Source organism: Bradyrhizobium canariense, from assembly GCF_900105125.1.
GTDB lineage: Bacteria > Pseudomonadota > Alphaproteobacteria > Rhizobiales > Xanthobacteraceae > Bradyrhizobium > Bradyrhizobium canariense_A.
Genome location: NZ_LT629750.1, coordinates 1522555 through 1578845, shown reverse-complemented (window position 1 = coordinate 1578845; position 56291 = coordinate 1522555). Strand labels below are relative to the sequence as shown.

Annotated in this window: 55 protein-coding genes (1 of these 55 running past the window's edge); 31 read left to right on the top strand and 24 right to left on the bottom strand. The window is 61.9% G+C overall.

The window, feature by feature from the left end; genetic code table 11:
• Window positions 1–1415: the end of a DUF3971 domain-containing protein gene (locus BLV09_RS07775; protein ID WP_146686860.1), read on the top strand. 2314 nt of this gene lie to the left of the window's left edge; the window shows 1415 of its 3729 coding nt (coding positions 2315–3729); its start codon lies off the left edge, out of view; the stop codon is at window positions 1413–1415.
• 224 nt (window positions 1416–1639) lie between these two features.
• Here BLV09_RS07775 and BLV09_RS07770 read toward each other — a convergent pair whose 3' ends face one another.
• The 3 genes from BLV09_RS07770 to tyrS form a co-directional block, all read right to left on the bottom strand.
• Complete coding sequence (locus BLV09_RS07770) at window positions 1640–3334, bottom strand: methyl-accepting chemotaxis protein (RefSeq protein ID WP_100386850.1); 1695 nt, start codon at window positions 3332–3334, stop codon at window positions 1640–1642.
• 177 nt (window positions 3335–3511) lie between these two features.
• Window positions 3512–4759, bottom strand: coding sequence for an MFS transporter (locus BLV09_RS07765; RefSeq protein WP_146691016.1), 1248 nt, complete (start codon window positions 4757–4759; stop codon window positions 3512–3514).
• Between the two features lie 55 nt (window positions 4760–4814).
• Complete coding sequence (gene tyrS / locus BLV09_RS07760; protein WP_146686859.1) at window positions 4815–6068, bottom strand: tyrosine--tRNA ligase; 1254 nt, start codon at window positions 6066–6068, stop codon at window positions 4815–4817.
• A gap of 161 nt (window positions 6069–6229) precedes the next feature.
• On the opposite strand from tyrS, the gene BLV09_RS07755 reads away from it, so the two are divergent.
• Window positions 6230–7333, top strand: coding sequence for an anhydro-N-acetylmuramic acid kinase (locus BLV09_RS07755; RefSeq protein WP_100381602.1), 1104 nt, complete (start codon window positions 6230–6232; stop codon window positions 7331–7333).
• 35 nt (window positions 7334–7368) lie between these two features.
• Here the strand turns inward: BLV09_RS07755 and BLV09_RS07750 are convergent, their stop codons facing one another.
• The gene (locus BLV09_RS07750) at window positions 7369–8016 is read right to left on the bottom strand and encodes an alpha/beta hydrolase (protein ID WP_100381603.1); all 648 of its coding nucleotides are present in this window, start codon (window positions 8014–8016) and stop codon (window positions 7369–7371) included.
• A 313-nt stretch (window positions 8017–8329) separates the two neighbouring features.
• On the opposite strand from BLV09_RS07750, the gene BLV09_RS07745 reads away from it, so the two are divergent.
• Window positions 8330–9472 carry a cysteine desulfurase family protein gene (locus BLV09_RS07745; RefSeq protein WP_146686858.1) on the top strand — a complete coding sequence of 381 codons (1143 nt, stop codon included), beginning with the start codon at window positions 8330–8332 and terminating at the stop codon, window positions 9470–9472.
• 106 nt (window positions 9473–9578) lie between these two features.
• Complete coding sequence (sufB, locus tag BLV09_RS07740) at window positions 9579–11057, top strand: Fe-S cluster assembly protein SufB (protein ID WP_146686857.1); 1479 nt, start codon at window positions 9579–9581, stop codon at window positions 11055–11057.
• 11 nt (window positions 11058–11068) lie between these two features.
• Here the strand turns inward: sufB and BLV09_RS37095 are convergent, their stop codons facing one another.
• Complete coding sequence (locus BLV09_RS37095; protein WP_167558650.1) at window positions 11069–11251, bottom strand: hypothetical protein; 183 nt, start codon at window positions 11249–11251, stop codon at window positions 11069–11071.
• A gap of 79 nt (window positions 11252–11330) precedes the next feature.
• Here BLV09_RS37095 and sufC point away from each other — a divergent pair, with 79 nt between their 5' ends.
• The 6 genes from sufC (at window position 11331) to BLV09_RS07705 (ending at window position 16119) form a co-directional block, all read left to right on the top strand.
• Window positions 11331–12086 (top strand): Fe-S cluster assembly ATPase SufC, encoded by a 756-nt coding sequence (gene sufC, locus BLV09_RS07730; protein WP_146686855.1) that lies wholly within the window; start codon window positions 11331–11333, stop codon window positions 12084–12086.
• Window positions 12087–12104: 18 nt separating this feature from the next.
• The gene (gene sufD, locus BLV09_RS07725) at window positions 12105–13421 is read left to right on the top strand and encodes a Fe-S cluster assembly protein SufD (protein WP_146686854.1); all 1317 of its coding nucleotides are present in this window, start codon (window positions 12105–12107) and stop codon (window positions 13419–13421) included.
• A complete protein-coding gene (locus tag BLV09_RS07720) occupies window positions 13418–14665 on the top strand; it encodes a cysteine desulfurase (protein ID WP_174556589.1) in 1248 nt (415 codons plus the stop codon). Before sufD ends, BLV09_RS07720 begins: the two co-directional genes overlap by 4 nt.
• Window positions 14662–15033, top strand: a complete 372-nt coding sequence (locus tag BLV09_RS07715; RefSeq protein ID WP_146686853.1) for an SUF system Fe-S cluster assembly protein — start codon at window positions 14662–14664, stop codon at window positions 15031–15033. The genes BLV09_RS07720 and BLV09_RS07715 overlap by 4 nt, the downstream gene beginning before the upstream one ends.
• Window positions 15034–15099: 66 nt before the next feature.
• Window positions 15100–15504 (top strand): HesB/IscA family protein, encoded by a 405-nt coding sequence (locus tag BLV09_RS07710; RefSeq protein ID WP_146686852.1) that lies wholly within the window; start codon window positions 15100–15102, stop codon window positions 15502–15504.
• Window positions 15505–15651: 147 nt separating this feature from the next.
• Window positions 15652–16119 carry a TfoX/Sxy family protein gene (locus tag BLV09_RS07705; RefSeq protein WP_146686851.1) on the top strand — a complete coding sequence of 156 codons (468 nt, stop codon included), beginning with the start codon at window positions 15652–15654 and terminating at the stop codon, window positions 16117–16119.
• A gap of 16 nt (window positions 16120–16135) precedes the next feature.
• Here BLV09_RS07705 and BLV09_RS07700 read toward each other — a convergent pair whose 3' ends face one another.
• Both BLV09_RS07700 and BLV09_RS07695 read right to left on the bottom strand, forming a co-directional pair.
• Window positions 16136–17194 carry a GGDEF domain-containing protein gene (locus tag BLV09_RS07700; protein WP_146686850.1) on the bottom strand — a complete coding sequence of 353 codons (1059 nt, stop codon included), beginning with the start codon at window positions 17192–17194 and terminating at the stop codon, window positions 16136–16138.
• A gap of 209 nt (window positions 17195–17403) precedes the next feature.
• The gene (locus tag BLV09_RS07695) at window positions 17404–18828 is read right to left on the bottom strand and encodes a DEAD/DEAH box helicase (protein WP_146686849.1); all 1425 of its coding nucleotides are present in this window, start codon (window positions 18826–18828) and stop codon (window positions 17404–17406) included.
• A gap of 319 nt (window positions 18829–19147) precedes the next feature.
• Between BLV09_RS07695 and BLV09_RS37945 the strand changes: the two genes are divergently transcribed.
• The 4 genes from BLV09_RS37945 (at window position 19148) to BLV09_RS07680 (ending at window position 22460) form a co-directional block, all read left to right on the top strand.
• The gene (locus BLV09_RS37945; RefSeq protein WP_244548994.1) at window positions 19148–19303 is read left to right on the top strand and encodes a TMEM175 family protein; all 156 of its coding nucleotides are present in this window, start codon (window positions 19148–19150) and stop codon (window positions 19301–19303) included.
• Window positions 19300–19524: a hypothetical protein gene (locus BLV09_RS37940; RefSeq protein WP_244548993.1), complete on the top strand. Its 225-nt coding sequence runs from the start codon at window positions 19300–19302 to the stop codon at window positions 19522–19524. Before BLV09_RS37945 ends, BLV09_RS37940 begins: the two co-directional genes overlap by 4 nt.
• Before the next feature lie 78 nt (window positions 19525–19602).
• Window positions 19603–21117 carry a caspase family protein gene (locus BLV09_RS07685; protein ID WP_167558649.1) on the top strand — a complete coding sequence of 505 codons (1515 nt, stop codon included), beginning with the start codon at window positions 19603–19605 and terminating at the stop codon, window positions 21115–21117.
• 86 nt (window positions 21118–21203) lie between these two features.
• Window positions 21204–22460, top strand: coding sequence for an FAD-dependent oxidoreductase (locus tag BLV09_RS07680; protein ID WP_146686847.1), 1257 nt, complete (start codon window positions 21204–21206; stop codon window positions 22458–22460).
• Between the two features lie 108 nt (window positions 22461–22568).
• Here BLV09_RS07680 and BLV09_RS07675 read toward each other — a convergent pair whose 3' ends face one another.
• The 5 genes from BLV09_RS07675 to BLV09_RS07655 form a co-directional block, all read right to left on the bottom strand.
• Window positions 22569–23339, bottom strand: a complete 771-nt coding sequence (locus tag BLV09_RS07675; protein WP_146686846.1) for an SDR family NAD(P)-dependent oxidoreductase — start codon at window positions 23337–23339, stop codon at window positions 22569–22571.
• A gap of 50 nt (window positions 23340–23389) precedes the next feature.
• On the bottom strand, window positions 23390–23575 hold the full coding sequence (locus tag BLV09_RS07670) for a hypothetical protein (protein WP_146686845.1): 186 nt from the start codon (window positions 23573–23575) through the stop codon (window positions 23390–23392).
• 182 nt (window positions 23576–23757) lie between these two features.
• Entirely contained in the window at window positions 23758–24552 is a 795-nt protein-coding gene (locus BLV09_RS07665; RefSeq protein WP_100381619.1) for an outer membrane protein, read from the bottom strand.
• A gap of 222 nt (window positions 24553–24774) precedes the next feature.
• On the bottom strand, window positions 24775–26832 hold the full coding sequence (gene parE, locus BLV09_RS07660; RefSeq protein WP_146686844.1) for a DNA topoisomerase IV subunit B: 2058 nt from the start codon (window positions 26830–26832) through the stop codon (window positions 24775–24777).
• A 241-nt stretch (window positions 26833–27073) separates the two neighbouring features.
• Entirely contained in the window at window positions 27074–27460 is a 387-nt protein-coding gene (locus BLV09_RS07655) for a hypothetical protein (RefSeq protein WP_100381621.1), read from the bottom strand.
• Window positions 27461–27631: 171 nt separating this feature from the next.
• Between BLV09_RS07655 and BLV09_RS07650 the strand changes: the two genes are divergently transcribed.
• Both BLV09_RS07650 and BLV09_RS07645 read left to right on the top strand, forming a co-directional pair.
• On the top strand, window positions 27632–28162 hold the full coding sequence (locus BLV09_RS07650; RefSeq protein WP_100381622.1) for a DedA family protein: 531 nt from the start codon (window positions 27632–27634) through the stop codon (window positions 28160–28162).
• Between the two features lie 163 nt (window positions 28163–28325).
• Window positions 28326–29315, top strand: coding sequence for an MBL fold metallo-hydrolase (locus BLV09_RS07645; protein ID WP_146686843.1), 990 nt, complete (start codon window positions 28326–28328; stop codon window positions 29313–29315).
• Window positions 29316–29372: 57 nt separating this feature from the next.
• Here BLV09_RS07645 and BLV09_RS07640 read toward each other — a convergent pair whose 3' ends face one another.
• Both BLV09_RS07640 and BLV09_RS07635 read right to left on the bottom strand, forming a co-directional pair.
• Window positions 29373–30830, bottom strand: a complete 1458-nt coding sequence (locus tag BLV09_RS07640) for an MFS transporter (protein WP_197685028.1) — start codon at window positions 30828–30830, stop codon at window positions 29373–29375.
• 148 nt (window positions 30831–30978) lie between these two features.
• On the bottom strand, window positions 30979–31458 hold the full coding sequence (locus tag BLV09_RS07635; protein ID WP_146686842.1) for a MarR family winged helix-turn-helix transcriptional regulator: 480 nt from the start codon (window positions 31456–31458) through the stop codon (window positions 30979–30981).
• A gap of 357 nt (window positions 31459–31815) precedes the next feature.
• On the opposite strand from BLV09_RS07635, the gene BLV09_RS07630 reads away from it, so the two are divergent.
• The 3 genes from BLV09_RS07630 to BLV09_RS07620 are packed head-to-tail and all read left to right on the top strand — an operon-like array spanning window position 31816 to window position 34077.
• Window positions 31816–32502 carry an FMN-binding negative transcriptional regulator gene (locus BLV09_RS07630; RefSeq protein ID WP_146686841.1) on the top strand — a complete coding sequence of 229 codons (687 nt, stop codon included), beginning with the start codon at window positions 31816–31818 and terminating at the stop codon, window positions 32500–32502.
• The gene (gene argC / locus BLV09_RS07625; RefSeq protein WP_146686840.1) at window positions 32499–33479 is read left to right on the top strand and encodes an N-acetyl-gamma-glutamyl-phosphate reductase; all 981 of its coding nucleotides are present in this window, start codon (window positions 32499–32501) and stop codon (window positions 33477–33479) included. Before BLV09_RS07630 ends, argC begins: the two co-directional genes overlap by 4 nt.
• A gap of 4 nt (window positions 33480–33483) precedes the next feature.
• Window positions 33484–34077, top strand: coding sequence for a class I SAM-dependent methyltransferase (locus tag BLV09_RS07620; RefSeq protein WP_146686839.1), 594 nt, complete (start codon window positions 33484–33486; stop codon window positions 34075–34077).
• Window positions 34078–34130: 53 nt separating this feature from the next.
• On the opposite strand, the gene BLV09_RS07615 is transcribed toward BLV09_RS07620, so the two are convergent.
• Window positions 34131–34529: an MAPEG family protein gene (locus tag BLV09_RS07615; protein ID WP_100381630.1), complete on the bottom strand. Its 399-nt coding sequence runs from the start codon at window positions 34527–34529 to the stop codon at window positions 34131–34133.
• A 75-nt stretch (window positions 34530–34604) separates the two neighbouring features.
• Window positions 34605–36410, bottom strand: a complete 1806-nt coding sequence (locus BLV09_RS07610) for a PHA/PHB synthase family protein (RefSeq protein WP_146686838.1) — start codon at window positions 36408–36410, stop codon at window positions 34605–34607.
• A gap of 277 nt (window positions 36411–36687) precedes the next feature.
• On the opposite strand from BLV09_RS07610, the gene BLV09_RS07605 reads away from it, so the two are divergent.
• From BLV09_RS07605 to BLV09_RS07585, 5 genes are all read left to right on the top strand, one after another.
• Window positions 36688–37002 (top strand): hypothetical protein, encoded by a 315-nt coding sequence (locus tag BLV09_RS07605; RefSeq protein ID WP_146686837.1) that lies wholly within the window; start codon window positions 36688–36690, stop codon window positions 37000–37002.
• 199 nt (window positions 37003–37201) lie between these two features.
• Window positions 37202–38422 (top strand): LL-diaminopimelate aminotransferase, encoded by a 1221-nt coding sequence (locus BLV09_RS07600; RefSeq protein WP_100381633.1) that lies wholly within the window; start codon window positions 37202–37204, stop codon window positions 38420–38422.
• 60 nt (window positions 38423–38482) lie between these two features.
• Window positions 38483–39802 carry a homoserine dehydrogenase gene (locus BLV09_RS07595; RefSeq protein ID WP_146686836.1) on the top strand — a complete coding sequence of 440 codons (1320 nt, stop codon included), beginning with the start codon at window positions 38483–38485 and terminating at the stop codon, window positions 39800–39802.
• 80 nt (window positions 39803–39882) lie between these two features.
• Complete coding sequence (gene glpX, locus BLV09_RS07590) at window positions 39883–40881, top strand: class II fructose-bisphosphatase (RefSeq protein WP_146686835.1); 999 nt, start codon at window positions 39883–39885, stop codon at window positions 40879–40881.
• A 123-nt stretch (window positions 40882–41004) separates the two neighbouring features.
• Complete coding sequence (locus tag BLV09_RS07585; protein ID WP_146686834.1) at window positions 41005–41724, top strand: haloacid dehalogenase type II; 720 nt, start codon at window positions 41005–41007, stop codon at window positions 41722–41724.
• On the opposite strand, the gene BLV09_RS07580 is transcribed toward BLV09_RS07585, so the two are convergent.
• Window positions 41721–42845 (bottom strand): methyl-accepting chemotaxis protein, encoded by a 1125-nt coding sequence (locus BLV09_RS07580; RefSeq protein WP_146686833.1) that lies wholly within the window; start codon window positions 42843–42845, stop codon window positions 41721–41723. The two genes, BLV09_RS07585 and BLV09_RS07580, sit on opposite strands and share 4 nt — an antisense overlap.
• A gap of 353 nt (window positions 42846–43198) precedes the next feature.
• Between BLV09_RS07580 and recJ the strand changes: the two genes are divergently transcribed.
• Window positions 43199–45040, top strand: a complete 1842-nt coding sequence (gene recJ, locus BLV09_RS07575; RefSeq protein ID WP_146686832.1) for a single-stranded-DNA-specific exonuclease RecJ — start codon at window positions 43199–43201, stop codon at window positions 45038–45040.
• 29 nt (window positions 45041–45069) lie between these two features.
• Entirely contained in the window at window positions 45070–45882 is an 813-nt protein-coding gene (locus BLV09_RS07570; protein ID WP_146686831.1) for an SDR family NAD(P)-dependent oxidoreductase, read from the top strand.
• 191 nt (window positions 45883–46073) lie between these two features.
• On the opposite strand, the gene BLV09_RS07565 is transcribed toward BLV09_RS07570, so the two are convergent.
• Window positions 46074–47309 carry a lytic murein transglycosylase gene (locus BLV09_RS07565; RefSeq protein WP_146686830.1) on the bottom strand — a complete coding sequence of 412 codons (1236 nt, stop codon included), beginning with the start codon at window positions 47307–47309 and terminating at the stop codon, window positions 46074–46076.
• Window positions 47310–47362: 53 nt separating this feature from the next.
• Window positions 47363–47845, bottom strand: coding sequence for a MarR family winged helix-turn-helix transcriptional regulator (locus tag BLV09_RS07560; RefSeq protein ID WP_146686829.1), 483 nt, complete (start codon window positions 47843–47845; stop codon window positions 47363–47365).
• A 156-nt stretch (window positions 47846–48001) separates the two neighbouring features.
• On the opposite strand from BLV09_RS07560, the gene BLV09_RS07555 reads away from it, so the two are divergent.
• Window positions 48002–48508: a carboxymuconolactone decarboxylase family protein gene (locus tag BLV09_RS07555; protein ID WP_146686828.1), complete on the top strand. Its 507-nt coding sequence runs from the start codon at window positions 48002–48004 to the stop codon at window positions 48506–48508.
• A gap of 57 nt (window positions 48509–48565) precedes the next feature.
• Here the strand turns inward: BLV09_RS07555 and BLV09_RS07550 are convergent, their stop codons facing one another.
• Both BLV09_RS07550 and efp read right to left on the bottom strand, forming a co-directional pair.
• Entirely contained in the window at window positions 48566–50197 is a 1632-nt protein-coding gene (locus BLV09_RS07550) for a M23 family metallopeptidase (RefSeq protein ID WP_146686827.1), read from the bottom strand.
• Between the two features lie 12 nt (window positions 50198–50209).
• On the bottom strand, window positions 50210–50776 hold the full coding sequence (gene efp, locus BLV09_RS07545) for an elongation factor P (RefSeq protein WP_100381644.1): 567 nt from the start codon (window positions 50774–50776) through the stop codon (window positions 50210–50212).
• 126 nt (window positions 50777–50902) lie between these two features.
• On the opposite strand from efp, the gene epmA reads away from it, so the two are divergent.
• From epmA to BLV09_RS07530, 3 genes are all read left to right on the top strand, one after another.
• Window positions 50903–51955 (top strand): EF-P lysine aminoacylase EpmA, encoded by a 1053-nt coding sequence (gene epmA, locus BLV09_RS07540; RefSeq protein WP_146686826.1) that lies wholly within the window; start codon window positions 50903–50905, stop codon window positions 51953–51955.
• 5 nt (window positions 51956–51960) lie between these two features.
• A complete protein-coding gene (locus BLV09_RS07535; protein WP_433994411.1) occupies window positions 51961–53067 on the top strand; it encodes a lysine-2,3-aminomutase-like protein in 1107 nt (368 codons plus the stop codon).
• 70 nt (window positions 53068–53137) lie between these two features.
• Window positions 53138–53389: a hypothetical protein gene (locus tag BLV09_RS07530; RefSeq protein WP_100381647.1), complete on the top strand. Its 252-nt coding sequence runs from the start codon at window positions 53138–53140 to the stop codon at window positions 53387–53389.
• 30 nt (window positions 53390–53419) lie between these two features.
• Here the strand turns inward: BLV09_RS07530 and BLV09_RS07525 are convergent, their stop codons facing one another.
• From BLV09_RS07525 to BLV09_RS37090, 3 genes are all read right to left on the bottom strand, one after another.
• Window positions 53420–53992 carry an HdeD family acid-resistance protein gene (locus BLV09_RS07525; protein ID WP_100381648.1) on the bottom strand — a complete coding sequence of 191 codons (573 nt, stop codon included), beginning with the start codon at window positions 53990–53992 and terminating at the stop codon, window positions 53420–53422.
• A gap of 153 nt (window positions 53993–54145) precedes the next feature.
• Entirely contained in the window at window positions 54146–55180 is a 1035-nt protein-coding gene (locus tag BLV09_RS07520; RefSeq protein ID WP_146686824.1) for a PrsW family glutamic-type intramembrane protease, read from the bottom strand.
• A 92-nt stretch (window positions 55181–55272) separates the two neighbouring features.
• On the bottom strand, window positions 55273–55881 hold the full coding sequence (locus BLV09_RS37090; protein ID WP_167558552.1) for a hypothetical protein: 609 nt from the start codon (window positions 55879–55881) through the stop codon (window positions 55273–55275).
• Here BLV09_RS37090 and BLV09_RS07515 point away from each other — a divergent pair.
• A complete protein-coding gene (locus tag BLV09_RS07515) occupies window positions 55778–55996 on the top strand; it encodes a DUF2061 domain-containing protein (RefSeq protein WP_100381650.1) in 219 nt (72 codons plus the stop codon). The genes BLV09_RS37090 and BLV09_RS07515 overlap by 104 nt on opposite strands.
• Window positions 55997–56291: the final 295 nt, after the last annotated feature.

Genomic DNA, 56291 nt, shown 5'->3' with positions numbered 1-56291 from the left:
AGGCCAACACATTGAAGGTGGTAGCCAACAATCAGGGCTATCAGGTCAAGGGCGACGTCAAGATCAATGGGCAACCGGCTTCGCTCGATTATCGCAAGCCGAGCGAGGGCGATGCCGATATCAAGTTGCAGGCGACGCTCGATGACGCGAGCCGCGCGCGCCTCGGTTTCGATCTCGGCCCCGCCGTGAGCGGGGCGATTCCGGTCAAGGTGTCGGGGAAGATCGGGGGGCCGGACCATGACAGCCGTGTCGGCATCGACGCCGATCTGACCGCGCTGAAACTCGACAATATCCTGCCGGGCTGGGTCAAGCTGCCGGGCAAGTCGACTCATGCCGTTTTCAACGTGGTGCCAAAGCCGCAATCGACCCGCCTCGAGGACATCGTCATCGACGGCGGCGGCGTGTCGATCAAGGGATCGCTCGAGGTCGACCAGAATGGCGACCTGATGAACGCCAACTTCCCGACCTATGCTCCGTCCGATGGCGACAAGGCATCGCTGAAAGCCGACCGCGGTTCCGATGGCGTTTTAAAGGTGACCATGCGCGGCGATGTGTTCGATGGCCGCGGCTTTCTCAAGTCCGCGATATCGGGCAAGGAGACAGACGCCAAAGCCAAAACCAAGAACATCGATTTTGACGTAGACCTGAAGCTCGGCGCGGTCATGGGCTATGATGGCGAGGCGCTGCGCAGTGTTGACGCCAAGCTATCCCGGCGCAGTGGCACGATCAGAAGCTTTGCGCTGACCGGCAAGCTCGGACGCGATACCCCGCTGACGGGCGATCTGCGCGGGCGCACGCAGGGGCAGGCGCACGACATGATTTATCTCGAGACCAGTGACGCCGGCGCGCTGTTCCGCTTCACCGACACCTACGCCAAGATGATCGGCGGCCAGCTTTCAATGGCGATGGACCCTCCAACCGTCGAACCCGGCGCCAGGGAAGGACGAGTACTGGTTCGCGATTTTTCCATCAAAGGCGAAGCCGCGCTTGATCGTGTCGCCGCTGGCGGCCCCGCCGGAGTCCAGAACGGCATTTCCTTCTCGGGATTGCGCGCGGAGTTTACCCGGCAAAACGGACAGTTCACGGTCCGGGAAGGCGTCCTGAAAGGGCCGATGATCGGTGGAACCATCGAAGGCAGCATCGATTCCGGAAACCAGGTGCGCATGAGCGGCACCTTCGTTCCGATGTACGGGCTGAACAACATGTTCGGCCAGATTCCGGTGCTCGGTATTTTTCTGGGCGGTGGCAGCAATGAGGGGCTGATCGGGGTCACCTACGAGGTCGTCGGCACACTCGGCCAGCCGGTGCTGCGCGTTAATCCGATTTCGGCAATGGCCCCGGGCGTGCTCAGAAAGATATTTGAGTTCAATACCGGTAAGCCAAACAATCCGGTCGAATTCCCCACCAACAACTGATCGTCCGGCGGCGCGACACGGAGTTCGGTGCAACTGCTGTTGCGCGCGATGCCGGATGATCGGCCGCGAGTTATCGGGGCATTGCCGGGATCATGATCCGATTGGATCGGATCACGATTTCATCTTGTTTGAGCTTGATCTCAGCGCCAGCACGGAAGCGTTTGTGGCGAGGCAAACCGGTTCGCAAGGTCGCGCTAACGCGACCTGCGAATCCGGATCCGACACTAGGCCGCGCGCACGCCAGCCAGGAAGGTGTTGACCTCGCCGGACAGCTGTTCGGCTTGCTTGGAGAGATCGGAGGCCGCGGTGAGAACCAGGCCGGCGGCGCCGCCGGTCTCATTGGCCGCTGCGCTGACGCCACCAATGTTTGTCGTTACGTCCTGGGTCGCCTGCGCCGTCTGCGTGACGTTGCGCGCGATCTCTGCCGTCGCCGCGCCTTGTTCCTCGATCGCAGAGCCGATCGTGGTTGCGATCGTGCTGACTTCCTCGATCGTGGCGGTGATACCCTGGATGGCCTCGACGGCCTCCTTGGTTGCGCTCTGAATCTGGGTAATGCGGGTGCCGATCTCCTTGGTAGCTTCGGCGGTCTGGCTGGCGAGACTCTTGACCTCGGCAGCCACCACGGCGAAGCCCCGGCCGGCTTCGCCGGCGCGCGCCGCTTCGATGGTCGCGTTGAGCGCCAGCAGGTTGGTCTGCCCCGCGATGTTGGAAATCAGTTCCGCGACGTGTTCGATCTGTTTGGCGCCATCGGCCAGCGCCCGCACGGTGGTGTCGGTGCGCCGCGCGGTTTCGACAGCGCGGCTGGTGATCGCTGCGGATTGCGCGACCTGACGGCTGATCTCGGTGATCGACGAGGACAATTCCTCGGCTGCCGCGGCAACCGTCTGGACGCGGGTGCTGGCTTCCGTCGCCGCCGAACTTACAACCGTCGCACGTTGATTGGTGCGATCTGCCGTGCCGGTCATGGATTGTGCGGTCTTTTCCAGTTCCGTCGATCCGGACGCCATCAGACCGACCAGTTGGCCGACCGAAGCGTCGAACCGGTCGGCGAGCGCAATAAGAGCCTGCCGCTTCTCGTTCTCGGCCCGCTGCTTCGCCGCGACTTGCTCCGCTTCAAGGCTGCGCGCCGTCATCGCCGTCTGTCGCAAGACTTCCAGCGTTTCCGCCATGCGGCCGATTTCATCGCCGCGTCCGGTTTCTTCGACCGGCTGGTCAAGCGATCCTTCGGCGATGCGCTGCATGCGGTTCTTCTGGCGCTCCAGCGCTCCCAGCACGTCCCGGGCGATCAGCCACGACAAAAATCCCATCAGCACCATGAGGCCGCCGCCGATCGCGCCCAGCCGCCACAGCAGCGCGTTCACGTCGGCATCGACATCATCGATATAGAGTCCGTAGCTCATCACCAGGTTCCATGGCGCAAAGCTGCGGGCATAGACCATTTTGCGAACGGGAACGGTCTGGCCGGGACGAGGGTAGAGATAGGAGGCAGTGGCTCCCTCGGCACTCTGGTGCGCGGCGGCGATCTGCGCATCGGCGATCACGACACCATTGGAGTCCTTGGCGCCGGTGATTTTACCCTCGAGCTGAGCGTTAGCACCGTTCAGCACCAGCGAGGTGTCCGCATTGTAAACGACTGGATAGCCTTGTCCCTGGTTGAAGGTCATGCGCCGGCCACGCTGCCGAAACTGCTCCTTGGCCTCGGCGAGGGTCATTTTTCCCGCCGCAACCTCGTCCTGCAGCGTCTGCGCCATGCCGACCAGCAGGTCGACGGCCGTACGCATCTGCGTGACCCGGTCCGCCAGCATGCGGCTTTCGCTCAGCGAAGCCGACAGTACGATGATGGCGAACACGGTGAGGGCCGCCAGGGCAACCATGCTTGCGAGTTTGGTGCGGATTTTGAGTCGGCTAAGCAGGTTCATTTCGACCTCTGGGGCATAAGTGTAGCCACAGCCGATATCAGGAACCTGCTTACCAATCGTGAACATAGATCGGCCGCCGCTCGCGATCGAGCGATTCCCGTAAAACCACGGGAATTGATATCGTCCGCCGGGATGAATCGCATCCCATGCCGCGGCATCTTAGTTGATCTTGCGAGCCTAGCGCCGCAGCGCAGGCACGACCAGGAACGGAATCATTCCCAGCAGCACGCTGACCAGCGCAAACGCAATCAGCGGATTATAGCTGTGGCTCCAGTCGTGGATCAGGCCTCCGCTCCAGGAGCCGAACGCTGATCCCAGGCCGCTGCCGATGGTAATGGTGCCGTAGATGGTTCCGAGCCGTTCGCCGCGGAAGATCTTCATGGCGGTGGCCGCGAGCAGCGGACCGCGCGAGCCGATCATGCTGCCGAAACACACGACGAAGCCCGTCAGCATCCAGATGTTCGGATACCATTGCAGCAGCCAGAGCAAGACAATGCCGACGATCGAGATGGCATAGCTGAGCAACACCGATGGCCTTCGGCCGATGATGCCGTCGAGCCAGCTGACGCCGAGCATGCCGAACAGCAGCACGACGCCGCTGAAGCCCCAGGCGGTCGCCGCCTGCAACGGTGGAAATCCGGCATCGATCAGATAGGCAACCACTTGCGGCGCGATGGCGTACATCCCGATCGCGGTGAAGAAGAAAGTTGCAAACAGCGCCCAGAATGCGTGATGCCGCAGCGCGCTCAGCAAGGTCCAGCCTTGGTCGACAAAATTGGCGTCGCTCTTCTTGACGATGTGCGGTGAACCGCTGGAGAACAGGCGCCAGGGCAGCAGCAGCAGCGGCACGAGCAGGACAAGCGCGGCGCTGCCGAAGATCTGGTAGGCGCCGCGCCAGCCGAAATGATCGATCAGGACTTGCGACGCCGGCAACAGGATCAACACGCCGGCGCCGGTCGCGGAATACACAACCGCCATTGCGGTCGACAATCGCGGGCCGAACCAGCGGCCAAGCAGGATTGAATTCGGAACGTTGCCGATAAAGGCGATGCCGACACCGACGCACAGGCCAAGGCTGAACTGGAACTGCCAGAGATATTTTGAGTAAGCTGCAATCAGAAACGCGCCGCCAAGCAGCAACAATCCCAGCGCATAAACCGAGCGCGGTCCCGATCGATCGAACAGCCGGCCGATCAAGGGCGATGCCAATCCGCCCGCGAGCGCGGAGAGGGAATAGACCGATACAACATCGGCGCGGTCCCAGCCGAAACTCTCCGAGATCGGCTTCAGAAAAACCGTGAAACTCTCGCCGAGGCCGCGGCCGACCACTGACAACGCAAAACACAGCGCGAGCACGTTGAGCGCGACGCGCGCCGGTTTCAGCGGGGTCGTTGCGGCGGCCTCCCTCGGCGCATTCTGATCCATGAGCACCAAGGAGCGCGTTTCCGCGGGCAGGAGCAGGGGTCTAAAGCGAATGCGCCTATGCAGGCTTGAGCAGGACGTGGCGCTTTCTGCCAAGCGAGAGCTTGATCACGCCTTCCGGTGTCAAGTCAGTGAGTTTGAGCATCATCTTCTCGTCGCTGACCGGGACATCGTTGACCCGCAGACCGCCGCCCTTGATCTGGCGCCGCGCCTCGCCATTGGATCCGACCAGGCCAGCCTTGACGAACAGCGCCAGCACGCCGGCGCCGGCTTCGAGCTCTCCGTGCGGAATCTCCACCGTGGGCAGGCTTTCGGCGATCGTGCCCTGTTCGAAGGTTTGACGCGCGGTTTCGGATGCGGCATTGGCGGCGTCACGGCCGTGGAGCAGGGCGGTGGCTTCCGTCGCCAGCACTTTCTTGGCTTCGTTGATTTCAGAGCCCTGCAACGCCTCAAGCTTTCCGATCTCGCTCATCGGCAGGATCGTGAACAGCTTGAGAAATTTGACGACATCGTCGTCTTCGACGTTGCGCCAATATTGCCAGAAATCGTAGGGGCTGCATTCGTCCGCGTTGAGCCAGATCGCGCCCTGGGCGGTCTTGCCCATCTTCGCGCCCGAGGCTGTCGTGAGCAGCGGTGTCGTCAGCGCGAACAATTGCGGCGTTCCCATGCGGCGGCCAAGATCGACGCCATTGATGATGTTGCCCCACTGGTCCGATCCGCCCATCTGCAGCCGGCAGTCGACGCGCCGCGACAGTTCGACAAAGTCGTAAGCTTGGCAGACCATGTAGTTGAATTCGATAAAACTCATCTCCTGCTCGCGCTCGAGACGGAGCTTGACCGAGTCCATCGTCAACATGCGGTTGACCGAGAAATGCCGGCCTATGTCGCGCAGCATCTCGATCCAGTTGAGCTTGGTCAGCCATTCGGCGTTGTCCAGCATGACCGCGTCGTTCGGGCCGGAGCCATATCGCAGCACCTTGGCAAACACGCCGCGGATACTGGCCTTGTTGGCCTCGATCTCCGCAACGCTGCGCAGGGCGCGCGATTCGTCCTTGCCGGAGGGGTCGCCGACCATGGTGGTGCCGCCGCCCATCAGCGTGATCGGCTTGTTGCCGCTCTGCTGCAGCCAGTACAGCATCATCATCGTCAGGTAGTTGCCGATATGCAGCGACGGCGCCGTGCAGTCATACCCGACATAGGCCGTTGCCTGACCTTTCGCGGCGAGCGCGTCGAGGCCTTCGAAATCGGAACATTGGTGGACGAAGCCGCGTTCCTGTAAAATATTCAGGAAATCAGATTTAAAAGCAGTCATTTGTCGGCAACTCTGATCATTCTTATTTCACTTTATTTGCACGGAATTGCGGAACCATAGCGGAAAGGCTCCCGCTGCCCGGCATGCTGTGGCATTATAAGATGTGCTGGTTTGACACAAGCTGGACGTCATGGGCAGGGCGTCGCGAAGGCACTTTAGCGATGATGATGACGGCAATCGGTCTGATGAGCGGCACCTCGCTCGACGGGGTCGATGTTGCGTTGATCGAAACCGACGGCAAACGGGTCAAGGCCTTTGGCCCCTCGGGGTACCGGCCCTACACCGACAAGGAACGCGGGCTGCTGCTCCAGGCCCTGACTGAGGCGGTCGATTTGCCGCAGCGCGATGCTCGGCCCGGAATCCTGCGCGAAGCGGAGCGTGCGGTGACCATTGCGCATGCGGAAGCCGTGGCGACGTTCACCGCCCAGAACCGGATCACCAGCGAGGACATCGATATCGTCGGCTTCCATGGCCAGACGGTGCTGCACCGGCCCGAGCGGGGACTAACCGTCCAGATTGGCGATGCGGCCGCGCTGGCCAAGGCCATCCATATCCCGGTCATGCATGATTTTCGCGCGGCCGACGTCGCCGCTGGCGGGCAGGGTGCACCCTTTGTACCGGTCTATCACCGCGCGCTGGCGCAATCGCTGGAGCGGGAGGGGCCGATCGTTGTGGTTAATATCGGCGGCGTTTCCAACATCACCTACATTGACGGTTCCGAGATCCTGATCGCCTGCGATACCGGCCCCGGCAACGCGCTGCTCGATGATTACATGTTCCGTGTCATGAAGCAGCGGTTCGATTGCGAGGGGCGCCTGGCCGCGCAAGGCACGGCGGACCAGGGCTGGATCGGCTGCGCGCTGAAACTTCCGTTCTTTGCGCTGCCGCCGCCCAAATCGCTCGATCGCAATGATTTTGCTTCGCTGAAGCTGGGCCAGATGTCTCCCGCCGATGGGGCCGCGACGCTGACGGCGTTCACGGTTGCGGCCATCGCCGGGATCGTCCCGTTATTGCCGAAGGTCCCGAAGAGCTGGGTCGTGGCCGGTGGCGGCGCCCGCAACCTCACCATGCTGAGGATGCTGCGTGAGCGCCTGGCGCCGGCGACGGTTGAGGCCGCCGACACGCTGGGCTGGTCGGCGGACGCGATCGAGGCGCAGGCTTTCGGCTTCCTCGCGGCACGGGGCCTGAAGGGCCTGCCGCTCAGTTATCCCGCAACCACCGGCGTACCGATGCCGATGACGGGCGGCGTGATCGCCCGGCCGTAATCGGCGGCCGAGCCTGACGCTTGCCGTTGCGGAGTTCAGCGGACGTTCGCGAGCCGCATGTCGAGATAGGCCGTCACCGTCTCCATCAACGGCTGCAGCTTGCCGTCGAAGAAATGGTTCGCACCCGGGATGACCTGCTGATCGATCACGATACCCTTTTGGGTTTTCAGTTTCTCGACCAGCGTGTTGACGTCCTTGGGCGGCACCACGGCATCTTTTTCGCCGTGCACGATCAGGCCCGATGACGGGCAGGGCGCCAGGAACGAGAAGTCGTAGAGATTGGCCGGCGGCGCAATCGAGATGAAGCCTTCGACTTCCGGCCGGCGCATCAGCAATTGCATGCCGATCCAGGCGCCGAACGAGAAACCTGCGACCCAGCAGGCACGCGCCTCCGGATTGATGGTCTGCGCCCAGTCCAACGCGGAGGCGGCATCCGACAATTCGCCGGTGCCGTGATCGAACGATCCCTGGCTGCGGCCGACGCCGCGGAAATTGAAGCGCAGCACGGAAAAGCCGCGATGGGCGAACGCGTAATAGCACTGGTAGATGATCTGATGATTCATCGTGCCGTGAAACTGCGGATGCGGATGCAGGATCATCGCAATCGGCGCGTTCTTCTGCTTGGCCGGATGATAACGGCCTTCGAGACGGCCTGCGGGGCCGGTGAAAATGACTTCAGGCATAGGTGATCCCTAGGGTAATCATCGACTTTTGCTGGCTCCATCTGACGATCAGACGAACCTCGCAGAGAAGCGGTGATCAGGCGTCGTTTGGCGATGCGCGAACGGCGCGGGGTGAACTTGTGGCCGCGTTCTAACATAGAGCGAGGGGCAAAAAGCAAGCTTCTTGAGCATCCGATAGCATCTTCAAGGCGTTGGCAATTCGATTGCAAGAAGCGCTTTGATCGCCAATTGATGGAGTGCTGGCTGAAGGCGACTGAAGGCCACCGGGCCGCTCCGAGCTGAAACCGCTCCGACCAAGGTAATATAATACTAGATGACCGATCGTATCTATCTCGACTGGAATGCGACCACCCCGCTTCGTCGTGAGGCCAGGGAAGCGATGGCTGTGGCATGGGATCTCTGTGGTAATCCCTCCTCGGTTCATGCCGAGGGTCGTCAGGCGCGGCGGCTGATCGAGGAGGCAAGGACGTCGATTGCGGGCGCGATTGGCGCGACGTCTCGAAACGTCATCTTCACCTCAGGTGGTACCGAGGCGAACGCGCTGGTGCTCAAGCCGGGGCTTCGCAGAAGCCAGGGGGCTCCGGTCGAAAGGCTGGTGGTCTCAGCGATCGAGCATGCCTCGGTTCTTGCCGGCGGGCAGTTTCCGGCAGTAGCGATCAGCGCCGTTGGCGTAACCCGCTCCGGCGTGCTGGATCTGGATCAGTTGCGCATGGCGCTGGAAGGCAGGCCGCCCGCGCTGGTGTCGGTCATGCTCGCCAACAACGAAACCGGCGCGCTGCAGCCGGTCGCCGAGGTGGCGGAGATTGTCCATGTCGCGGGCGGGTTGCTGCATGTCGACGCGATCCAGGCATTTGGAAAAGTCCCGGTCAATATCGGCGCTGTAAATGCCGATCTGGTGACGCTGTCGGCGCACAAAATCGGTGGTCCCAAGGGGGTCGGAGCCGTCATTCTCGCCGAGGGGCTGCTGGGTTTTGAACCGCTGTTACGCGGCGGCGGTCAGGAACTGGGACGCCGGGCGGGTACGGAGAACGTCGCGGGTATCGCGGGCTTTGGTGCGGCGACGGAGGCTGCCATGGCCGCTCTGAACGATGACCCGGTTCGCCTCGAGGGCCTGCGCAACCGTCTCGAGAGAGGGTTGCGGCAAGCTCCTGACATCATTGTCTTTTCCAGCGAAGCGCGCCGGTTGCCCAATACCACTCTGTTCACGGCTCCTGGCCTGAAGGCGGAGACGGCGGTGATCGGATTCGACCTCGCCGGTATCGCGGTATCCTCCGGCTCCGCCTGCTCGTCCGGAAAGGTTCAGCCTTCGCATGTGCTGGAAGCCATGGGATTCGGCCCGGATCTTGCTCAAGGAGCCGTGCGGCTCAGTCTGGGCTGGTCCACGTCGGAGGAGGACATCAATCGCTGTCTGGAGGCTTGGCGAAAGCTCGCCGATACCCTACTTAGAGGGGGATGAAACACGGCTTGAACGGTTCTAAGCAGGTGATTTCGTCGGAAAAACATCGTAATAAAGTTTCGGAACTGATCCACCGCGGTCCTTGAAACCGCGAGCGGAGGATAGAATGCCGGCAGTACAAGAGACGGTCGATCGCGTCAGGCGAATCGACGTCGATCAGTATCGATATGGATTTGAGACGCTGATCGAATCCGACAAGGCTCCCAAGGGGCTGTCGGAAGACACGGTCCGGTTCATTTCCGCGAAAAAGAACGAGCCGGCGTGGATGCTGGAGTGGCGGCTGGAAGCCTATCGGCGCTGGCTGACCATGACCGAGCCGAAATGGGCTCGCGTCAACTATCCCAAGATCGATTACCAGGATCTCTATTATTACTCCGCCCCGAAGAAGAAGGAGTTGGCTTCGCTTGACGAGGTCGATCCGGAAATCCTGAAGACCTACGAGAAGCTCGGCATTCCCCTGCGCGAAGTCGAGATCCTTGAAGGCGTGGTTCGTCCGGAAGGCGAACGGAAGATCGCGGTAGACGCGGTGTTCGATTCCGTCTCGGTCGCGACCACGTTCCAGAAGGAGCTCAAGCAGGCCGGCGTGATCTTCATGCCGATCTCGGAAGCCATCCGCGAACATCCCGAGCTGGTGAAGAAGTATCTCGGCACGGTCGTTCCGACCTCGGATAATTATTTCGCGACCCTGAACTCGGCGGTGTTTTCCGACGGCTCGTTCGTTTACGTGCCGCCGGGCGTGCGCTGTCCGATGGAGTTGTCGACCTATTTCCGCATCAACGAACGCAACACCGGACAATTCGAGCGCACCCTGATCATCGCCGACAAGGGGGCCTATGTCAGCTATCTCGAAGGCTGCACCGCACCGCAGCGCGATGAGAATCAGTTGCACGCCGCCGTGGTCGAACTGGTCACGCTTGACGACGCCGAGATCAAATATTCGACGGTACAGAACTGGTACCCCGGCAATTCCGAAGGCAAGGGCGGCATCTACAATTTCGTCACCAAGCGCGGCGATTGCCGCGGCAACAATTCGAAGATCTCCTGGACTCAGGTCGAAACCGGCTCTGCGATTACCTGGAAGTATCCGAGCTGCATCCTGCGCGGCGACAACTCTCGTGGCGAATTTTACTCGATCGCGATTTCGAACGGCTACCAGCAGGTCGATTCCGGCACCAAGATGATTCATCTCGGCAGGAACACGACCAGCCGGATCATCTCCAAGGGCATCGCTGCCGGGCGTTCGCAGAACACCTATCGCGGCCTCGTCACCGCGCACCGGAAGGCCACCGGCGCGCGCAACTTCACCGCCTGCGACTCGCTTCTGATCGGCGACCAGTGCGGCGCGCACACCGTGCCATATGTCGAGGCGAAGAATTCTTCGGCGCTGTTCGAGCACGAGGCGACCACGTCGAAGATTTCCGAGGACGTGCTGTTTTATTGCGTGCAGCGCGGCCTGTCGCAGGAAGAGGCCGTCGGCCTCGTGGTCAACGGGTTTGTGAAGGACGTGCTGCAGCAACTGCCGATGGAATTCGCGGTCGAAGCGCAGAAGCTGATCTCGATCTCGCTGGAAGGTTCGGTCGGATAATTCGTCATGAATCAATTCTGGTTCATGCCAAAACTGAAGGGATACGGCGCAACACCGACCACCTGGGAAGGACACACGCTCGTTGCCGTGTTTGCTTCGGTGGTTTTTGTCTGCGTTTTGGTGATGATACGGCGGGAGAAAACCTCATCGATCTTTCCGCCGCCGATGATCGTCGTAGCCGTCTCGACAATCATCTTTCTGGTCGTCTGTGCGTGGAAAACTGACGGCGCGTGGGGCTGAAAAAGCCTGTTGCTGAGGTTATTGGAAAAACGAATGACTGCATTGCTCCAAGTCAAAGATCTGCAAGTCCGTGTCGAGGAACGTGAGATTCTCCACGGGCTTTCGCTCACCGTGAACAAGGGTGAGGTGCACGCCATCATGGGGCCGAACGGCTCCGGCAAATCGACGCTCTCCCACGTCATCGCCGGCAAGCCGGGCTATGAAGTCACGTCAGGCGAGATCCTGTTCAAGGGCGAAGATTTGCTCGCAATGTCGCCCGACGAGCGCGCCGCCAAGGGCGTATTCCTCGCGTTCCAGTATCCGGTGGAAATCCCCGGCGTCGCCACCATGACGTTCCTGCGCACCGCGCTGAACGCCCAGCGCAAGGCGCGCGGCGAGAGCGAATATTCAACGCCGGACTTTCTGAAAAAAGTCCGTGAGGTCGCGGCGTCGCTGAACATTCCACAGGACATGCTGCGCCGCGGCGTCAATGTCGGCTTCTCCGGTGGCGAGAAGAAGCGCAACGAGATTCTGCAGATGGCGCTGTTCGCACCAAGCCTCTGCATCCTCGATGAAATGGATTCCGGCCTCGACATCGACGCGCTGCGGGTCGCCGCCGACGGCGTCAATGCACTGCGTTCGCCTGAGCGGGCGATGGTGGTGATCACGCACTATCAGCGGCTGCTGAATTACATCATCCCCGACGTCGTGCATGTGATGTCCAAGGGACGCGTCGTCAAAAGCGGCGGCAAGGAACTGGCGCTGGAGCTCGAGGCTTCCGGCTACGCCCAGTTCGAAGATGCGGCCTGACGCACAAACGGATCTGTGATGAACCTTGTACTGGCAAAAACCGAAACCGGACGCGCGCTGAGCGATATCTTCGCTGTGGCGCGGGATCGGCTGCCCGGCGCGGGCCTGATTGCCGACGCGCGTCAACAGGCGTTCGAGGCGTATGAGCGTGCGGGCCTGCCGCACCGGCGCATCGAGGAGTGGAAATACACCGATCTGCGCGGGCTGATGCGCGAGGTGCTGCCGCTGGCGGCAGCACCTGATGCGGCGGCGCTCAAGCGCGCCGATGCTGCACTCAAGCTGCACGCCATCGAGGGGGTGCGCCGGCTGGTGCTGGTGGACGGCGTGTTCGTACCCAACCTGTCCGATGCCAGCAAACTGGAAACCGGGCTTTCGATTCGCACGTTGCGTGAAAAGCTCGAAGCCGACGATACCTCGGAATTGTTCGAATGCGACGGCTCCGATGCAATGGCCGCGCTGAACCGCGCGATGATGACCGATGGCCTCGTGATCGAGGTCGCCGACGGTGTCGCGCTGGCGACTCCTCTGCACATCATTCACATCGCCAGCGCCGCGCAGCCGGCGGCGACATTCACGCGCTCATTGCTGAAAATCGGCAAGAACGCCAGCGCGACCCTGGTCGAAAGCTATATCGCTGCCGAGGGCGCGAAATCCTACCAGGTCCATGACTCGCTGGTGCTTGCCATCGGCGACGGCACGCGGCTGGACCATGTGCGTCTGGTCGAGGACGGCCGTGAGGCCTTCAACATTTCCTCCGCTGTCGTGACCCTGGGCGCTCACGCGCATTTCAACACCTTCGGCATGACCACCGGCTCGAGCGTCAGCCGCTATCAGGCGACGATCGTCTGCGCCGGCGAGGGCTCCCGCGTCGAAACCAACGGCGTCAATCTGCTTAACGGCCGCCAGCATGCCGACACCACGCTGTTTCTGGATCATGCGGTGCCGAACTGCGCCAGCCGTGAGATCTTCCGGGCTGTCGTCGACGACCGCGGACATTCGGTGTTTCAGGGCCGCATCGTGGTTCGGCCCAAGGCGCAAAAAACCGACGCCAAGATGATGACGCGGGCGCTGCTGTTGTCCGACGACGCCGAAGCCGACAACAAGCCGGAACTGGAAATTTTCGCCGACGACGTGACCTGCGGCCATGGCGCCACCACCGGCGCGCTCGACGAAAGCCTGTTGTTCTATCTGCGGGCGCGCGGCCTTTCGGAGAAGGAAGCGCAGGCGCTTTTGATCCAGGCCTTCGTCGGCGAGGCGATTGAACAGATCACCAATGATGACCTGCGGGAGCTTGCGATCGCGGCCGCCCTGCGATGGCTGGAGGCACGGAGCTGACTATGCATCCGGCGGTATTGAACGGCTCATATGATGTTGCGCGCGTCAGGGAGGATTTCCCCGCGCTGGCGCTGAAGATCTATGGCAAGCAGCTGGTCTATCTCGACAACGCGGCTTCGGCGCAAAAGCCCATCGCGGTGCTCGACCGCATGACGGAGGCCTATAAAAGCGAATACGCCAACGTCCATCGCGGATTGCACTACCTCGCCAATGCAGCGACCGAAGCCTATGAGGGCGGCCGCGCCAAGGTCGCGACGTTTCTCAACGCACGGCGCAACGAGGAAATCATCTTCACCCGCAACGCCACCGAGGCGATCAACCTGGTGGCTTCCTCCTGGGGCGAGCCGAACATCGGGCAGGGCGATGAGATCGTGCTCTCGATCATGGAGCACCACTCCAATATCGTACCCTGGCATTTCCTTCGGGAGCGCCACGGCGCCGTCATCAAATGGGCCCCGGTGGACGACGAGGGCAATTTCCTGATCGACGAGTTCGAGAAGCTGCTGACGCCGCGCACCAAGCTTGTGGCGATCACGCAGATGTCGAATGCGCTCGGCACCATCGTGCCGGTGAAGGACGTGGTGAAGCTTGCGCATGCGCGCGGCATCCCGGTGCTGGTCGACGGCAGCCAGGCCGCCGTCCATCTAGCGATCGACGTGCAGGATATCGATTGCGATTTCTACGTCTTCACCGGACACAAATTATACGGTCCGACCGGCATCGGCGCGCTCTATGCCAAGCACGAGCATCTGGTGGCGATGCGTCCCTACAATGGCGGCGGCGAGATGATCCGCGAGGTCGCCAAGGATTGGGTCACATATGGCGATCCGCCGCACAAATTCGAGGCCGGAACGCCCGCGATTGTGGAAGCGATCGGCCTGGGTGCGGCGATCGATTACGTTAATTCGATCGGCAAGGAGCGGATCGCGGCCCATGAACACGACCTTCTGACCTATGCCCAGGAACGGCTGCGCGAGATCAATTCGCTGCGTCTGATCGGTACCGCACGTGGCAAGGGCCCGGTGATTTCGTTCGAAATGAAAGGCGCCCATCCGCACGATGTCGCGACCGTCATCGATCGGCAGGGGATCGCGGTGCGCGCCGGCACGCATTGCGTGATGCCGCTTTTAGAGCGGTTCAATGTCACGGCGACGTGCCGTGCCTCGTTCGGGATGTATAATACCCGCGAAGAAGTCGACCATCTGGCACAGGCGCTCATCAAGGCACGGGAATTGTTTTCATGACCGACACAGCCGAAGCCAAAACCAGCAATATGGAAACCCATTCGGCGCTGCCGCCGGAGGAGACCGAGCGGCTCAGCGGCGAAATCGTGGCTGCGCTCAAGACGGTGTTCGATCCGGAAATTCCGGCCGATATCTATGAGCTCGGCCTGATCTACAAGGTCGATCTGAAGGACGATCGCGGCGTCGACGTCGTCATGACACTGACCACGCCGAATTGTCCGGCGGCGGGAGAATTGCCGACGATGGTGGAAAACGCGGTCGCCAGCGTTCCCGGCGTCGGCGTCGTCAACGTCAATCTGGTTTGGGATCCGGCCTGGTCGCCGGACCGGATGAGCGACGAGGCGCGCCTCGTCCTCAATATGTGGTGAGGCGTTAGAGAGCTTAACGGGTTTCAGGGAAATGGCCGATATTGATTGGCTGCCAGGAATGACCAAATGACTGACATGACACCTGCATCATCCACATCCGCCTCGAAACCCAAGCCGCGGCCCCGCCCGCAGGTCATGAAGCTGACCGAAGCGGCTGCGCAGCGGGTCCAGGAACTGACCAGGCGCGCCGACTCCGAGATCGTCGGCTTGCGCGTCGGCATCAAGAATGGCGGCTGCGCCGGGCAATCCTACACCGTCGAATATGCCCACGAAGTCCGACCGACCGACGAGGTCGTCGAGGACAAGGGCGTGAAGATCCTGGTCGATCCCAAAGCGGTATTGTTCCTGCTCGGCACTGAGATGGACTACAAGGCCGACAAGATGTCGGCGCAGTTCATTTTCAACAATCCCAACCAGGTCGGCGCCTGCGGCTGCGGCGAATCGGTGCAACTGACGGCCGCCAAGATCTAACCGCGCCGTCGTCCCGGTGAACGCCTGGATCCATCATCACCGGCGGTTGATTTTACACGACCTCGTCGACCATAGTGTCCTAACGAAATGACACGGCGTATGGATCGCGGCTTTCGCCGGGACGACGGATAGGGACGTGAGCGGCGCATGGACCGCGATTTCCTGATCGACCTGTTTGCCGACTTCGGCCCGGTGACGATCCGCCCGATGTTCTCGGGTTTCGGCATTTCGGTTGACGGTACCAACTTCGCCATGGCGCTGCGCGCGGGTCTGTATTTCCGCGCTGACGACCAAACCATTGCGCAATTCGAGGCGGAAGGTTCAAAACCGTTTCAATATCAAACCAGGGCCAAGACCGTGACGGTCGGCTCCTACTGGCAATTGCCGGCGCGGCTTTTTGACGATCCGGAGGAATTGACGGATTGGGCAAGGGCGGCGCTGGCGGCGGCGCAGCGCGCAGCCCTGCGCAAGCGTCCGAAAGTGCGCAAGGCGGGCAAAGCCGCAACCAAAAAGGCTGCTGCTACAGGGCCTGCCGCCAAAAAGAAAAAGAGCGCGAAGGACGGTCTAAAAAAGAAGGACGGTCTAAAAAAGAAGATTTGGAAGAAAAGAAGTTAGCGCGTCCTGATTGCGTTCACGCAACCTGATTTCGCGCGTCGGCAACATATTCCGGATCGACTTCGCAGATGACGCGGTTGCGGCCGTTGCGCTTGGCGGCGTAGAGGCAGGCATCCGCGCGTTCGATCAGCGAATCGGTGTCGTCGCCGGGCTTGAGTATGGAAACGCCGACCGAGATGGTGACGCGACCGAGGATTTCTCCGGTCGATTTTTTCTTCAACTCTTTCGCCATGATGGCTCGGCGGATGTGATCGGCAACGGTCAGCGCCTGGCGCAGCGCGGTATTGGGCAGCACGACCGCGAATTCCTCGCCGCCGTAGCGCGCGGTGATGTCCTGGCCTTTGATGGTCTGTTTAAGCGACATGCCGACCAGGCGCAGAACCTGATCCCCGGTCAAGTGACCGTAGGAGTCGTTGAACGATTTGAAGTGATCGATGTCGAACATCAGCAGCGAAAGCGGCTCGCCGGTCGCGAGCGCATTCTCGACGGCGCGCTCGATCGAGCGATCGAAATATTTGCGATTGCCGAGGCCGGTGAGGGGGTCGGTCAGGCTCTCCGCCCTGATGGCATCGAGGCTTTGCTGCAGATTGCTGATCTCTGTTTTCGAGAGCTGTAGCCGGTCTTCCAGCGCCTTGTTGGTCTCGCGCATTTCGCGGGTGGACCGCAGCAGCAATTCGATGATCGGCTTGAGCTGGTCGCGGTTCTTGGCGGAAGAAAGTTTTTCAGTCGCGCCCGACAGGCTTTCCTCGTAGCTGGCCGATACTGCAAGGGCGTCAGTGATGAGGGTCATCACGTCGTCGATTTCCCCGATCACGCGCGCGCCGACCTTGTCGATGCGGTCGGTGGTCTTGATCTGGGAAAGATAGGTTTCGTAGATCTGCTCGAGATCGGCCTCGGTCAGTTTGCCGTTGCGGGTCAGCGTCTCGTTGATGATCTTGTTGAGGGGCGAATTGTACCCGGTCGCGTAGACGTACCAGATCTCATAATTGCGGGGGATGGCGGTCTGGCGAAGCGATTTGATCTGGCCGAGCGCGACTTCCGCGAAGGCCAGCGTGCGTTCGTGTTCGTCGAGCACGTTCTTGTCCCCAAATAGCGGGCGTCCTGCCCGTCGTCGCCAAACGCAATATCTAGAAATATTGCGGTTAAGCTAACGGATGAGAGTGAACGGCGGGTAAACGGGTTCCATTCTGGTACTTGATGCGCCGGTGGCCACCAGCTTCGCGTGGAGATGCGTCAAACCAAGGAACGAGGGCCCGGTTCTGCTCAATCAGAACCGGACGGGTTCTAGACGCGGGCGCGAACAGGCCGGAGCAGGAATGCTGGAAGATGCGAGTGATCGGCAGGCTCCGATGCCGCATCGCGCGGGACGGACGGCGCCTCGGCACGGCCGATCGAAGGCGGACGCGGGGCGGCAGCCTGTGGCTGGGGCGCGGCGGGACTTCGGCCGCCGCCGTTGGAGCGTCGCGGTTCTCGCTCACGGCGGGGTTTTCGGCCGCCGCGCGAACCCTCGCGCGCATGTGCGTCACGTGGCTTTTCATTGCCGTTACTGGGCGCCGCAGTCGGGTCATCCACCGGCTGGGCCTCGACACCGCTGTCGGTACGAGGAATGGTTTGTCCGATCAGCTTTTCGATCGCGACCACCGATTTCTGGTCGAGCGGGGTGACGATGGAAATCGCCGTGCCGGCGCGGCCGGCGCGGCCGGTGCGGCCAATGCGGTGGACGTAGTCGTCGGCGTGATGCGGGACGTCGAAATTGAAGACGTGGCTCACTGCGGGAATATCGAGGCCACGGGCCGCGACGTCGGACGCAACCAGTAGCGGAATCTCACCCTTGCGGAATTGATCGAGGGCCGCGGTGCGTGCCGACTGATCCATGTCGCCGTGCAGGGCGCCGACGCTGAAGCCGTGCTTCTGCAGCGACTTGTACAACAGCGCCACTTCGCGTTTGCGGTTGCAGAAGATGATGGCGTTCTGGAGGTCCTTGGCGTCGCGAAGCAGGCGGCGCAGTATTTCGCGTTTCTCGTGCGGCTCGCGGCCAACCGCGACCTGAAACTGGGACACGCCGACGGCCGTGGTGGCGGGCCTGGAAACTTCGACCTTCTCGGGATTGTGCAGGAAAGCTTCAGTGATACGGCGGATTTCGGGAGGCATCGTAGCCGTGAAAAACAGCGTCTGCCGGGTAAATGGAATCATCTTGCAGATGCGCTCGATGTCCGGAATGAAACCCATGTCGAGCATGCGGTCGGCTTCGTCGATCACCAGCAGTTCGACGCCGGTGAGCAGAAGGCCGCCGCGCTCGGTGTGATCGAGCAGCCGGCCTGGCGTTGCGATCAGCACGTCGACGCCGCGCGTCAATTTGGTGTCCTGGTCGCCGAACGAGACGCCGCCGATCAACAAAGCCACGTTGAGCTTCTGGCCGGCGCCGTATTTATCGAAATTCTCCTTCACCTGCGCGGCGAGTTCGCGCGTCGGTTCAAGGATCAGGGTGCGTGGCATTCGGGCGCGGGCGCGGCCCTTTTCCAGCATGGTGAGCATGGGAAGGACGAAGGCAGCGGTCTTGCCGGTGCCGGTCTGGGCGATGCCGAGGACGTCTCGGCGGGCCAGAACGTGAGGAATCGCCTGTTCCTGGATGGGGGTCGGGGTGGTGTAACCGGTGGCCGCAACGGCGGCGAGCACCTTGTCGGATAAGCCAAGATGGGAAAAAGACATTGAGCCTCTAGTCGACACCGCCGTTCGGAATCGAGGGTAAAAAGGCTGTCGCGTTTAGCCCCCGAAACGGCGCGCTTTAAGCTGGGGGCTCTGACTTACGCTGACGAGCGGCAAACCAGGGAATCGCGTTTCGATCCAAGGCCGCGTTGAGCCGGAAGATAGGGTCGAAATGGCCAAAGTCAATCTGGTAGCGAGCCAAATGGCCGAAAAAGCTTAATGTTTTCGCACAAATAACGGGCCGTTTGTCATTCGGCTTTCAAATGGCTGATGCGGCGCGTGTACTGAAGGGCCAATAGGCGTGTTCCGGGGGGAGAGGTACATGTTTTCAAAGGCGCGTCTCGATACGCTCAGCGATGGAATTTTCGGCGTCGCCATGACGCTGTTGATCCTGGATGTCCGCCTGCCGGATGATTTTCATCCCAGTTTGCGCATTTTCCGCCGGCGATCTGGCTTTATGCCGGCCATACGCTGTTGATCGCCGCGGTCGGCATGCGCCTTATTGCCATCACGCCGCATCTGGAAGAGGGCGATCACTTGCGCCGCCGGCAGATGTCGGCGGTTTTATTGATCGCGACATCGCTGCTGGCCATTGCGCTGAGCTTTGTGAATTCGCGCGTCGCGCTGTGGTCGCTCGCCCTCAACTTTGCCTCACCCTTGATTCTGAGGTGGGGCCGCCGGACCGCGGTGCTGGATTGAACCGGCGATACCGGTCGGCTGACTACAGACATTAGCGGGTGGCGCAAGCCGGGGATAAATCGGGCAGGGCGGATGCGGATGACGAATTGGTTACGGTTCAGAGCCGCGTTGGTCTGGAGCCTCGCGGCGTCGTTGCTGGCACTCGCCGCGCCCGCGCATGCCGAAAAGCGCGTCGCGCTTGTGATCGGCAACAATGACTACAAGAACGTTCCCAAGTTGCAGAAGGCGGTCAACGACGCCCGCACCATGGGCGATACGCTCAAGCAATTGGGCTTTACGGTGATGGTGGCGGAGAACCAGACCCGCCAGGCGTTCAGCGAGAGCCTGCTGGCGTTCGACAAGGCGGTCGATCCCGGCGATACCGCATTCTTCTTCTATGCCGGACACGGGTTCGAAATCGCCGGCCAGAACTTTCTGCTGCCGATCGACGTGCCCGCTGCGGGCGAAGGCCAGGAGGAACTGGTCCGCGACGCTTCCGTGCTCGCCGACCGTATTATCGAACGCCTGCAGAACAAGAACGTGCGCACGGCTATTCTCGTGTTCGACGCCTGTCGCAACAATCCGTTCGAGCGCTCCGGCACCCGCGCTTTGGCGGGTGGCGGTGGGCTCGCGCCGATGACGCAATTGCCGGAGGGGGTGTTCTCGGTATTTTCCGCAGGTCCACGGCAGACCGCGCTCGATCGGTTGTCGAACAGCGACGACAACCCCAATTCGGTATTCACCCGCACCTTTGCCAAGGAACTGCTAAAGCCCGGCGAGAATCTGGTCCAGGTCGCCCAGCACACGCGCCGGATCGTCAGCGAGATGGCAGAGACCGTCAGCCACAAACAGATCCCGGTTTATTTCGACCAGATGGTCGACGACGTCTTCCTCAATGGCGTGGACAAGGGACCGCCAGAGGCGGCCAAGGAAACCTCAAAACCGGTCGAGCCGCCACAGAAGGTCGCGGCATTGCCGCCGGTATCGGTGCCGCGCACCCCGCCAAGCGACTCCGTCAATGCGCCGATCGCGATGTTCTCCCGCCACAATGGCGGCTGGACCGTGGTGTTCTCGATTGTCGACCCGGCGCTGGGGATTTCCTGGCGAATGGGCGATGCCGGCGAATTCCGCGAGACCGGATTCCTGGACACGCTCGATCCCCGGACGCGCAAGCGGATGCCCAATCCGTCGATCGAGCTTGCTGCCGATGCGCCGGCGGCCACCATTGAAGTCCGTTACGTCGATGCGGCAGGCGAGCTGCACGGGCCGTTTCCCATCAGGTTCGACCCGGAGGCGGCACTGATACATGACCAGCGAAAGATCCTCGACATGACCGCGACAAGCTGGCTGTCGTTTCGCGAGTTCAACGGGTTGCTGGTGTATTACACGCAGCTGATGTCGTACCGCTGCGCGATCCGCGAGGCGCGTGTCGGCATCGATACGACGGTGCCCGACAAGGTTCTGAAAATGCCGCCCTGCGATCCCAAAGATCCCAGCGTCATTCCAAGCGACGCGGTGCCTTTTCTCAAGCTGCCGCCGGCAACCAAATCGGTCTCGGTGGAGTTGACCTATCGCGACGGCAGCGTATCCGAAATCAAGAGTTTTCGCCGCTAGGGTGCCCAAACCAAGGGATGAAGCCTGCAATCCGATTTTAGTTTTCCTGAATCGGACTGTGAGTTCCTTTCAACGAAAGTCAGATCATGGATGCCGGCACGCCATCAGAACGCCCAGCGGGGCGTACGATAAGCACCCGCTGTTGCATCGTCGGCGGCGGTCCGGCCGGCATGATGCTGGGTTACCTGCTCGGACGCGCCGGCATCGATACGGTCGTGCTGGAGAAGCACGCCGATTTCTTCCGGGATTTTCGCGGTGACACCGTGCACCCCTCGACGTTGCAGGTGATGCACGAGCTGGGCCTGATCGACGGATTCCTGAAACTCCCGCATCAGCAACTGCAAAAAATGGACGGCCAGTTCGGCGGCACTTCGATCCGTATCGCCGACCTCAGCCGACTGAAGCTGAATTACCCCTTCATTGCGTTCATGCCGCAATGGGATTTTCTCAACTTCCTGCGCGAGAGCGGCAAGCGGTTTCCGCAACTCAAGATCATGATGAATACCGATGCGACCGATCTGATCCACTCGGGCGCCAAGGTGGCCGGTGTGAAGGCCGATACGCCGGAAGGGCCGGTTGAAATCCGTGCCGATTTGACCATCGGATGCGACGGCCGGCATTCGATCGTGCGGCAGTGCGCCAATCTTGAAGTCGAGGAGATCGGTGCGCCGATGGACGTGCTCTGGTTTCGCGCCGGACGCCGCGCCAATGAAACCGAAAACCTGTTTGCCCGGCTCTTGCCGGGCAAGATGATGGTGACGTTCGACCGCGGCGATTACTGGCAATGCGCCTACGTCATCGCCAAGGGACAATACGATGGGGTGAAAGCGCGTGGGCTCGATGCATTCCGCGACGATATCGCCGCCCTGGCGCCGGTCCTGCGGTCGGGAATGGCTGACGTGAAGACGTGGGACGATGTGAAACTGCTGACCGTGGCGATCAACCGGTTGAAGCACTGGACGCGCCCGGGTCTGCTCTGCATTGGCGACGCTGCGCATGCGATGTCACCGGTCGGCGGCGTCGGCGTCAATCTCGCGGTCCAGGATGCGGTCGCGACCGCAAACCTGCTGGCGGCGAAACTGGCAAAAGGCTGCCCCGATGAAAACGAACTGGATGCGGTGCGGCGGCGCCGCGAGTTTCCGGTGCGGATGACGCAGGCCATGCAGGTACTGGTTCAAAACAACATCATCAGCGTCGCGCTCAAGCCGGGCGATCGGTCGTTCAGGGTCCCCCTGTTCGCCCGCATCGTCAACGCGGTGCCATGGCTGCAGGGAATTACCGCGCGTTTCGTCGCCGTCGGGGTGCGTCCCGAGCATGTGCATTCGCCGGAGGCCGCGCGATAGCAGGGCGGGCTAGGCCAAGGCGCTCTTCGCGCCGCGCCCACGATCGATAATGGATGTCAGGTTAGGTGGTGGGTTCGCCTGGCCTAGCCAAACCCACATGTTTTCCCGCTACCCCATAATGGAGAAGCCGCCGTCCACGGGAATCGCGGTGCCGGTAACGAAATCCGACGCCGCCGAGCTGAGGAACACCGCGATGCCCGCGAAGTCAGCGATGGCGCCCCATCGCGCCGCCGGCGTGCGCGCCAGAACCTTGTCGTGCAGGCCGTCGATCTCCTGCCGGGCGCGCTTGGTCAGATCGGTATCGATCCAGCCCGGCAGCACCGCATTGGCCTGGATGTTGTCGGCAGCCCAGGCGCAGGCGCAGGAGCGGGTGAACTGCACAATGCCGCCCTTGCTCGCGGCATAAGCCGGCGCGAAGCTGGCACCGAAGATCGACGTCATCGATCCGATGTTGATGATCTTGCCGCCACCCGCAGCCTTCATCGCCGGGTAGACCGCCTGCGAGCACAGGAACGCGCTGGTGAGGTTGGTATGGATGACACGGTCCCATTCCTCGATTTCAAGTGCGTGCGGCGGCTTGCGAATATTGATGCCGGCGTTGTTGATGAGGATGTCGATTCGGCCGAGCTCGCGCGTGACGCGCTCGACCATCGCCGCAACCGCAGCCTTGTCCGTGACATCAGCGACGACCGCGATGGCTTTGATTCCGCGCTGCCGGAGATCGGCCACGGCATCGTTCGACTTCGATTCGTTGCGTGCGACGATCGCAATTGCGGCGCCGGCCTCCGCCAGCCCGCGCGCCATGCCAAGACCGATACCGCCATTGCCGCCGGTGACGACAGCCACTTTGCCGCTGAGATCGAATAATTGTTGTTTCATGCCCGTTATCCGGATGTTGGAGGTCGATTGATCTCTTCGTGGTTGGCTGATCAGCGCTTGCTTTGCCAGATCAGGATCAGCCCGACTGCCGCCAGCGCGACACCATAGCCGGCCCACTGGATCTGGCGGATCATGAAGCTCGACTGCGGCCAGGTGATCACGCCGGTGCCTTGACCGATCCAGAGCAGTCCGATGGCGAGCGCGAGAAAGCCGACGATCAGAAGCAAATTGCGCATGACCCTGTCCTCGTTCGCGCGCGGCGATGCAATCACGGCGCAACGCTCGCCAGAGTGGCGCGATGGCTCACGCAGAACAAGTGCCGGGACGATGATTCCGGGCCGACGAGTGCGTCATTCATCAAGGCACAAAAAAGCCCCGGACCAAGCCGGGGCTTTTTATTCGTTATAACGAGGTCAGATCAGTACTTCGCAACGACCGGGCCACCCCAGTTGAAACGATAGACCAGCGAGGTGCTGATGGTCTGAACCAGCGGGTGGAAGGTGATATCGCGGCCGACGAGCGCATTGGTGCCGTCGACGAGTTCCGAGAGGTTCTTGTGGTCATAGTAAGCGGCGCGATATTCGGTCTTCATGAACCAGCCGGGAGCGGCGATACCGAAGATGTTCAGGTTGTTTTCCACGCCGCCGCCGACGAACCAGCCCTCGGTGCTGAAGCTACCGGTATGGAAGCCTGACGGAAGAGCGGAAGCCGTGTTGAACAGGGTGGTGCCCGACCAGTTGGAGCCGGTGTAACCGCCGTTGACATAGGACAGCACATTCGGTGCGACCAGATAGCCGAGGCGAGCACCCACGGCCCATGTATCGCGAAGCTTCTCGGTGCCGGCAATACCACCAGCGAAGCCCTGATCCTGGATCGTCCCCTTCAGGCTGCCGAACTGACCGTCAGCCAAGATGCCGGCGACCCAGCTGCTGTTGAACTGCCAGTCGTAACCAGCGCCGACCGTGCCGAACCAACCGTCGCCACCCTGCTTCTGGTTGAAGCCCAGGATCGGAGCGCCCGTGGTCGTCGACTGAACGCCGGTGTCCGCATCCCACACGCCGCCACCGCCACCACCGAAAATGTAGAAACCGGTCCAGCTCGGGGTCGGGGCCATCACCGGAGCCTTGGTGTAGGTCCGGGCGGGAAGATCAGCCGCAAAGGCCGATCCGGAGAACGCGGCAACCGCGGTCACAGCGAGCAGTAATTTCTTCATTTTTTGTCCCTCAGCAATGATGCGTTCGAACCCGACCGCGTGATGGAGTGGCGCAACCGCACCGAATCTCGAAACCCGTGAATGAAGTTATAGCCGGTTCTGTCTGGAATGCTGTTGCGCTGCGAACACACCGGCGGGAAAACGAACTGCGAGGAGTCTTTTGCCAGTCCTGTTATGTCGGGTGCAACCCACTGTAATACCTGAAGAAACGTTCGGGATAGCCTAAACGTCCAGCAAGTCGTCGCGGGCGAATTCGGCCTTGTCGGATATGAAGGCAAACCGCGCTTCGGCCTTGGTACCCATCAGCCGCTCGACCGAATCGGCGGTGCCCTCGCGGTCGTCGGCCAGCAGCACCACGCGCAGCATGCTGCGCTTGGCCGGGTCCATCGTGGTTTCCTTCAATTGTGCTGGCATCATCTCGCCGAGGCCCTTGAAGCGGTTGACCTCGACCTTGGCATTGGCATTGAACTCGCTCTTGATCAGCGCATCCTTGTGCGCGTCGTCGCGGGCATAGACCGTCTTGCTGCCGTGGGTCAGTTTGTACAGCGGCGGCACCGCGAGATAGAGATGGCCTTCATCGATCAGACGCGGCGTCTGCCGGTAGAAGAACGTGATCAGCAGCGACGCGATATGCGCGCCGTCCACGTCGGCGTCGGTCATGATGATGACGCGCGAGTAGCGCAGATCCTCTTCGCGGTAGTGCGGGCCGGTGCCGCAACCGATCGCCTGCATTAGGTCGGAAAGCTGCGCGTTGGCGGTGAGCTTGTCCTTGGTGGCGGAGGCGACGTTGAGGATCTTGCCGCGCAATGGCAGGATGGCTTGCGTCTTGCGGTCGCGCGCCTGTTTGGCGCTGCCGCCGGCGCTGTCGCCCTCGACGATGAACAGTTCCGAGCCTTCGGTAGCCGTGTTGGTGCAGTCGGCGAGCTTGCCCGGCAGACGCAGTTTCTTGACCGCGGTTTTGCGCGAGGTTTCCTTCTCGGCACGGCGGCGCAGGCGTTCGTCGGCGCGTTCGATGACGAAATCGAGCAGTCGGCTGGCCTGCACCGGATTGCCCGACAGCCAGTGATCGAACGGATCCTTGATCGACTGTTCGACGATGCGCTGGGCTTCGGCGGTAGCGAGCCGATCCTTGGTTTGGCCCTGGAATTCCGGCTCGCGCACGAATACCGAGAGCATGACCGCAGCGCCCACCATGACGTCTTCCGATGTGATGGTGGCGGCGCGCTTGCCCTGTCCGACGCGCTCGGCGTGATCCTTCAATCCGCGCAGCAGCGCGCTACGCATGCCCGATTCATGCGTGCCGCCGTCCGGCGTCGGCACCGTGTTGCAGTAGGAAGACAGGAAGCCGTCGGCATCCGCGGTCCACGCGACAGCCCATTCGCAGGCGCCATGAGCACCGTTGCGGCCGGACTTGCCGGAGAAGATATCGGGATGCACCAGCGTGTCGGCGTGGACGGCGGCCGCGAGATAATCCTTCAATCCGCCCGCGAAGTGAAAGGTATCCTCGGCGGGCACATCCTCAAGGCCCTTCAATAATTCCGGCGCGCAGCGCCAGCGAATCTCGACGCCGCCGAACAGATAGGCCTTGGAGCGGGCCATCTTGAACAGCCGCTGCGGTTTAAACGCGGCCTTGGCGCCGAAGATATCGCTGTCGGGCTTGAAACGGATTTTGGTGCCGCGGCGGTTGTTGACCTTGCCGAGGTCTTCCAGCTTGCCCTTGGGATGGCCGCGCTCGAACGTCAGACGGTACAATTTCTGGCTGCGGGCGACTTCGACCTCGAGAAGAGACGAGAGGGCGTTCACCACGGATACGCCGACGCCGTGCAGACCGCCGGAGGTCTCGTAGACCTTCGAGTCGAATTTGCCGCCGGAATGCAGCGTGCACATGATGACTTCGAGCGCGGATTTCTTCGGAAATTTCGGGTGCGGATCGACCGGGATGCCACGGCCATTGTCGGTGACGGTCAGAAAGCCGTCGGCCTCCAGTTCTACTTCGATGAACGAGGCGTGGCCCGCCAACGCTTCGTCCATCGAGTTGTCGATGACTTCGGCGAACAGATGGTGAAGCGCCTTTTCGTCGGTACCGCCGATATACATGCCGGGACGCCGGCGCACCGGCTCGAGCCCCTCGAGCACCTCGATATCGGCCGCGGTGTAGCCGGCCTCCGCGCTGGCGGGGCGCGAGGCGGCCTTTGGTGAGGTCCGGCCCTTCGGCTCATCGGCGCCGAACAGGTCGTTTGCGGATTTCGTTTTAGCAGCTGATTTCAATGGTTTGGGCATGGTTCTTTATATGGTGCGCGCAGAGCGATGCGCGACGAATCGTTTCCCTGACTATGCCATGGATAGGCTTAAAAAGTGACCGGGGGCGCAGGGCGTCGGCCGCCAGCAGCGTCTACGCCCCGATGGGGCGGATCACAAACAATCTCCAGGGCTAACTGGAGGCAGTCTGCAACCAGCGATACGCGATCGTGGTGAGGATGTCCCTTGCTTTCACTCTAGGGTTGCAAGGACCTCCGCAGAGCTAGGAGCGCCCGATGGTTCGGACCAGCGAGGTCCGGAACACGATCACCGCAAATAACGCCGTCGCCGCGACCACGATCAGCGATCCCACGATCGGAAGTGCGATGAAGGACGTGCCCTTCAAGATCACAATGGCAACGCCGATCGGAAACAATATGCCGCCGATTATGTGCAGCCAGCCCTGAACTTTCGCCAAGGCGCTGCTCCCGGCGCCAGGAATCAGCCGGTAATACAGCCCAAAAAGAAACAGCAACACGCCACCGACCAGGTTGAGATGGGCGTGCGCGGGCTCAAGCGTAAAATCCTGCTGGACGCCCATCACGATGCCGGCGAGCATCCCGAGCAGCAGAATCACCACGCTGACGCACATCATCAATGATCCGATCATTTGAATTTCCCTGGGGCTGGATGGAGGATTGAAAGCCGGCTATGAGGCTGAATTCACGCCTTGTATCAACCATTGTGACTTGAAGTCACTCAAGGTGCTGGCTTACCTGTTCTTTGGCATCGAACCCGCAAAAAGGTTCAAAGCGGAAACCGGGGCGGGAAGGCTTCGAGAATGGAAGATTTTGCGCGCGCGCTCGCTGACTTCGTGCGTGATCATTCGGCCTGGGCCGCCCCGATCGTTCTCTTGCTGGCGTTCGGTGAATCGCTCGCCTTCATCTCGCTGTTGATCCCGGCCTGGGGAGCGCTGGTCGCGATCGGCGCGCTGATCGGCGCCAGCGGCATCAGCTTCTGGCCGGTCTGGATCGCGGGCGGGATCGGCGCCGCGCTCGGCGATTGGGTCTCCTACTGGTTCGGCTTCAAATACAAGGAACACGTCGCGCAGATGTGGCCGCTATCGCGCTATCCGGAAATCCTTCCGCGCGGCGAAGCCTTTGTAAAAAAATGGGGCATCCCAAGTATCTTCATCGGGCGGTTTTTTGGACCTTTGCGCGCCTCCGTGCCGCTCGCCGCCGGGATATTCGAGATGCCGTACTGGCCATTTCAAATTGCCAATTTCGTCTCCGCGCTGGTCTGGTCGGCAGCGCTGTTGTTGTCCGGTGACGTGATCGCGCAGATCGCCGAATGGCTGTGGCGCAGGGTCTGACGCAGGCCTGGAATAAGACAAATCGGCAGGGGTTCAAATCGGATGACTGGCCGTCGCATCACCGGCGCAGTCGCGTTGCGGACGAAATGTCTGTAAAACGGCCCGCAACAAAAAGCCGGCCAACGGAAAGTTCGAAATCATCATTTCACCGGGAGGACATCAGATGGAACTGACACGACGTCACGCCTTGGCGGGAGCGGCCGGGATCGCCGCTGCGCCGCTGTTCTCAGCCATTTCCGCCAACGCCGCCACGCCGCTGGCAGACAAGCAGGCGCCAAGTTTCTATCGCTACAAGGTCGGCGATATCCAGGTCACGGTGGTGTCCGACGGCAAGAACGTGTTCAAGCTGGAGGATTCCTTCATCACCAATGCGAAGAAGGAAGAGGTCAGCGCAGCGCTTGAGAAGGCGTTTTTGCCGTCCGACATGTTCACGATCTACTTTGCGCCACTGGTGCTCAATACCGGCGGCAAGCTCGTCGTCATCGACACCGGCAATGGTGCGCTGGCAAAGGCCAACAGCAAGGGCGCGAACGGGCTGTTCGCGGAAAATATGGTCGCGGCCGGCTTCGATCCGAAGGCGGTCGATATGGTGGTGATCTCGCACTTCCATACCGATCATGTGAACGGGCTGCTGACGGCCGACGGCACGCCGGCATTTCCGAACGCCGAAGTGCTGGTGCCCGCGACCGAATGGAAATTCTGGATGGACGACGGCGAAATGAGCCGCGCGCCGGCCGGTCGCATGCAGGGTCTGTTCAAGAACAACCGCAACATCTTCGAGGCAGGCCTCAAGAAGAAAGTCACGCCATACGAGTGGGGCAAGGAAGTCGCGCCCGGACTGCTCGCGGTTGAAACCATCGGCCATACGCCGGGACACACTTCCTACGTGCTGTCATCCGGGTCGGATAAGGTCTTCGTCCAGTCTGATGTGACCAACAATCCCAACCCGTTTGCGACCAATCCGGGGTGGCACGCGTTCTTTGACCAGGACGGTGACGTGGCGGAAAAGACCCGCCGCCGGATCTACGACATGGTGGCGGTGGAGAAACTGCAGGTGCAGGGCTTCCACTATCCATTCCCGGGGCTTGGCCACGTCGAGAAGGATGGCAACGGCTACCGGGTGATCCCGGCGCCGTGGAATCCGACGATTTAGAACGCGAAATTAAGGACGCGCGGGATTGCCCGCGCGTCCGCGCTCTAGTTTCGCCGCTCAGTTTCGACTTGGCCGAATGAGCGCAAATGTTGGGATCAGCCCGACGGCGGTGATCGCCGCCATCACCCACCACCCCAGGTGAAACGCAACGAGCCGCTCGGCCGGCGACACCGGCGTACCGACGATGGCCACGAACACCGCGACGCCGACAGCCAGTGCGGCCTGACGGATCATGTTGATCACGCCCGAACCGGTCGCGAACGAGGATGAGGGCAGCGCTGCGGTGCTGACGCCCATCAGGGTCGGAAAGGCTAGCCCGACGCCGATGCCCGTCGGTACCATGCCAACGGCGACCAATGCGAAATTCGGCTCAGACCCGATCACAGTGGCCCAGGCGATCAACCCCGCCGCGAAAAACAGGATGCCCGCGGTGACGACTGTGGCCGCGCCAAAGCGCTTGATGAGCCTGCCCGCGAACAACAGGGAGGTGATCGGGACCAGAAGCGGGCCCGGGGCGATCGCAAGCCCCGTCTTCAGTGCTGACCATCCCCACGCTGTTTGTTCCCACAAAGCGATGGAAAGCAGCATGGCGCCAAACGCGGCCGAATAGGGCGCCATCACCAGGGCTGCGCCGGTAAAGTGCCGGTTACGAAACAGTGCGGGATCGACAAACGGATTGTCTGAGCGCACGCAGTGCAATATGAACGAAGCGAGCAGCACGAATGCGGCTGCAAAGCTGAACTCGATACGCGGCGAACCCCATCCCCAGTCGTTCACTTTCACGATCGCGAATGTCAGCGCGCCAATGCCGCCGGTCACCAGTGCCGCAGCCCATGGATTTGGCCGTGGGGCATCGTGACCGGGAACTTCCGGAAGCTTCCACCAGCCGATCAGCATCGCGATCAGCCCGATCGGTACGTTGACGATGAAGATCCAGCGCCAATTGAACGTCACCAGCACGCCGCCAACGACCGGTCCCAGCGCCGCGGCCAGGCCGCCGATCGCAGTCCAGGTACGAACTGCGCTGCTGCGGCGATCCGGCGGAAACACCGCGAGAAGCAGGCCGAGCGAAGTCGGCGTCATCAGCGCCGCGCCTGCCGCTTGTACGACGCGAAATGCAACCAGCGTCTCGACGCTGTTGGCGGCGGAACAGGCGGCGGAAGCCGCGGTGAACAGGCCGACGCCCAGCAGAAAGCTCGCGTTGCGACGGTAACGTTCGGCGAGGCGCCCAAAGAATACCAGCAGCGCGGCGTAGGCAATCGCATAGCCGTTCAAGACCCACGACATGTCTTCGAGCGAAGCACCCTTGAAGTCGCGGGCGATGTTCGGCAGGCCGACATTGACGATGAACAAGTCCAGATTGGCAAGGCAGATGCCCACGCAAACGATGGCTAGCACCTGGTTTGGCGAAACCTTTGCGCGGCTGACGCCGTCAAGCGGAGCGGGCGCCGGCATGACATCGTTGCCGGCGTCGGTGACCATGCCGACTATGCGCTTGGGGTTAATCTGATCCATCGTCGCATTTCCTCATACCACTCCGTGTGGCTGTTCTGGCTGGCGTGCGAACCTGCCGGGATCGAAGTGTCAAAGAAGTCCGGGAGTGAGCGCATGGTTGACCGCCTGCGCGGCAGCGATCGATGTCATGCTGGATATCGCGGACACGTCATGGGCCGGGTGATAACGCCTCGGCGACTTCGCCAATAAAGGCCGGTTCGCGCGCGATACTCAAAAGCACGGCGCGCAGCTCCGCTGCCTGCTGTTTTCCGAACCGGTCTTCAAAGCGCGCCTGGGCGTCATGCCAAAGAGGGCGAGCGGCCGCGATGCGCGACCGGCCCTTTTTCGTGAGCTTTACGTGCCGGCGCCGGCGATCGATCGCATTCTGCTCCAGTGAAACCATGCCTTCGCGTTCAAGCGGCCGCAGGTTCTGACCGATGGTGGATTGGTCCATCACCAGCGCGTCGGCAAGGTCGCGCATCGTCGGCGGTTCGCTGGCGCGGCGGTTTATTTCCTCGAGCATCGCAAACTGGGTCGATTTCAGGCCGGAGGGGGCAAGCGCGGAATCGTAAAGTTGCGACAGCCGGCGCGTCGCCTTGCGCAGCGCGGCGCAATTGCACTGGTTTCGTTCGACAAGAGGTGAATTCATCGCCGCTCCCAATAGTGGGATATCCCTGTTTCAATTGCAGGGATATCCCGATATTTGCGGCATTGTCAACCGCGCCTCCGCTGAGGGGGCGATTTGCGGCTGCGGACCGTGGGAATTTCAGCCACAGAAGTGCCACCGGAACGGTTTCATCTTGACGCAAACCGGGTGCGGCCTTATAGCCGCGCCAATGATCAACGCCGCGACCATCCTCATTGCCCGCCGCCGCCGCATTATCGCGGTATGGGCGGTCGTCTGCGTTTAAGATCATCGCCTCTGCCGCCGGATCCACTCCGCGGCTCTTCCCTTGCAAAATACGCGGTTTGATCTGGCGGCTCCTACGTCAAGCAGGAGTTTGAAATGTATACGCCACCACCGTTCAAGCCCGACCGCGCCGCCAGCCTCGCGTTCGCAGAAGCGCGCGGATTCGGTACGGTCTGCGCGTGGGATGGCAACAAGCCGATCGCATCCCTGCTGCCGTTTTATCTCACGTTCGCCAACGACGGTACGCCATTGGCGGCGTTTCATCTCGCCCGTCACAATCCGCTGGTAAATCTGGCGGATGCGACCTCGTCCTGGCTGCTCGCCATCAGCGGGGCGGATGCCTATGTCTCGCCTGATTGGTACGTCTCGCCGGATCAGGTGCCGACCTGGCTCTATCAGGCCGTGCATCTGACCGGGACGGTGCGAAAACTCTCAGACGATGAACTGGCGTTGCAGATCGACACGCTCAGCGCCAAGTTCGAGAACTGGCTTTTGCCAAAGCCGCCCTGGACCTCGGCCAAGATGACGGCGGGGCGCTTGGATGCGATGAAGAAGGCGATCGTGGGGCTGGTGATGACTGTTGAAGAGGTTGAAGGTAGCTTCAAGCTGAACCAGCATAAATCCGAGACCGACTATGCGGCAGTTGCGGGCTCGCTTGCCTTGCAAGCCGACGCGGGCGCGCAACAGGTAGCTCAGTTGATGAGAGATGCGCGGCCCAACGCCTTTGTAAACGAAGAGGCCTTTACAAACGAAACGAGCCGGCTCGAAAGGAACGTGCCATGACCCTTGCTGACACCCATCCGCCGCGGTCGATCGGCGACACCACGAAACCGTCCGTCTTTGTCGATGGCGCGTCTGGAACGACGGGCTTGGGCATTCAAGAGCGGCTTGGCCAGCAGAACGACGTCGTGGTGAAAAGCATCGCCGAGGAGAAGCGCAAGGACGCAGGCGCCAAGCGCGCGCTGATGGGCGAGGTGGATCTCGTCATCCTCTGCCTGCCGGACGATGCTGCCAAGGAGACCGTTGCGCTGATCGACAGCATGGGCGCTGCCGCTCCCAAGGTCCTTGACGCGTCGACGGCGTTTCGCGTCGCCAGCGACTGGACCTATGGGTTTCCGGAACTTGCGCCGGACCAGGCAGACAAGATCAGGGCGGCGCGGAAAGTCTCCAATCCGGGCTGCTATCCCACCGGCGCAATCGCGCTGCTCCGGCCGCTTGTCGATGCTGCTGTTTTGCCTGCGGACTATCCCGTCACCGTCAACGCGGTCAGCGGCTATTCGGGCGGTGGCAAGTCGATGATCGCAAGCTACGAAGACGGCTCCGCGCCAGCCTTCGAACTGTATGGCCTTGGTTTCGAGCACAAGCATTTGCCGGAGATGCAGCTTTACTCAAGGCTTACGCGCCGCCCCATCTTCGTGCCCTCCGTTGGGAACTTCCGGCAGGGCATGCTGGTCTCCGTGCCTCTGCAACTCGATACGCTGCCGGGCAAGCCCAGCGGGGCCGATCTTCACGCCGTGTTGGCGAAGCGCTACGCCGCCAGCTCTTACGTCTCGGTGATGCCCTTCGACAACGCGGCAACCAAGAGCGGTAAGCTCGAGCCAGAGGCGCTCAACGAGACCAATAGGCTCGAGCTGTACGTCTTTGCCAGCGACAAACACCGTCAGGCGGTTCTCGTCGCGCGCCTGGACAATCTCGGCAAAGGCGCTTCGGGCGCGGCGGTGCAAAACATGCGGCTGATGTTGAGCCTTGCCGGGATCTAGCGTCATGGACGAGGAAACCCTGCGCTTCTACCGGAGCAACGCCCAGTCCTATGCAGACTGGGCGAAGGCGCCATCGACGCGGTTGAGAGGTTTTTTGGCTTTGTTGCCGTCGGGCGGTTCGATCCTCGAACTCGGCTGTGGTGCCGGCAATCATTCGGCTGTGATGCTGGAGGCGGGCTTTCAGGTCCACGCGACCGACGGCTCACCTGAAATGGCCGAGATCGCCTCGCGCCGTCTCGGCCATCCCGTCGAAGCGATGCTGTTCCACGAACTGAACGTGCACGAAGCCTATGACGGCGTCTGGGCCAGCGCCTGCCTGCTGCACGCGCCGCGAGACGAACTGGCCGGTATCCTCAGCCGGATCCACCGCGCGTTGAAGCCGGCGGGTGTATTGTACGCGAGCTTCAAGATCGGCGGGGGCGACGGCCGCGACAAGCTTGGCCGCTACTACAACTACCCCTCGCCGGAATGGCTTCGGTCGACTTATGCAGCCGCCGGGACCTGGAGCGCAATCACTTCCGACACCAGCGAGATCAAGAGCTTCGACGGAACACCCGCGGCGATGCTGCATCTCGTCGTTCGAAAAATCGCAGCCTGATACTCACTTGATGACGCGCAATGTCAGACGTTGAACAGCGTCCTGATCGATGATCACAGCAGACCGAAAATCGCCAGCGCCAGCACGGCTTGCGCAAGGAATCCGACCGTGAAGGCCAGCGTGCGGAAGACCGGCAGGCCAAGCGTATAGACGATCAGATGCGCGACTCGGGCCCAGAAATAGACCGCGCAGGCAAGAACAGTCCATTTGCTGGAATAGTCGATCGCGTTGAGGATCAGCACCAGCGGCGCGAAGATAACGAGGTTCTCGACCGCGTTGTCATGCGCGAACATCAAGCGGGTGGCCCATTCCGCATGCGGCTTGGCGTTGCGCGAGGGGTTTGCCATTGCGCCGCCGAGCCCACGCACCTGACAGCGATTGAGTATGTAGGGAATCCATAGCAGGCCCGTCAAAATGACCGTCAGCGTCAGCCAGAACAGTTCGCGCGTCATAGACACTCCCCCCTCATTCCAATTCGAATCCCGTCCGGCGGGATGGCCCGTTATATTCGAACACGGATCGTCGCGCTACGCGCGGACCCGCACGTAGCTGCCGGGCGCATCTTCGATCGCGGGCAGGGCTTCCGTTCCGACCGCGCGCGCGGGCACTTCCTCGGCATCGATGCTCCCAAGCCACTCACGCCAGTCGGGCCACCACGAGCCCTTGTGCTCCTGCGCGCCCTTGATCCAGTCGGCGAGCGAAACATCCCTGATATTGTCGTTGGTCCAGAACTGGTACTTGCCAGCCGCCGGCGGATTGACCACGCCGGCGATATGGCCTGATCCGGACAGCACGTATTTCACCGGACCGCCGAAGAATTGCGAGCCGTACAGCACCGACTCTGCCGGCGCGATATGGTCCTCGCGCGTCGCCAGATTGTAGATCGGCACTTTCACCTTCGACAGATCGAGCAAGGTGTTGTCGAGCACCATGCTGCCGGTGGAGAGGCGGTTTTCCAGATAGCAGTTGCGTAGATAATACGAATGGTTCGCCGCCGGCATCCGCGTCGCATCCGAATTCCAGTGCAACAGGTCGAACGAGGAGGGCGGCTGTCCCTTCAGGTAATTGCTGACGACATAGGACCAGATCAGATCATTGGAGCGCAGCATGTTGAAGGCCATCGCCATCTTGCTGCCTTCGAGCACGCCGGCCGACTGCATGTCGCGCTCGAGCGCCGAAATCTGGTCTTCATCGACGAACACCAGGAGGTCGCCGGCATGACTGAAATCGACTTGCGCCGCCAGGAACGTCGCTGACGTCACCCGCACGCGGCGTTTTTCCGCAAGCCAGGCCAGCGTCGCGGCGAGCAGGGTGCCGCCGACGCAGTAGCCCATGGTGTGGACCTTCATTTCGCCGGTCGCCTGTTCGATGGCGTCCATCGCCGCCAGCGGACCTTCCTTCATGTAGTCGTCGAAGGTTTTGGCACCCAGCCGCTTGTCCGGGTTGACCCAGGAAATCACGAACACCGTGATGCCCTGATCAACGCACCATTTGATGAAGGATTTTTCCGGCTTGAGATCGAGGATGTAGAATTTGTTGATCCAGGGCGGCACGATCAGAAGCGGCGTGCGCAGCACGTTTTCTGTCGTTGGCGTGTACTGGATCAGCTGCATCAGATCGTTCTGGAAGATCACCTTGCCCGGCGTCATCGCCATGTTGGTGCCAACCGCCAGATTGGTCGGATCGGACTGCCGGATGCGCAACGTGCCGTGCCCGGCCTCGATGTCTTCCGCGAGCATCTTCATGCCGCGAACCAGATTGTCGCCGTTGGACGCCAGTGTCTCGCGCAATACTTCCGGGTTGGTCAGTACGAAATTCGACGGTGCGATCGCGTTGGTGATTTGCTGGACGTAGAACTCGGCCTTCTTGCGGGTGTGCGCATCGAGGCCTTCGGCGTTGTGCACCAGATCCTGCGCCCATTGTGTCGTCAGCAGATAGAGCTGCATCAGAAAATCGAAGAACTGATTCGACTTCCATTCCGGGTCTTTGAACCGTTTGTCGCGCGGCGAGGGCTCGATGGCCGGCGCAGCCTGTTCGCCGGCGAGACGGCGCGCCGATGATGCCCAGAGATCGAGATAGGCCTTGCCCATTTTCATCTGAAGTTCGGTCGCGCGTGTGCTGTCCGACATCCAGTATTCCGCGACCGCGGTGAAGGTCTTGACCATCTCGCCGAGCTCGTTCGGCGGCTTGTCTTTGGGCTCGCCATTTTCACGCGGCTTGAGATAGGCTGCCAGCGCCTGGCCGCTGCTCTCCAGGGCCCGGGCAAGGTTCATCGCGAACGCTTCGGGGTCGAATTTTTTTGCTGTCTTGGTTTCAGTGGTGACGTCGCTCATTTCAACAACACTACAGGTTCATTCGGAGTTCGTCACCGCGCACAATCGGCGACGGCAGGCAGGAAGTTAACCTTTTGCACCGGATGTGCTGCACTGCGACAAAGTATCTTGGTTCTGTCATATTGAGGCCCTACCGGCTCGCTCTATTGCCCAAGCTCTAATCGTCTCCGACGACAAATGGTTTAAGCGTTGGGCACGCAGCCGATGAAATAAGCATCAGGTGGCTGCAAAGTTCATGTGGCAAAGTTCATGTGGATAGAGTGAGACTTCGGGACGCATGCTGGTCGATCGAAACATGAGAGCACTGGCCTGGGGAGCGTTGCTGATGTCGGCGCTTGCGCTTGGCGGCTGCGCCTCGTCGATCGCAGATTTGCCGATTATTGGGACGCCAGCCGACGCGCCTGGGCGGCCGAAGGAAGCCGGCGCCTATCTTCCCGTCGAAGATTTGCCACCTGACCGTGACGAGGCTGCGATCGCACCGGACCAGCAGGCCAAGATCAAGAAGGAACTGCTCGCCGCGCGCGACCGTCAGGCGTCCGTGGCCGCCGCCAAGGACCAGACCCAAAGCTCCCAGGCCCAAAGCTCGAAGTAACCAGATGGCATACTGGCGCAATTGGGTGTCCGTGGTAAAAGAACCCACTTCAACCGCAAATCGGGGCGAAGACGTCAATTTTGTGCCGGAATTCGCGCTAAATACTTGATTAGACACGAATTCTGAACGAGACCGAATTTCGTTTCGTTGCAAAAGATGTCGGCGATTCCGCCCTTACCGGTTGCCGGAGCCAGGAGCCATGGAAGATTTTTACCGCATACGCCGCCTGCCGCCTTACGTGTTCGAACAGGTCAACCGGGCCAAGGCGGCCGCGCGGAATGCTGGCGCCGATATTATCGATCTTGGCATGGGCAACCCGGACCTGCCGACGCCGCCCCATGTCATCGAAAAGCTGAAGGAAACGCTCGGCAAGCCGCGAACCGACCGCTACTCCGCCTCGCGCGGAATCACCGGCCTGCGCAAGGCGCAGGCGGCCTATTACGCCAGGCGTTTCGGCGTGAAGCTCAATCCCGAGACCCAGGTCGTCGCGACGCTGGGGTCCAAAGAGGGCTTCGCCAACGTCGCGCAGGCGATCACCGCGCCGGGCGACGTCGTGCTGTGTCCCAACCCCAGCTATCCCATTCATGCCTTCGGATTCCTGATGGCCGGCGGCGTGATCCGCTCGGTACCGTCCGAGCCGACGCCGCAGTTCTTTGAGGCAGTCGAGCGCGCGATCGTTCATTCGATTCCAAAGCCGCTCGCGCTGGTCGTTTGTTATCCCTCCAATCCCACCGCCTATGTCGCCGATCTCGATTTCTACAAAGACCTCGTGGCCTTCGCGAAGAAGCACGAGATCTTCATTCTGTCGGATCTGGCTTACGCGGAAGTTTATTTCGACGAAAACAATCCGCCGCCTTCGGTATTGCAGGTTCCCGGCGCAATCGACGTGACCGTGGAATTCACCTCGATGTCCAAGACCTTTTCGATGGCCGGCTGGCGCATGGGGTTTGCCGTCGGCAACGAGCGCATCATTGCAGCGCTGGCACGGGTCAAATCCTATCTGGACTACGGCGCTTTCACGCCGATCCAGGTTGCCGCGACCGCGGCGCTCAATGGTCCGGAGGATTGCATCCGCGAGATGCGCGACACCTACCGCAAGCGCCGGGATGCGTTGGTCGAGTCATTCGGGCGTGCGGGGTGGGAAATTCCGCCGCCTTCCGCGTCGATGTTCGCGTGGGCGCCGTTGCCCGAGGCGTTCCGCGACGTCGGCAGCATGCAGTTCGCGACCCTGATGGTCGAGAAATCCGGGGTCGTGGTTTCGCCAGGCGTTGCCTTCGGCGAGCATGGCGAAGGATATGTCCGTATTGCCATGGTGGAAAACGAGCAACGTATCCGCCAGGCCGCGCGCGGGGTCCGCCGCTTCCTTGAAAGCGGCCTTGAAACGTTGCACAACGTGGTTCCTCTCGCCAACCGGCGCTAGGCCCGATCCCGGTTTGCGGATCGTGCCTGGTTCCCATTTCTCCGGCAGGTTTTTCTCGTCATGGTCGCACCCCTGAAAGTGGGTATTGCGGGGCTCGGCACCGTTGGCGCCGAAGTCGTCCGCCTCATCGAGCAGCAGGCCCGCACCTTGTCGGCGCGCAGCGGACGCGGCGTGCAGGTGGTCGCGGTCACCGCGCGTTCGAAGGCGAAAAAGCGCAAGCTTGACCTGCGCGGCGTCGCCTGGGCGAAAAATCCGCTCGATCTCGCCAACGATCCCGGCATCGATTGCTTTGTCGAATTGATGGGCGGGGCGGGCGAGCCGGCGCTCTCGGCGATCGAGGCGGCGCTGAAGTCAGGCAAATCGGTGGTCACCGCCAACAAGGCCCTGATCGCCAAACATGGCCTGCGGCTGGCCAAGCTGGCCGAGAAGCATGGCGGCGCGCTGAATTATGAGGCCGCCGTCGGCGCGGCAATCCCTGTCATCAAGACCTTGCGCGAGGGTCTTGCGGGAACCTCCGTACATCGCGTCTACGGTATTCTGAACGGCACCTGCAATTACATCCTGACTCGGATGGAACAGGAGGGATTGTCGTTCGCCGAATGCCTGAAGGATGCGCAGCGCCTCGGTTACGCCGAGGCCAACCCATCGTTCGACGTCGACGGCCATGACACCGCGCAAAAGCTTGCGATCCTAGCCAGCCTCGCATTCGGCACCGCGGTGGCCCAGAATGCGGTTTACGTCGAGGGGATATCCTCGATCACGCCGGAAGATCTGCGCGCTGCGGAAGAACTCGGCTATCGTGTCAAGCTGCTTGGGGTTGCGGTAAGAACCGCAAAAGGCATCGAGCAGCGCGTGCATCCGACCATGGTGCCGAAATCGTCCTCGATCGCGCAGGTGATGGGGGTCACCAATGCCGTGACCATTGACGGCGAGGGCATCCCTCCGATCACGCTGGTCGGGCCGGGCGCGGGCGGCGCCGCGACGGCTTCCGCCGTGATCGCCGATATTGCCGACGTCGCGCGCGGCATTCGTGCCAAGCCGTTCGGGCGTCCGGTGGAGCAATTGCGCGTGACCAGCAAGGCGCCGATGGAGCGCCACGAAGGTGGCTATTATATCCGCCTGATGGCGCGCGATTTGGCAGGCACGGCCGCGACCATCGCGACTAGGCTTGCGGAACAGAAGATTTCCATTGAATCGATTGTGCAACGGCACGCGAACGGCGTTGACACCGCACTCGCGAAGGGAAAATCCTCACCGGTGCCGGTTATTCTGATTACTTATGCGACCAGCGAGGATGCGGTATATCGCGCGCTCGAGGCAGTGCAGCGTGACAAGGTGATCAGCGGACGGCCGCAGGTGATACGGATTGAAAAGAACTAGGATCGTCCGGCCGGACGATGCGTTGAAACGAATAGGTATTGGCCGAGCGATCGGCTGCCAGGTTTTAAGGGAGTGCTCCGATGTCGACCCATATTTCCGTTCCGCCGCAGCTATTGCTCGAACGTATTCTTACGCTTGAGATCGTGCGGGTGACAGAACGCGCAGCGGTGTCGGCGGCGCGGCTGCGCGGCCACGGCAACGAGAAGGCGGCCGACCAGGCCGCGGTCGACGCGATGCGCCGCGAACTCAACAAATTGCCGATCGAAGGCACCGTGGTGATCGGCGAGGGCGAGCGCGACGAGGCGCCGATGCTGTTCATCGGCGAGAAAGTCGGCATCAATGCCGGCCCGAAAGTAGACATCGCCGTCGATCCGCTCGAGGGCACCACCTTGTGCGCCAAGAACATGCCGGGTTCGATCGCGACCATGGCGATGGCCGATGGCGGCACGCTGCTTCATGCGCCCGACGTCTACATGCAGAAGATCGCTGTCGGCCCCGGCTACGCCAAAGGCGTCGTCGAATTGGATGCATCTCCCGCCGACAACGTTAAGCGGCTGGCCAAGGCCAAGGGCGTCGATCCCTCGGCGATTACCGTGCTGGTGCTCGACCGTCCGCGCCATGCCGATATCATTCAGGGGGTGCGCAGCACCGGCGCTGCGGTGCACCTCATTACCGACGGCGACGTTGCCGGAGTCATCCATTGCGCGACGCCCGACGAAACCGGCGTCGATATGTATATCGGTACCGGCGGCGCGCCCGAGGGCGTGCTGGCGGCTGTGGCGCTGCGCTGCATCGGCGGCCAGATGCAGTGCCGGCTGATCCTGGACACCGAAGAGAAACGGGCTCGCGCACACAAGATGGGCGTGACTGATCCGAAGATGATCTACGGGATCGAAGACATGGCGAAGGGCGACTGCCTGTTCGCCGCAACCGGCGTGACCACCGGCTCGCTGCTTTCCGGCGTCAAGTTCCGCAAGGACGTCATCCAGACCGAGACCGTGGTGATGCGCTCGGTCACCGGCACCGTGCGCTACATCAAGGCCGAGCATCGGCAGCTCGAGAAATTCCACCTCGACTGAGGCGTGACGATGGTAGGTCGTCATTCCGGGGCGTGAGCGAAGCGAGCGAACCCGGAATCTCGAGATTCCGGGTTCGATGCGTTGCATCGCCCCGGAATGACAACAATAAAAACGGGAGTGGACATGTCTGATATTTCGGCGGTGAAGGCCCTGGTGTTCGACGTGTTCGGCACCGTCGTCGACTGGCGTTCCAGCCTGATCGCGGATTTCACAAAGTGGGGCGATCAACGCGGCATCAAGGCCGACTGGACCGCGCTGGTCGACGGCTGGCGCGCGGTTTATGCCGCTTCGATGGATGAGGTGAGAAAGCATCCGGAGCGCGGCTACATGATTCTCGACAAGCTTCACCGCCAGTCGCTTGAAAAACTGGTTGCGCAGCTTTCGATCACCGGACTGACCGATGCCGATCTGCGTCATCTCACCATGGGCTGGCATCGGCTGCACGCGTGGCCGGACAGCGTCGCCGGCCTGACGCGGCTGAAGAAGAAGTTCATCATTAGCCCGCTCTCGAACGGCAATGTGGCGCTGTTGACCAACATGGCGAAATTCGCCGGCCTGCCATGGGATCTCGTGATGTCGGCCGAGCTGTTCGAGCACTACAAGCCCGATCCCGAAACCTATCTGGGCGCCGCCAGGCTGCTGTGCCTGCCGCCCGAGCAGGTGATGATGGTCGCCGCGCATAATCATGACCTGAAAGCGGCACAGAAGCTGGGGTTGAAGACGGCGTTCGTCGCGCGCCCAACCGAATACGGTCCGCTGCAGAAATATGATTTCGAGGCGAAGGGCGATTGGGACATCGTCGCCAAGGACTTTGGCGGGGTCGCGGACCGGCTGGGCTGCTAGACTGCTGCCGGCGCCGAACTATCAGGCGCGCAGACGATCGCTCCGAACCAGCCAAGACCCTTGTAGGTCTCGTAGCCGGGCGTGGCATGGAACGCGATCAGCGCGCCGGATCGGTCGTGATAGAAGCCGCTGCGCCGTCCCTCCAGCGCAAGCGGCATGCGCTCGGCGAGCAGGCCTTGGCCGTCGGATGCTGCGATCACCCGAAAATTCGAGTCGATCAGCAGCACGCGTGCCCTGTCGGCGGCGTCGACCCGCACCCCCTGAACGATGGCGCGGGCCTGGGCTTCCCAGTCGAAGTGGATCGCCAGCACTCCGATCGGCTTGCCATTGGCTTTGCCATCGGCGCGGACGCTCGCGCAATAGGTTGCGACCTGAGCATTGCCGAGCAGGGGCTGGCACTCGGCGTCGCCAGCGACATACTCGTCTCCTGAGCGCAGATTGTGCGCCTCGCGAAACCACTTCGTCGCGGCGACGTTTTGGCCGACCACATTGAAGCGGTCCGGCCGACCACCGGCCAGGACATTGCCGTCGAGATCGCAGAGCCAAAGATCGAGATACACCGTGTAAGCGCCGAGGATCACCGCCAGCCGCTCCGACACATGCGAGACGGTTGCTGCGCCCGGCGCTGCGGCGCAGTTGACGACGGCGGAGTCGGTCGCCCACCAGCGCACGTCGCAGGTTCGCTCATAGAGGTTGCGATCGATCAGCTCGATGGCATTCAGCGACAGGTCGACCATGCGCTCGCCGCGAGATCTCTCGGTCATCCGCTCGATCGAGCTCATCAGGGTGCCGGTCCTCTTCATCAACTGGGTCTCGAGTTCGCGCGCAATCGCCTCGACTTGTTGACCGACATTGCGGACCTCCTGCGCAACCACGGCAAAGCCGGCGCCTTGCGCGCCGGCGCGCGAACTTTCGATCAGCGCGTTCAGCGCCAGCATCTTCATCTGATTGGTGATTTTCTGGATTGATTTGGTCTTCTCGCAGGCGACCTGGTTGACCTCGGCGGTCAACCGGGCGATCAGTGCTGAGACATCGGACGCGTCTTCGGTGTTGGCCGGATTGGCCGATTCGTTCGCGAACGATCTCGTTCGATTGGAATTGCGATCAAGCGCGGTAGACATTGATTGACTTCCTCTGCGTTGCGTCTTCCGACGTGCCTCTCGCGAGAGACGCCAAGAGCGCGCAACCGGATACCTTTCTCCTTGTCTCCGATTTATTCTAATGTGGATTTAATTTCTGGAATGCGAGGCGCATTCAAACCCGCTGAAGTTGCATCTTGTTTTTGCAGTTAGCCGCTTTTTTCAGCGGGTTCTTCCGTGATGCCTTCCGCAGTCAAGATGGGCGGATCGTTTTCAGGGTATTTTGCGCCAGGTCCCGATCGACGATATCGATTCGGGGATGGCGGGTATAAGTCGGTCGGATCGGACGCGAATCATTGAACTGCGGGCTGATTTGCCTATCTGCTGCAGGCATCATGACGCTTTCCGCATCCGCACTGCCTGTTGAAGCGCCGTCCGCCTTCTTGGGCGTGTCGCGCTCCGCGACCGGCAAATTGTGGCGCGATCGGCTCGACGCGCGCGGCGCGGTGCGGGCGCTCGCCATCACGCAGCGCTATCAACTGCCGGAAATGCTGGCGCGGGTGCTGGCGGGCCGTGATGTCGAGATCGACGCGGTCGAGGATTTCCTCGATCCGACCATCCGCAAATTGATGCCCGATCCCTACACCGTGACGCAGATGGAAACCGCGGCCAAGCGCATCGCGGATGCGGCCTCGCGACGCGAAAAGGTGGCGATCTTCGGCGATTACGATGTCGATGGCGCAACCTCGGCGGCGCTGCTGGCGTGGCACCTGCGCCATTGCGGGCTCGATCCGCTGATTCATATTCCCGACCGGATCTTTGAAGGCTACGGCCCCAACGTCGAGGCGGTGCGGGCGCTCGCGGCCAAGGGTGCAACGCTGCTGATCACGGTGGATTGCGGGACCACGAGCTTCGAGCCGCTGGCCGAGGCGCGGCGCCTTGGCATGTCGGTCGTCGTGATCGATCATCACCAATCCGGCGAAGAACTGCCCGAGGTCGATGCTTTGGTGAATCCAAACCGGCCCGACGATCTCTCGGGCCTCGGCCATCTCGCGGCCGTGGGCCTGGTGCTGATCACGCTGGTCGCGGTGAACAGGGAACTGCGAAGCCGCGGCTTCTGGACCGGCGAAATGCCGGAACCGGATCTGCTCGGCATGCTCCATCATGTGGCGCTCGGTACCGTTGCCGATGTCGCGCCGCTGATCGGACTCAATAGGGCCTTTGTCGCGAAGGGCCTGATCGCGATGCGGCGCCGCGACCATGTCGGCCACACCGCGCTGATGGATGTGGCGCGGCTGAACGGGCCGCCCGAGGCCTGGCATCTCGGCTTCATGCTGGGGCCGCGGATCAATGCCGGCGGCCGGATCGGGCGCGCCGATCTCGGCGTCCGGCTGCTGCTGGAAGGCGACATCTCCGAGGCCGCAAGAATCGCAGCCGAACTCGACCGCTTGAATACCGAGCGCCGGGTCATCGAGCAGATGGCGGAGGCCCAGGCGGAAGCCGAGGCGCTGGCCTCGCTCGGCCTGGAAGATAAGGGTGCCGTGATCGTCACGGCATCGGAAGGCTGGCACCCCGGCGTGGTCGGCCTTGTCGCATCGCGGCTGAAAGAGAAATTCGCGCGCCCTGCGTTCGCGATCGCGCTGGAGCCCGGCGGCATCGGCACCGGCTCCGGCCGCTCGATCTCCGGCGTCGATCTCGGCAAGTCGGTGCGCAGTGCAGTGAAAGAGGGATTGCTGATGAAAGGCGGCGGCCACGCGATGGCCGCGGGCGTGACGCTGCGCAGGGAAAGGCTGGCGGAGTTCCGCGCCTTCATGGAAAGCGCGCTGGCGCGGGATGTCGCCAACTCGCGGCATGAGAACGAGCTGTTCATCGACGGCGCGGTCAGCGCGCGCGCCGTGACGCCGGAATTTGTCGCAACGCTCAATCGCGCGGGCCCGTTCGGAAGCGCCAATCCCGAACCGGTTATCGCGCTGCCCTCGCATCAACTTGTTTATGCCGACGAAGTCGGGCAGGCGCATCTGCGGGTGCGGTTCAAATCCGGCGACGGCGCAATCGTCAACGGCATCGCGTTCCGTTCGGTTGGCCAAAAGCTCGGCAACGCGCTGACCGAGCATCGCGGGCAACCCTTGCATGTGGCAGGATCGCTCGCGGTCGATCGCTGGCAGGGGAACGAACGTGTGCAGTTGCGGGTGACGGACGTCGCCGTGCCGGATCACGGACCGGCGATAATCAGATAACAAACTTCAATAATCGGTTGGGAGCGGAAATGACAGGGCAGGTTGAAGGCAAGGTCGCGCTGGTCACCGGCGGGGCATCGGGTATCGGTGCCGCCGTCGCCGAGTTGCTGGCGCAAGAGGGCGCGAAGGTTGTGGCAACCGATATCGACGAGCTCAGGGGGCCGGAACTCGTTGCCGGCCTCAACAAGTCCGGTCACCAGGCCATATTCCTTCATCAGGATGTGACCAGTGAAGAGCGCTGGGCGGAGGTGACGTCCGACATCGAAAAGCGGTTCGGCCGGCTGGACATTCTGGTTTCGAATGCAGGCATCGGAATCTCGGTGCCCTCGATAACCGATATGTCGCTGCACGACTGGCGGCGGCAGACGGCGATCAATCTGGACGGTGTGTTCCTGTCGGTGAAGTATTGCCTGCCACTGATGCGCAAGACTGGAGGCGGCTCCGTTATCATGATGTCGTCGCTTGCCGGCTTGCGCGGAGCGGCGGGTCTCGCCGGCTATTGCGCGACCAAAGGCGGCGTGCGGTTGTTCGCCAAGGCGGTCGCAATGGAGTGCGCGTCGGCCGGTGACGGCATCCGGGTCAACTCGGTGCATCCCGGCATCATCGACACGCCGATCTGGGGAAAAATTCCGACGGAGGCGGCGGGCCGCGGACAGAACGCGCCGATCGATCCCGAGGAACGCGCGAAATTGGCCACGCCGCTCGGTCGCGTGGGCTACGCTACCGAAATTGCCAGCGGCGTCTTGTATCTGGCGTCCGATGCATCCCGCTATGTGACCGGAACCGAGCTGGTGATCGATGGCGGCATGAACGCGGGAAGCGCTGTTCGCCGGACGGGGTAAGTGTAGCTGGAGCGCGTGTAGTTGTGGGTGCGGGACGTCGCAGTGCCAGATCAGAGGCCGGTCGTGATCGGGTCATTTTCCGCGTCATTCCGGGGCGAAGCGAAGCCGCGAACCCGGAATCCCGAGGTAGTGGCGCGAGCTTCCGGGCTCGCGCTAACGGGTCCCGGAATGACGAACCTAAAAGTTAGCGATCACGATCCCTGTCTTAGCCGCGCCAGCACGTTCAGCCCGCCATAACCGTCGGCGGGTACCAGTCCCATCTTGGTCTGATAATCCCTGATCGCGGCCATGGTGTCGTTGCCGACGCGGCCGTCGGTGCCGCCGGTATCGAAACCGGCCTTGGTCAGGCGCGTTTGCATTTCCTGAACCTCGGCCAAGGTCAGCGCGCGCTCCGAGCCAGGGAACGGCTGGATGAAGGGCCGGCCGCCGAGGACACGGTCGCCGAGATGGCAGATCGCCAGCGCGTAATTCATCGAGGGATTGTAGCTGCGCACGGCGTAGAAATTAGGTCCCAGCAGGAACGCCGGTCCGCCTGGCACCGGCACCCACAATTGCGCGCTGGCGCCCGGCTGCACGAACGGCTGACCATCAGCGCGGGTGACGCCGGCGCTCGACCACGCCGCGTAGGTGCGGCTGCGGCCTGACGTGCCGTCCGGCGCGCGCACCTCATAGCCCCAATGCTCGCCGCGGTGATATCTGCCGCGATTGACCAGAAAGCGCGCGGTCGAGCCCAGCGCATCGTCGGGCTTGCCGAATGGCGACACTCTTCCATCGCCGTCATAGTCCATGCCGACATTGAGCCAGACTTCCGGCATCCATTGGGTATGCCCCATCGCGCCGGCCCACGACCCCCGCATCTCCTGTGGGGTACTCCAGCCGCGATCGACGATCTTCAGCGCATTGATCAGCTCGGCATCCCAATAGGCGCGGCGGCGCGGCGCGTTCCAGGCGAGCGCGGCCAGCGACGGAAACACCGGCCGCATATGGTTCTGCTGCACCAGCGGATCGCCATAGGCGGATTCGACGCCCCACAACGCCAGCAGGGTGCCGCGCTCGACACCGAAATCATGTTCGATCCGTGCGAACAACGCCTCGTTCTTCCGCAGTGCTTCCTTACCGTGAATGATGCGCCAGTCCGAGACGCGGCGATTGATGTACTGCCAGATCTCCTCGTTGAACTCGGGCTGCTGCTGCATCTCTTTGAACACGGTCATGTCAGGCTCGATGTGGCCCATGACGCGGTTCCAGGTCGCCTCCGAAATGCCCTTGGCGTGGGCGCGTGCACGAAAACCTTCACGCCACCGATCGAAGCCGGGTGGCGCTGTCGCGAATGCGGCAACCGGATGCGCGAGCAAGATGCCGGCGCCAAGGCCGGACCGCAGCAGCGCACGTCGCGTCGGCGCGTTCGGAGAATCAGGCTGTTTCATCCGGTCAGTTTAGCCGGACCGGGCGGGGAACGGCAGAGCGGCACCCGCGGGAACTAGCCATCCTGCTGCAAATCCGCGGCAATTTTGGACAGCCAGCGCCGGATCGTGAGTTGGGCCTTGGCGCCGAGGCCGGCCGTCAGCCGCCGTTCCACCGCATTGACGTGATGCCGGCATTTGCCGAGCAAGGCCGCTCCGCGAGGGGTCAGCGTCCACTGCAGCACCCGACCGTGGACCGGATGCGGTGTCTTCCGGATGGCGCCGTCGCGCTCCAGATTGCGGATGATGACGCCAACGGTCTGCGGCGTCAGCAGCGCCACGCGCGCGACGTCGGCGCCGGAGAGTCCGGGATAGGCGTTCAGCATGGTCAAGACGGCAAACTGCGGCGGCGTAATGCCGAAATCGGCGAGTGCCCGCTCCAGCGTCAGCCGCGTCGCGGCCTGGGCCTGCCGCAGCAGATAGGCGAGGTGGCCTTTTTCGCCGCGTTTTCCGAAACCCGGGGGAGGCGGGCGGACACGGGCGATATCAGGGGACTGCACGGATTTTTCCCGGCCTCGGGCTGATCGTTGCGCCGCCGATTTTTTCGATTTTGGCGTTTTTCGCGCCGGATGCGATTTCGCCGAAGCTGTAATCTTGCGCAAGATATCAGTGCTCTTATAATAAATCAGGGTACTGATATCACAAGGAATGTCGAAATGTCACATCCACGTAGCGAATACAAAAATCTCGAAGCCATGGCGCCTGACGTCTACGAACTCGTCACGGGGCTGGGCCGGGCTGCTGCGAAGGCCGGCATCGACAAGCAACTGCTTGAACTGATCAAGCTGCGCGCTTCGCAGATCAACGGCTGCGCATTCTGCGTGCAGTATCATATCCTGCAGGCCGAAAGCCTCGGCGTATCGGCCGACAAACTCAATCTTGTGGTGGTGTGGCGCGAGGCGCCGCAATTTTCCGCGCGGGAGCGCGCGGCCCTGGCATGGACCGAGGCGCTGACGCTGCTGACCGGAGGCGTCGACGATGCGGTTTATGCGGAAGCGCGTGCGGAATTTTCCGAGAAGGAATTGACGTATCTGAGCTCAGCGATCGCTTCGATCAATGTCTGGAACAGGTTTGGTGTCGCCTATCGCTGGACCCCTCCGGCGCGGCAAAAGGTGGATCGCGCAGCAGCGTCGTGGTCTCTTTTTGGTTACGCGTTTTCCTGACGCGAACCGCTGCGATCCCAGATCTCGTCGAGGGCAGGCTTGCGCTCGCGAACGTTGTTACTCGTTCTCGCTGCCTTCCTGCGGGTCGGGATGGACGACATCCTCGGGCAATGCATGCGCCACCGCGGGCGATGCCGCGATTTCGGGTCCGATCTCGTGGCCATGGCCGCGGATCAGGCGTTCATAGGCCGAGATCAGGGTGACGTAGGGATTGACCCAGATCCAGCCGTCGCGCGTGAACACTTGCACGTCGAAATGCAGATGGCGCGTGGTGCCGTTGGGATGGTCGAGATAGTTGGAGACGACGCCGAGCTTCTCGCCTTCCTCGACCCGACGGCCATTGAGGACGCCGTCGGCGTCCATGTGCGACGGATTCATGTGCATATAGCGAAAGCGGATGTGCTCGTTGGCGGTGTTGATCTGCAACGTCGCCGCCTGCTGCTTCGGCGAGCGGATCACGACGCCGTCGCGCACGGCGCGGACCGGCTGCTGCCGGGGATCGCAATGCGTGTCGCCTTCGTTGGTGACCGGACACGGCGCCGGACGGATGTCTTCGCCCTGATGACCGAAACCGCTGGGGCATTGCCCGACGGCGAAGCTGCGGGATTCGCAAAAATTATCGCGCCAGGGATAGCCGCCGGACGGCAGATCGGATTTGCCGCGCCTGCCAAACGATTGCGAACGTACGAAAGCCGGAATTCGATCCAGCGGAAATCGAATTTGCGAATACGCGGTGAAGTCGGGGCGTCCGCCCTGCTTGCGAAAGCCGCTGTTGACGATGATGTCGCCTACCGAGCGATAGGTGAAGTCGGGGGACATCTCCGTGGGGCGCTCGGCGATATCCGGCTGAATATCCGCTCGCGCGCGTGAGGGTTGGCCGCCGGCGATGCGGAGGGCTTTCAGGAAACGCTCGGCGACCGGATAGGCCTCGCGGCAGGCCAGCCGCCGTTCGCGCGGCGCGCTGTCCAGACATTGGATCGACACCACATAGGGGACGCCGAAGCGCGTGAAGGCGTATCGGACATAACCCTCCCGGATAAAACGGCGCAGATCGGGGAACTGCGCCGCCAATGGCTTGACCGGTTCGCCCTTGCCGCCCAGGGGATCGCTGATGTCGTAAATCAGGATCGAGCCGGTGATCTGCACTTCCACAGGTTTGGCGAAGGTTCGTTGCGGCATGCCGTCGCCCGCACCCGGCTCGAGCGAAAACGTCGCATCGTAGCCGGCCTGGCCGGCGTCGAAGAAATCGACGGGACGGAAATCGGCCTGATAGTGCGCCAGCGAAAGGCTGTCCGGCACGCCGCGCGACCGCGCGTCGAGAAAGGCCGCGGTATCGAAGGGCAGCAGCACCGGAACCGGGCTCCGCCCGATTCCTGGGAAAATCGGCGCAGTTACGGCGTTTAATTGCACCAGCGCCGGCGTCGAACGCGGATCGGACGCAGCAATCCGGCGTCGAGCTGCAAACGTAAAGCTTGGCGCGACAGCAGGCCGGGTGCCGATCTCGGATCGGAGCTGATCAAGGACCGCACGCCATTCGACATGTACGGCAGAGATCGACGGCGTCCTGAATTCGTCGGCGAACAGGTTGGACTTGCCGGCCATCAGCAGCAGGAACGATGCCAGCGCTGGCGCAACGAGCCGGATAAAAGGGCGGCAGACAGTTTTGGTTCTGAACCGCCCCCGAAGCATGTCCGACGATGCCTAGTCCTTTGCGCGCTCGACGTAAGAGCCGTCTTCGGTCATCACCACGATCCGCGTTCCCGCACCGATGTGCGGAGGCACGGCGGTGCGAACACCATTGGAAAGAATAGCAGGCTTATAGGATGACGATGCGGTCTGGCCCTTGGTGACCGGCTCGGTTTCCACAACTTCCAGCGTCGCGCGCTGCGGCATCTGGATCGCCACCGGAACGAGCCCGTGAAGTGAAAGCTTCACGGTCATGTTCTCCTGCAAATACGGTGCGGCGCTGCCGATGATGTCCTCGGGCACCTGAACCTGATCGTAATTATCGTTGTTCATGAAGTGGAAGCCGTCGGCATCCTTGTAGAGGTAGTTGAAGTTCTGGTCCTCGATGGTCGCCTTCTCCACCTGGTCGGTGGTCTTGTAGCGCTCGGAGATTTTGACCCCGTCGCTGATTCGGCGCATTTCAATCTGGCTGACCGGTGTTCCCTTGCCGGGGTGGATGTTCTCGGCGGTCAAAACCACATAAAGCTTGCCGTCTTGCTCGATGACGTTGCCCTTGCGAATAGAACTGGCGATGACTCTCAAAGCTGTTTTTCCTGATATTCTGGCCCGGGACCGACCGGAACATGGGCGTCCCGAGGCCAGCGAAGCGGTTTCGGGCTGCAACATACTGATTTTGTCACTCAATGCCAGCGGTTTACAGGCTCACTGATGGCTGAAAACCATCAGCTTTCGCCATGGTGGTCGGCCACGCGGCACGCCGATATCCGGCCGTTCCTGACCGCGCGCGGCGCGGTCACCAGGGCTGTCCGGGCATGGTTCGAGGAGCAGGGTTTTACGGAGGTCGAAACCGGCATTTTGCAGGTTTCCCCTGGCAATGAAACTCACCTGCATGCGCCCCGTACCGAGCTTGCGGGCGCCGATGGCGGACGGGCGGTGCGCTACTTGCGAACCTCGCCGGAGTTCGCCTGCAAGAAGTTACTGGCGGCAGGCGAGCCGAAGATTTTCGAGTTCGCGCGCGTGTTTCGCGACCGCGAACGCGGCGATCTGCACCTGCCCGAATTCACCATGCTGGAGTGGTATCGGGCGGAGGCAGCCTACGACGCCATCATGGCCGACAGCGTGGCGGTGATCGCCCATGCCGCGCAGGCAACCGGCATCGGGCGCTTTTCATTCCGCGGCAAGACCGCCGATCCCTTTGCCGAACCGGAACTGCTGACGGTGGCGGCGGCATTCGAGCGGTTCGCGGGTATCGATCTGCTGGCAACCATCACCGACGGCGAGGGCGATGGCGCGGCGCTGGCGGTGGCGGCCAAGGGGCGGGTGCGGATCACTGAGGACGACACTTGGTCGGACATCTTCAGCAAGGTGCTGGTTGAGCACGTCGAGCCGAGGCTGGGCGAGGGGCGTCTGACGGTGTTGTTTGAATACCCGGTGCCGGAAGCGGCGCTGGCGCGCGCAAAGAAAGCCGATCCGCGCGTCGCCGAACGCTTCGAAGTCTATGCCTGCGGCGTTGAACTGGCGAACGGCTTCGGCGAATTGACCGACGCGGTGGAGCAGCGCCGCCGCTTTGCGTCGGCCATGGAGGAAAAGCAGCGGCGCTATGGCGAGCGTTATCCGCTCGATGAAGAGTTTCTCGACGCGGTGGCTGCGATGCCGGAAGCCAGCGGCGTCGCGCTCGGCTTCGACCGGCTGGTGATGCTGGCAAGCGGCGCCACCAGGATCGATCAGGTCGTGTGGACGCCGCCGGCAGGTGAGTCATGAGCAAGATGGGTTTTAAACCGGCTGCAACGTTGCGCGCGCCCGCCGAGCTCGTCGATCGCGGCCTTGCGCCGGCGGCACAGCTCGCCGATCTGGAGAAGGTCGCCGCGCGCTATGCGGTCGCGGTGACGGCGGACATTGCTGCCTTGATCGACCCCGGCGATCCCGACGATCCGATCGCGCGTCAATTCATTCCGAACGCTGCGGAGTTGGTGACGGCGCCCGGCGAGGATGCCGATCCGATCGGTGATCACACGCATTCGCCGGTCGCCGGCATCGTGCATCGCTACCCCGATCGGGTGCTGTTCAAGCTGGTTCATGTTTGCGCGGTGTATTGCCGTTTCTGTTTTCGCCGCGAAATGGTCGGCCCCGGCAAGGCGACTGCGCTCTCAAACACCGCCTATCGCGCCGGGCTCGACTATATCCGCGCGCGCCCTGAAGTCTGGGAAGTCATCCTGACCGGCGGCGATCCGCTGATGCTGTCACCGCGGCGGCTCGCCGAAATCATGGCGGACCTGGCCGCGATCGATCACGTCAAGATCGTCCGGCTTCATACCCGCGTGCCGGTCGCCGACCCCGCGCGCGTCAACGATGAGATGGTCGCAGCATTAAAGGTGGAGGGCGCAACGACTTGGGTTGCGCTGCACGCCAATCATGAGAAGGAGTTGACCAGCAATGCACGTGCCGCGTGTGCCCGCATGATCGATGCCGGCATTCCCATGGTGAGCCAGTCGGTGCTGCTCCGCGGTGTCAATGACGATGCCGCAACGCTCGAAGCGCTGATGCGTGCCTTCGTCGAATGCCGGATCAAACCCTATTACCTGCACCACGGTGATCTCGCTCCGGGCACGGCGCATCTGCGCACGACGCTGGCACACGGTCAGGAGCTGATGCGTGCGCTGCGGGGGCGGGTATCCGGATTGTGTCAGCCGGATTACGTGCTCGACATTCCCGGTGGCCACGGCAAAGCGCCGGTCGGCCCGAATTACCTGTCGCCGATAGAGGTTCTCTCAGGGCCGGATTCTTTTCCAAGAAAAGGTGAACCGGTTCCGGAATCACGCTATCGTGTCGTTGATTACTGCGGCGATGTTCACATCTATCCCCTGAAGTCGTGACTGACGGACGGAAGAAGTCAGAACCTGAGCCGCCAAGATCAAGTGCGTTTCTCTGCGGTGGAGGATTCAAATGCGAAGGCTGATCACAACAATGGTGTTCCTGACCCTGGGGTCTGTGGCGATGGCCCAGACTGGAAGCCCGGGATCTTCGACCTCCTCTCCAAATTTATCCGGAACGACGCGTGAGGCTCCGATCGGCCACCGCCAGCCACGCGCCGATCAGGTGCCTTCAGAGAAAAACCTGAGCGACCCGAACAATCCGGTCAACAAAGAGGACGCCGCCCTCGACCGCAAGATCAAGAGCATCTGCCGCGGCTGCTAATCGGCGCGCCGTCAATCAACGCGTTGTCGATCAACTTTTACGTGCTGCGAGCGCCATTCCAATCAATGTCGCGCCGCCGAACAACAGATTGATGCCGACCAGGAGGCCGACGGCCCAGAGCGCCGATCCCGGCAACCCCGCGATGATGATGGCGGCAATCAGAATATCCATCAGGCCGGCTACCAGCAGCCACGACCATCGCTCCGACAACTCGCGGCGATGCTCCAGAGCGTACATGATGGTGGCGACGCCTTCGGCGAGGAAATAGGCGCCGACCACGATGGTCAGCGTCAGCGTGCCCTGGACCGGCCGCGCCAGTAGGATGATGCCGGCGCCAATGGCCAGCACCGCCGAAATCAGCGACCACCAGAAGCCCGGCATTTGCCGCGCCCAGAACGTCAGCGCGAGCCCCGCGATGCCGCTGATCAGGAACATCCAGCCGAGAAAAATGGTGACGGCGAGACTCGCAAGCGGCGGCACGATCATCGCGGCGAGCCCCAGCACCACGAGCAGGATGCCTTCAAACAGGAAAGCCTGCCAGTGTTCGCGGACCGCGGCGCTCACTTTGGATTGCATATTGGTGATGTCTTGGGGAAGGGTCATTGGAATCTCCCGATGCCGGCACTGCAAAACGATCTGGAATGATAGTGCGTCAGTGCCGCGGGTCGGATTTGTGTGCGGCGCTGTTAGAGCGAAAGGCGAGCCAAGCCCAAAGCTAGGTCTCGAGTCTTGATCCTGATCAAATGGCTCGCAAGTCTATCCCTGACCGGACGCCGATGAAAAGCCCTGCGATGTCCCGCGGATCCGGTTGCGGCCGAGAATATAGATCGCCATGGTCACCACCAGTAGCGCGATGCCGATCGTGATCGATACCAAACCGATGGGGATGACGAGCGATACGTTGCGTTCGGGATTGACAAACCAGTGGTGGATCGACGTCAGCACAAAGGCGAGTCCGACAAATCCCGCGCCGCTGCCCACCACCAGTAACGCCCACATTCGCCGCAATTGGGCCAACCGTTCGCGCGCGGTTTCGGTGCGAGGGGCGTGATGGCGGCCGACGCGCCGCACCAGCCGTACCGCAAATGCGATCGAACTGAAGCCGATCAGCACGCTCGCCGAGCCCAGAATGAGCCGGGTGGTTGAACCGATGTCCGGGTTTTGCTGCAGCGTCAGCAGCGGAAAATCGAAGGCCGCGTGCAGTCCAACCGGCGCGAACAGAACCAGGAGCCGGCTCGAGATGCGTGCCCAGTCGCGGTTGTGCCGGTGCGCGCCAAGTGCGGTGCCGGAGCGCGCGATCGCGAGATAAGCGCCGGCGATGATGCCAAGCGCGCCGTGGAACGGCACGGTCAGGACGCTGCGCAACGCCGCCAGCGCACGCCACATGTCGGCATGCTGCACGAGATAAGCGAGGTTTTCGTAAGCGGCAAAGCCGAGACCGGCCGCCGCACCATAGACCACGGTATCCATCGGGTCCGCGAGCGGCCGCCGCCATGCCGAGACCGCGACGATAACCAGGATTTTGACGGTCTCCTCCGGCAGGGCAACGCCGAATATCGAATGCAATACCTGTGCAAGCCAGGGATTCTCGGGCGCCGCGAGGATCCGCAGGAACGGCGCGCGCGCAATTCCCAGCAGGGAAATGCTGGCGGCCCCGAGCAGGAACGCGGTCCAGATTTTGGGCGCGGGACCCGACCGCTCGTTTGCGGCGATGACAAGCCACAAGATCAGCAGCGCAGGCGCGATAGCCGCAGTTCCAATAACGGTGGGGAGGGACGCTAGGAGGTTCATCAGGAAGGCAAATGGACCATTTTTCCGGGTTAGCTACTGTTCGAAACTTGGCTATCAGTGCAAATGTTCCCGTGTTCGCGAGCCCCACAGGCTCAGCAGCCGCGACAGATGCCTCTTATCCGCTCGTTCATGATCGCGTCTTCCCGGCTGATCGAGTCCACGTATCCTGTACCGTCGACTTTCGCAGCCGGAGAAGCGCGCATGACCGGCTGCGAAGCCGCCGATGTCGCAACAGCCGGAGCAGTTCTATCGTAGCATGCCAGTCTGGCGGCAGGATTCGGTATCGATTTGCATTCCGGCGTTTGAGCGGTTGCGGTTTCGCACAGCACGCAAAGCGCCATGAATATGAAAAAGGCCCTCATTGTAATCCTTGTTTGCAACGGCCGCGCCACAACACAGCGTCTGCTGCAGGACGCATCGTTATTATTCAACCTGATCAAAGAGTTTGTCTGATTTCCTTCAGCAAAATGCACGCAATCGCGTGCCATGTCCATTGTCGAGCGTGCAATTTTTACATTGTGCGCATGACGGAGCGCGCCGCGCGCAGGGCGACGGCGTGTTAGGTTTGCCATCGACTGGGCCAGGGAGACGAATCGGGTGGCTTTATTCCGCGGAGTAGAAACACATACGAGATCGGTCCTGAAGGCCGTCAGTTGGCGGACCTTGGGGACACTGGATACGTTCGCGATCAGCTGGTTCATGACAGGCAAGGTTCAGATTGCGGGATCGATCGCCGGCCTGGAGATCATCACCAAGATCGCCTGGTACTATCTCCACGAGCGTCTCTGGGCGGCCGTCCTCTGGGGCCGGCGCTGATCGCGGGCCGAGCGCTTTTGCAAGTTTGAAGAAAGCTCCCATTTTCACAGACGTGTGACGAAGCGAACCGGAGTGTGCATGCGCATACCCATGTGGGCCCTGCACGAAAGTGAGGGGTCGATCGCCGGGATCGTCATTTTGCCCGGCAGTGAAAACGCGTAACTGGTGATGGCCCGTCGAGCCGCGAGATACACGACCTGATCCCGATCGCGCGAAGCCGTTACTTCGGATAACGATCAAAAGCTGATACGTTCGGAACCTCAGGCGAACAACGCCCCTTTGCTCTGTGCATTCC

Bases quoted from the DNA above. Each gene is read 5' to 3' on its own strand.
- BLV09_RS07770 (WP_100386850.1), bottom strand. From the start codon at position 3,334: ATGAACCTGCTTAGCCGACTCAAAATCCGCACCAAACTCGCAAGCATG.
- BLV09_RS07765 (WP_146691016.1), bottom strand. From the start codon at position 4,759: ATGGATCAGAATGCGCCGAGGGAGGCCGCCGCAACGACCCCGCTGAAA.
- tyrS (WP_146686859.1), bottom strand. From the start codon at position 6,068: ATGACTGCTTTTAAATCTGATTTCCTGAATATTTTACAGGAACGCGGC.
- BLV09_RS07755 (WP_100381602.1), top strand. From the start codon at position 6,230: ATGATGATGACGGCAATCGGTCTGATGAGCGGCACCTCGCTCGACGGG.
- BLV09_RS07750 (WP_100381603.1), bottom strand. From the start codon at position 8,016: ATGCCTGAAGTCATTTTCACCGGCCCCGCAGGCCGTCTCGAAGGCCGT.
- BLV09_RS07745 (WP_146686858.1), top strand. From the start codon at position 8,330: ATGACCGATCGTATCTATCTCGACTGGAATGCGACCACCCCGCTTCGT.
- sufB (WP_146686857.1), top strand. From the start codon at position 9,579: ATGCCGGCAGTACAAGAGACGGTCGATCGCGTCAGGCGAATCGACGTC.
- BLV09_RS37095 (WP_167558650.1), bottom strand. From the start codon at position 11,251: ATGATTGTCGAGACGGCTACGACGATCATCGGCGGCGGAAAGATCGAT.
- sufC (WP_146686855.1), top strand. From the start codon at position 11,331: ATGACTGCATTGCTCCAAGTCAAAGATCTGCAAGTCCGTGTCGAGGAA.
- sufD (WP_146686854.1), top strand. From the start codon at position 12,105: ATGAACCTTGTACTGGCAAAAACCGAAACCGGACGCGCGCTGAGCGAT.
- BLV09_RS07715 (WP_146686853.1), top strand. From the start codon at position 14,662: ATGACCGACACAGCCGAAGCCAAAACCAGCAATATGGAAACCCATTCG.
- BLV09_RS07710 (WP_146686852.1), top strand. From the start codon at position 15,100: ATGACTGACATGACACCTGCATCATCCACATCCGCCTCGAAACCCAAG.
- BLV09_RS07705 (WP_146686851.1), top strand. From the start codon at position 15,652: ATGGACCGCGATTTCCTGATCGACCTGTTTGCCGACTTCGGCCCGGTG.
- BLV09_RS07695 (WP_146686849.1), bottom strand. From the start codon at position 18,828: ATGTCTTTTTCCCATCTTGGCTTATCCGACAAGGTGCTCGCCGCCGTT.
- BLV09_RS37945 (WP_244548994.1), top strand. From the start codon at position 19,148: ATGTTTTCAAAGGCGCGTCTCGATACGCTCAGCGATGGAATTTTCGGC.
- BLV09_RS07685 (WP_167558649.1), top strand. From the start codon at position 19,603: ATGACGAATTGGTTACGGTTCAGAGCCGCGTTGGTCTGGAGCCTCGCG.
- BLV09_RS07680 (WP_146686847.1), top strand. From the start codon at position 21,204: ATGGATGCCGGCACGCCATCAGAACGCCCAGCGGGGCGTACGATAAGC.
- BLV09_RS07675 (WP_146686846.1), bottom strand. From the start codon at position 23,339: ATGAAACAACAATTATTCGATCTCAGCGGCAAAGTGGCTGTCGTCACC.
- BLV09_RS07670 (WP_146686845.1), bottom strand. From the start codon at position 23,575: ATGCGCAATTTGCTTCTGATCGTCGGCTTTCTCGCGCTCGCCATCGGA.
- BLV09_RS07665 (WP_100381619.1), bottom strand. From the start codon at position 24,552: ATGAAGAAATTACTGCTCGCTGTGACCGCGGTTGCCGCGTTCTCCGGA.
- parE (WP_146686844.1), bottom strand. From the start codon at position 26,832: ATGCCCAAACCATTGAAATCAGCTGCTAAAACGAAATCCGCAAACGAC.
- BLV09_RS07655 (WP_100381621.1), bottom strand. From the start codon at position 27,460: ATGATCGGATCATTGATGATGTGCGTCAGCGTGGTGATTCTGCTGCTC.
- BLV09_RS07650 (WP_100381622.1), top strand. From the start codon at position 27,632: ATGGAAGATTTTGCGCGCGCGCTCGCTGACTTCGTGCGTGATCATTCG.
- BLV09_RS07645 (WP_146686843.1), top strand. From the start codon at position 28,326: ATGGAACTGACACGACGTCACGCCTTGGCGGGAGCGGCCGGGATCGCC.
- BLV09_RS07640 (WP_197685028.1), bottom strand. From the start codon at position 30,830: ATGGATCAGATTAACCCCAAGCGCATAGTCGGCATGGTCACCGACGCC.
- BLV09_RS07635 (WP_146686842.1), bottom strand. From the start codon at position 31,458: ATGAATTCACCTCTTGTCGAACGAAACCAGTGCAATTGCGCCGCGCTG.
- BLV09_RS07630 (WP_146686841.1), top strand. From the start codon at position 31,816: ATGTATACGCCACCACCGTTCAAGCCCGACCGCGCCGCCAGCCTCGCG.
- argC (WP_146686840.1), top strand. From the start codon at position 32,499: ATGACCCTTGCTGACACCCATCCGCCGCGGTCGATCGGCGACACCACG.
- BLV09_RS07620 (WP_146686839.1), top strand. From the start codon at position 33,484: ATGGACGAGGAAACCCTGCGCTTCTACCGGAGCAACGCCCAGTCCTAT.
- BLV09_RS07615 (WP_100381630.1), bottom strand. From the start codon at position 34,529: ATGACGCGCGAACTGTTCTGGCTGACGCTGACGGTCATTTTGACGGGC.
- BLV09_RS07610 (WP_146686838.1), bottom strand. From the start codon at position 36,410: ATGAGCGACGTCACCACTGAAACCAAGACAGCAAAAAAATTCGACCCC.
- BLV09_RS07605 (WP_146686837.1), top strand. From the start codon at position 36,688: ATGCTGGTCGATCGAAACATGAGAGCACTGGCCTGGGGAGCGTTGCTG.
- BLV09_RS07600 (WP_100381633.1), top strand. From the start codon at position 37,202: ATGGAAGATTTTTACCGCATACGCCGCCTGCCGCCTTACGTGTTCGAA.
- BLV09_RS07595 (WP_146686836.1), top strand. From the start codon at position 38,483: ATGGTCGCACCCCTGAAAGTGGGTATTGCGGGGCTCGGCACCGTTGGC.
- glpX (WP_146686835.1), top strand. From the start codon at position 39,883: ATGTCGACCCATATTTCCGTTCCGCCGCAGCTATTGCTCGAACGTATT.
- BLV09_RS07585 (WP_146686834.1), top strand. From the start codon at position 41,005: ATGTCTGATATTTCGGCGGTGAAGGCCCTGGTGTTCGACGTGTTCGGC.
- BLV09_RS07580 (WP_146686833.1), bottom strand. From the start codon at position 42,845: ATGTCTACCGCGCTTGATCGCAATTCCAATCGAACGAGATCGTTCGCG.
- recJ (WP_146686832.1), top strand. From the start codon at position 43,199: ATGACGCTTTCCGCATCCGCACTGCCTGTTGAAGCGCCGTCCGCCTTC.
- BLV09_RS07570 (WP_146686831.1), top strand. From the start codon at position 45,070: ATGACAGGGCAGGTTGAAGGCAAGGTCGCGCTGGTCACCGGCGGGGCA.
- BLV09_RS07565 (WP_146686830.1), bottom strand. From the start codon at position 47,309: ATGAAACAGCCTGATTCTCCGAACGCGCCGACGCGACGTGCGCTGCTG.
- BLV09_RS07555 (WP_146686828.1), top strand. From the start codon at position 48,002: ATGTCACATCCACGTAGCGAATACAAAAATCTCGAAGCCATGGCGCCT.
- BLV09_RS07550 (WP_146686827.1), bottom strand. From the start codon at position 50,197: ATGCTTCGGGGGCGGTTCAGAACCAAAACTGTCTGCCGCCCTTTTATC.
- epmA (WP_146686826.1), top strand. From the start codon at position 50,903: ATGGCTGAAAACCATCAGCTTTCGCCATGGTGGTCGGCCACGCGGCAC.
- BLV09_RS07535 (WP_433994411.1), top strand. From the start codon at position 51,961: ATGGGTTTTAAACCGGCTGCAACGTTGCGCGCGCCCGCCGAGCTCGTC.
- BLV09_RS07530 (WP_100381647.1), top strand. From the start codon at position 53,138: ATGCGAAGGCTGATCACAACAATGGTGTTCCTGACCCTGGGGTCTGTG.
- BLV09_RS07525 (WP_100381648.1), bottom strand. From the start codon at position 53,992: ATGACCCTTCCCCAAGACATCACCAATATGCAATCCAAAGTGAGCGCC.
- BLV09_RS07520 (WP_146686824.1), bottom strand. From the start codon at position 55,180: ATGAACCTCCTAGCGTCCCTCCCCACCGTTATTGGAACTGCGGCTATC.
- BLV09_RS37090 (WP_167558552.1), bottom strand. From the start codon at position 55,881: ATGAACCAGCTGATCGCGAACGTATCCAGTGTCCCCAAGGTCCGCCAA.